The sequence below is a fragment of the Bradyrhizobium sp. SSBR45G genome (assembly GCF_030159255.1).
Lineage (GTDB): Bacteria > Pseudomonadota > Alphaproteobacteria > Rhizobiales > Xanthobacteraceae > Bradyrhizobium.
In genome coordinates, this window is record NZ_BSCT01000016.1 from 90,491 (window position 1) to 148,161 (window position 57,671).

Sequence of the window (57,671 nt, forward strand, 5' to 3'; positions counted from 1 at the left end):
GACGATCGGCCTCGGCTTTCGCGGCGGCCTCAGCGGCCAGGCGATCTGCCTCGGCTTTCGCAGCCGCTTCGGCGGCAAGGCGATCGGCCTCGGCTTTCGCGGCGGCTTCAGCGGCCAAGCGATCGGCTTCGGCTTTTGCAGCCGTCTCGGCAGCCAGGCGATCGGCCTCGACGCTGCCGGCGAGCTGCGCAGCGGCGGGCGATTGGGGCGGGCTGTCCGCCATCTGGCGGGCCTGCGGGGGTGCGGCGAACGCGAAGCCGTCTCCCGGACCTCCCGGCGACATCGCGCTGGTGTCGCCGAGCCCGGCATATTCCTTCAGCTGACCGCCAGCCAGGCAGCCGAGCACATAGGCGCCGACCATCAGCAATCCGACCTCGAGCCATAGCCCGGCGCGGCCCGGCAGCACCGCGAGCAGCGCCATCATGATCCCGATGACGATCCCCAGCGTCGTCGGCAGCAGCCAGCTCCTCAGCCAGTCCGGCCGCGGATCGTTCGACCAGGTGTGCCAGCCGACGAAGCCGCCGATCAGGGCGGCGAGGAGGATCCAGAACGGAAATGTTGCAAGGTCGTACATCATGATGTCAGCGCCTCACTTCACGACGAATTCGATGCGGCGGTTCTGCGCACGGCCTTCCGGCGTATCGTTCGAGGCGACCGGCTTGGTCTGGCCGTAGCCTTCCGAGGTCATGCGCGAGGTGTCGATGCCGGCCTCGCTGATATAGCTGACCACCGCCGCTGCCCGCCGCTTCGAGAGATCCATGTTGTTCTCCTCGTCGCCGACATTGTCGGTGTGGCCTTCGATCGCGATCTCGGCCTCCTTGCAGCGCTGAACGACGCCGACGATGTGGTCGAGCAGGGCCAGCGACTCGCGGCTGAGATCGGCGCTGCCGGTGCCGAAGCGAATCCGTCCCTTGGCCAGCAGCCCTTCGAGCGCCGGCTGGCATTCGGGGATCGGCAGCGGTGGGCTCTCCGGCTTCAGCCCGATCGTGATTCCGGCGAGCTTGATGTCGCCGCCGGCCGCCTCGGCGAGCGCCTTGCGAACCTGCTCGGCCGACTTGTCGTAGATCGCTTCGCCCTCGATGGTGATGGCCGCATCCTTCGCGGACAGCTTCGCCGACCACAGCCGCGCCAGCGCCGGGAATGTCGCGGTGAGCGATTTGACCAGATCCTTCGGGGCGCCGTCGGCGACCTTCAGGCCATCTTCGACCGTTTCGGTGGCGAAGCTCGATGTTGCCGCGCCCAGCACGTCGCGCCGTGCGGCCTCGTCGGGCACGTAGCCGCTGAGCTGCACGCGGCCCTCCTGCTTCTGCAGCCCGAACGCATAAGGCGACACCGGACCGTCGCGCACGTCGACGGCGGCGAGCGTGAACGGTGCCGGCAGGGCACCGGCCAGCGCTTCGCGAACGCCCGCACCGGTGACGTTGGCGAGCCCGACACCGCGGATCGAGATCTGGGTGTCGTTGATCTCGGCGCGGCCCTGGGCGAGCCTGCCGAGCTCCCTCAGCAGGCTCCCGGTCGCCTGTGCCACGTCGCCCCCCGGGGCGCCGCGCGCGATTCCGATCTCGCTCTTGATCACCTTGCCGTCGAACTGTCCGCTGGCCGAGCCCAGCATCGCCTCGCGCGCGGCGCCGCTTGGGGCGAGACCGGCCAGGCTGAGATGCGCGCCGTCAAACTCAGCCGACCAGCGATACGGCTTGATCTCCGGCGGCAGGATCTCCGCCTTCGCAAGTGTCAGTCCGCTCGGCAGCCGGGTGGTCGCTGCGATCGCTTCGTCATAGGCGGCGGTGGAGGGCGCTTCGCCCGAGATCGCGTAGCTGGCGTCGGAGATGACGACGCGCCCGTTGCTCAGGCGGCCGAGCTCTGCGAGCGCGTAAGCCGCATAGGCGTTGAAGTCGCCGGCCGGTGCGCCGCGGGCAATCTGCATCTGGTGCGTCACCGACGAGCCCGGCCATGCCTTGACCGCGGCGGCTTCGAGCGCGCGCCGGATATCGTCGCTCGGAACGACGCCGGACATCACGATCGACTTGCCGTTGCGATCTGCGCTCCAGATGAAGGGCTTCGCCTCCGGCGGCAGGATATCCACCTTGTCGAGCACCGCGCCGGCTGGCAGCTGCCGCGTTGCGGCGATGGCCGACTCATAGATGTCGGACGATACGGCTGCACCGGCGATCGCATAGGCCTTGTCGGCCAGCGAGAACTTGCCGCCATTGAGCTTGGCGGCCTGCACCAGCCCGTGGCCGGCGATCGCGGCGAAGTTGACCGGAGCGCCCAGGCCATAGCCGAGTCGATCGACCACCTCGCCGACGCCGGTGCCACGGGCGGCATTGAGCACCGCCTCTCGCACGGCCGGCGTCGGCACAGCGCCGGTGAGCACGAGCCGGTTGCCGTCGCGCTCGGCGCGGAACGCATAGGGTTTTGGCATCGGCAGCTTGTCGTAGTTGCCATCGACGAGGCGAACGCCGTTCACCGCGGCAGCATCGTTCAACCGGTCCGACTGATCAGCGCTGAACTCCGGCCCCTCGATGCGAACGTCGCGGCCTGCGACTGAGACCTTGAGCGCCGCAGCGGTATCGGGCAGGGCGGCCGCCACGGCTTGCTTTGCCCGTGGCGCGATATCGTCCTCGACTCCCGCGGTCTTGAAGCTCATGGCGGCGAGCCAGAGCACGCCGACGACGATCAGTCCCGCAGACCATTTCGATGGTTGATGCATGTGAGCGCCCCCGTTTCCCCACCTGCCCGGATTCACCCGGATCGTGCCGTTGTCGTGAACCACGCGCGGAGCGTATCAGAATCGTGTTCCGAGGCCAGCCGGCTGCGCGTTGTGCCCCAAGCTATGCACAAGCGCAGATGGCGTGCTGTCCGGCAGCCTTGCTTCCGGGCATGGTGCGTCGCGATCGATATTCGAGCCTGTCAGGTTGCGATCAAAGTGTGACCGTTCGACGACGAGGGGGCGCCGCAGACGTGCCGCGCTCACGGCGAGGTCAGCCGCGTCACTCATCGAGCGCCCGGCGCAGACGGCGGATGATGACGCCGCGGGCGCGATCGTCCGCGGCCTGTTCGATGCGTTCGTGAATGTCGAGCAGCAGGCCCGACATGTCGTTGTGCCAGTCGAGCCGCGTGACCGCCTCCGGCGCGAGCCGCCGCCGTCGCGCCACATCGAGCAGCGTCGGCGCCGCGCTGGTGAGCTCGTAGACATCGTCGAGCAGGGGCGAAAACACCTTCGCCGACGGCACGATCCGCTCGGCGACGCGTGTGGCCAAAGCTTCGATCGCAGCCTCCTCGCCATGCGACAGGAACAGCCCGCGCGCGATCGGGCGGCGGGCCGCGATCCAGCGCGCGATCTCGGCACCGTCGGCATGGCCGGAGTAGTCGTCGATCATGCGGATGCGCGCCGCGACCTTGATCTCCTCGCCCTGGATGCGCACCGCCTTGACGCCGTCCTGCAGGAAGCGGCCGAGCGTGCCGTTGGCCTGATAGCCGACCAGCAGCACCGTCGCGCGGCTGTTCCAGAGCCAGCGCTTCAGATGATGGCGGATGCGGCCGGCATCGCACATGCCGCTGGCGGCGATGATGATGTGGAAGCCGGTCAGCTTGGCGATCGCCTTGCTCTCGTCGACTGTCTCGGTGAAGCGCAGATGCGGCGACGACAACAGGCGGCCGACATCGCTGCCGCCGTCGAGGCTCTCGGTGTGCGCGCGAAACACCTCGGTGGCGTGGATGGCCAGCGGCGAGTCCAGGAAGATCGGCGCGGCCGGAATCTCGCCGCGCTCCATCAGGCCGACGAGATCGACGATCAGCTCCTGCGTCCGCTCGACCGCAAAGGCCGGGATCAGCAGCGCGCCCTTGGCGGACGCGGCGTCGCGCACCTCGCCGGCGAGACGGCTGCGGCGCAGCTCCGGCGTGGTCGGCTCGCGGATGCGGTCGCCATAGGTGGCCTCGGAGATCACGTAGTCGAACCCCTCCGGCGCCCGCGGATCGGGCTGCAGCAGCTTGGCGTCAGGGCCGACGTCGCCGGAGGCGAGCAGCCGCAGCGCCCCGCCATCGGCGCCCTGGCCTGCGAATTCGATCTCGATCGACGCCGAGCCCAGGAGATGTCCGGCATTCCAGTAGCGGGCGCGAATGCCGGGAATGATGTCGGTCCAGGTCTCGTAGGCCACCGCCTGGAAATATTGCAGCGAAGCGATCGCGTCGGCCTGCGTATAGATCGGCCTGACCTCGCCGCGGCCGCGCGCAATGTTGCGGCGGTTAAGCGCCAGCACCTCCTGCTCCTGGATGTTGCCGGCATCGGGCAGCATCCATGAGCAGAGATCGATGGTGCCGCGCGTCGCGAAGATGCGGCCGTCGAAGCCCATCCGGACCAGCTTGGGCAGCAGGCCGCTATGGTCGATATGCGCATGCGTCAGCAGCACGGCGTCGATATCGGCGGGACGGAACGGGAAGTCGCCGTAGTTCAGCTCCTTCAGCGTCTTCTGGCCCTGGAACAGGCCGCAATCGATCAGGATCTGGCCCTTGTCGGTGCGCACGAGGTAGCACGAGCCGGTCACCGTATGCGCGGCACCGCAGAAGCGAAGGCTGACACTCATGCGGCGATCTCCTCGGACATCTGGATGAAAGTTCGACGTCGGCCCATCACCGGTGACCGTTCGGTCCCTCGGCGAAGGCGTAGCCGTTATCGGCACTGGCGGCGGTCGCGGCCAGGTCATGCTCCGACGGATCGCAGGTGAAGACGCGGTAGAGTGGCTCGCCCTGGTCGACTCGGTCGCCGATCTTCTTGAACAGCCTGATCCCGGCGCCCTTGTTGACCGGCGCACCGGCGGTGCGCGCCAGGCGATTCAGCCGCAGGCAATCGATCGCGGAGACGATGCCGTCGCGGTCGGCCCTGACGTCGAAAGCGAGATCGCCGAGCTCGCTGCGGCTTGTGGTCGGTCCCTGCGCGTCGATGATCTTCTGCATCTGCTTCAGCGCCGCGCCGCTGTCGAGCAGCTCGCGCGCCCTGCCATAGCCGGCGCCGCCGCGCAGCTTCGGATCATATTCGAGCAGATGCGCGGCCAGCCGCAGCGACTTCTCGCGCAGATCCGTGGGCGCCGACGGCTCGTTGCCGAGCACCGCCATCACGTCGCGCGCCTCCAGCACCGGTCCGATGCCGTTGCCGATCGGCTGCCGGCCATCGGTCGTGATCACCTCGACCTTGAGGCCGAACCGGTCGCCGACGAATTCGAACAGCTTGCGCAGGCGCATCGCGTCGGCGCCGTTGGTGAGCTTGGCGGTCGGGCCGACCGGCAGGTCGAGCAGCAGATGCGTCGAGCCGGCGGCAAGCTTCTTCGAGATGATCGAGGCGACCATCTGCTCGCGGGTGTCGAGGCTGAGCGGGCGCTCGACCGAGATCAGGATGTCGTCGGCCGGCGACAAATTGACGTGGCCGCCCCAGATCACGCAACCGTTGCAGGCCGCCACGATCGATTTCATCTCCTCGACGCCGACATTCACCCGCGCCAGCACTTCCATCGTGTCGGCGGTGCCGGCCGGCGAGGTGATCGCGCGCGAGGAGGTCTTCGGAATCGTCAGGCCATGGGCCGCGACGATCGGCACCACGACCATCGAGGTCCGGTTGCCGGGGATGCCGCCGATGCAGTGCTTGTCGACCACGACAGGCTCCGGCCAAGTCAGTTGCGTGCCGGCATTGGCCATCGCCCGCGTCAGGGCGAGCAGTTCGCCCGAGGTCATGAAGCTGGCCGAGCCGATCAGGAACGCCGCGATCTCCATGTCGGAATAGCGATAGTGGGCGAGGTCCTCGATGACGGCGGTGATCGCCTGGTCGCTCAAGGTCTCGCCGCGGATCTTGGCGCGGACGGCCTCGAGGCTGTCGGGCGGGGTGGCCGGCGAGACCGTCGCCAAGGTGCCGGCCGGCTCGGCGAAGCGTCGCAGCGCCGGCTCCGACAGGCCGATCTCGTCGGGCCCGACCAGCGCGTCGTCGTCGGTGATCAGCAGGGTGGCGAGCAGGGTTCGCGAATTGCAGCGCAACTCGACCCGGCTGAAGCCGCTGAAGACCTCAGGCCGCAATGCGCGCGAACGGCGGGAGATCACGACGACGTTCTCGCGGCCGGTGTCGAGCGCGACGCTGCGGATCTTGAGCTGGGGGCGGGCGGTTTCGGCTGTGGTCATGGCGGCACAATGAGACCTTACCTCCGCCGCCGCCATGACCGTTGACGCAGATCAGAGCGCGATCCCGGCGGATAAGCCGAATTTTTTCTGAATATGTCAGCCGCGAATTCGGCGGGCGACCTCGTCGCCGCCGAGCCGGCGGTCTCGCGAATCCGAAGCAAACCGTAGGAGTTTCATCGACTTGCGATCTACTCTTGACCGGAGAGGCGGACGAGAAAGGATAAGTCGTGGGATGCGGGCGCGCGAATTGCCGCAGCGCCGGTACCTGATCGGGTTAACCGATTGTTCAAGCGGATGACCGAGGGTTCCCCAGGGGCGTCCGTCCCGGCCTGTTTGTGCGCCGTTCCGGCGCGGCAGACGATCGAGCCCGACCGGAGTGGTAGATGCGGCAGTTGATTGCGAGCTTCCTGAAGAATCAGGCTGGCGCGACCTCGATCGAATACGCGATCATTGCCGGTGGACTGAGCATCGTCATCCTGGCGGCCGTCAACGGTCTCGGATCGGGCCTCAGCAGCAAGTTCACGTCGATCAACAGTTCGATCAAGTAGCGGGCTCGCGGTCCGCTTTCGTCCGTCCGCACCGGCAGGAAACCATTCGGCGTGAAGCCGAGGCTGGTCAACCGGCCTTGCGTGAGCGCGCGCCCGTCCGGGCCGGCTTCTCGGCCTTTTTCGGCTCGTCGGCCTTTTTCGGCTCGTCCTTTGTCAGCGGTTCCTTGGTCTTCTTGCCGCTGATCGGCAGCAGCATCTCGCGCTGGCCTTCGACGCGCTTCTTCGCCTTCTTGGCTTTGGCCTTTGGGGCAGGGGCCTGCTCGGCGGGCGCCTTGTCGCCTTCGCTGGCCAGGCTGCGCTTCAGTGCGTCCATCAGGTTGATGACATTGCCGCTCGACTTCGGCGCCGCCTTGGCCGTGATCGTCACGCCATTGCGCTTCTTGTTGATCAGCTCGATCAGCGCCGCCTCGTAGTGATCCTCGAAATTCTCCGGCTGGAACTCGGCCGATTTCTTCTCGACGATGTGCTTGGCGAGGTCCAGCATGTCGCTGGTGATCTTCACGTCCTGGATGTCGTCGAAATACTCCTCTTCGCTACGGACCTCGTAGGGGTAGCGCAGCAGCGTTCCCATCAGGCCCTTGCCGAGCGGCTCGAGCGCGATGATGTGCTCGCGGTTGGTCAGCACCACACGTCCGATCGCGACCTTGTCCATGCTGCGGATGGTCTCGCGGATGACGGCGAAGGCGTCATGGCCGACCTTGCCGTCGGGGACGAGGTAATAGGGGCGGATCAGATAGCGGCTGTCGATGTCGGTGCGCGGCACGAACTCGTCGATCTCGATCGTGTGCGTGGAGTCGAGCGCGATGTCGTCGAGCTCGTCCTTGGTGACCTCGATATAGGTGTCGGCGTCGACCTTGTAGCCCTTGACGATGTCGTCGCTGGCGACCTCCTCGCCGGTCTCGGCGTCGACCCTGCTGTATTTGATGCGGTGGCCGGTCTTGCGGTTGATCTGGTTGAACGAGACCTTCTCCGACTCCGACGTCGCCGGATAGAGCGCGACCGGACAGGTCACGAGCGACAGCCGCAGAAAACCCTTCCAATTGGCGCGCGGGGCCATGACCTACTCCACCTACTCTGAACTGACGGCTTGCTACGAACCGGCTGCGACGGCAGGCGCTGCTGAGACGCCGGTCGAGGATAACACCCGGGCGTCCGGATTCAATGCGGCCCGCGGGCTTATTTGCTGATCGGCGTTAACCGGTCGCAGTCATGCGCTGCGCAGGGAACATCATCTGACGGGCGAAGTTGCCAAAGGAGCGCGCGATAGATCGCATACCGTCAACGCAATAGCAGGGAGCTGAGGGCGCCATGGCAATTAGACGACATCAGCAGATCGTCGAAACTCCCACCGAAGCACGGCAGGGTGAGCTGGGACCGTCGGTGCTGGCCATGCTGGCCATTTCGACCGGACTGGCCCTGCTGGTCCTGGGGCTGATCTGGTTCGTGTTCTTCCACACGTGAGGGTGACGCCGGCTGACGGCCCATCCCCAGGAATGACCCAGGCGAGGTGAGTGGACGCGGTCCTCCCATCTGGCTTGGCGGGTGAACAGGTATCCGGCGCAAGCCGGCAGGCCCGCGGGTCTTTTCATTTCATCCCCCCAGAGCTTATATCCGCCCCAATTCTGTCGGCCCTTGCCGGCGGGCTCGATCGAGATGACCAAAAAGTAACCTGGTCGGTCGGGTTCCGTTCATGCACGGTTCACGGCCTTCCGGTTCATCTTGAGGGCGGAAATCGTGCAGTTCAGCTTTGGAGGCAAGCGTGCGTCTGCTCGTTGTCGAGGACGATCCGGATCTCAACCGTCAGCTCACCACGGCGCTGAGCGACGCCGGCTACGTCGTGGACCGTGCGTTCGATGGTGAAGAGGGGCATTACCTGGGCGACAGCGAGCCCTACGACGCGGTCGTACTCGACATCGGCCTGCCCAAGATGGACGGCATCTCGGTGCTGGAAGCGTGGCGGCGCAATGGCCGGGCGATGCCGGTCTTGATCCTGACGGCGCGCGATCGCTGGAGCGACAAGGTGCAGGGCTTCGACGCCGGCGCCGACGACTATGTCGCCAAGCCGTTCCATCTGGAGGAAGTGCTCGCGCGCATTCGCGCGCTGCTGCGCCGCTCCGCCGGCCATGCCCAGAGCGAGCTGACCTGCGGGCCGGTGACGCTCGACACCCGCACGGGCAAGGTCAGCGTGTCGGGCAATCCCGTCAAGATGACCTCACACGAGTACCGCCTGCTGTCCTACCTGATGCACCATTCCGGCCGCGTCGTGTCGCGCAGCGAGCTGGTCGAGCATCTCTACGACCAGGACTTCGACCGCGACTCGAACACGATCGAGGTGTTCGTCGGCCGCATCCGCAAGAAGCTGGATTGCGACGTCATCCAGACCGTGCGGGGCCTCGGTTATCTGCTGACGCCGCCGCCGGCTGCGGGCGCCTGATCGAATCGCTGCGCCCGCCATTCGAGGTGGCCGGGCGCAGGCGGTTTCGCTAATGATCGATCATGCGCCAGAGCTCACTTGCCACCCGGTTGTTCCTGTCCGCGACCGCATGGCTCGTGGTCATTCTCGCCATCACCGGCATCGTGCTGTCGTCGGTCTATCGCAACGCGACGGAGCGTGCCTTCGACCGCCGGCTGAACCTGTATCTGCGCACCTTGATCGCCGAGGTCGCGACACCCGACGATCCGCCGGATCGCCAGTTCCAGTCGCTCGGTGAGCCCCTGTTCGAGCTGCCGCTGTCCGGCTGGTACTGGCAGATCACCCGCACCGATACCGAAAAACCGGAGGTGCGTGCCTCGCGTTCGCTGTGGGACAAGAAGCTGCCCAAGCTCGAGGAGCAGGGCATCGAGCTGACCGCGGCTGGTATCCGGATCGGCTATGTCGAGGGGCCGGAGAACCAGGACCTGCGCATGGTCGAGCGTCCGGTCGATCTCGGCACCGACGGCAAATTCCTGGTCAGCGTCGCCGGCGATGCCTCCGAGATCTTCGACGAGACCCGCAGCTTCGACTACTACCTCGGCGGCACCTTCACCGCGCTCGGCGTCGTGCTGCTGCTGACGACCGTCTTCCAGGTGCGCTACGGCCTGGCGCCATTGAAGCGGATCTCCGAATCGATCGCCGACATCCGCTCCGGCCGTGCCGAGCGGCTGGAGGGCGAGTTTCCGGTCGAGATCGCACCTTTGGCGCGCGAGACCAATGCGCTGATCGATGCCAATCGCGAGATCGTCGAACGCGCCCGCACCCATGTCGGCAATCTGGCCCATGCCATCAAGACGCCGCTGTCCGTCATCGTCAACGAGGCGACGACCCATGCCGCCGATCCGTTCGCGGCCAAGGTGATGGAGCAGGCCGACGTGATGCGGGACCAGGTCGCCCATCATCTGGAGCGGGCGCGGATCGCGGCGCGCGTGACCATCGTCTCCACGGTCACCGAGGTGGCGCCGGCGATCGAGGCGCTGCGCCGCACCATGGAGAAGATCTATCGCGGCCGCAGCATCGTGGTCGAGGCGACCGCCGATCCTGCCGCGCGGTTTCGCGGCGAGCGCCAGGACCTCGAGGAGATGGTCGGCAACCTCATCGACAATGCCTGCAAATGGGCGACCTCCCGGGTCTCGGTCGAGGTCGCGGTGGAGCCGCCCGCCCAGGCCGGAGCCACGTCGATGCTGCGCATCGTCGTCGATGACGACGGCCGCGGCCTGTCGGCCGCCGAGCGGGCCCAGGTGCTGCGACGCGGCCAGCGGCTGGACGAATCCAAGCCGGGATCCGGGCTCGGGCTGTCGATCGTCACCGATCTGGCCGCGCTCTATGGCGGCCGGCTGACCCTGGGCGACGCGCCGGTCGGGGGCCTGCGGGCCGAGCTGAGGTTGCCCGGCGTTTAACGGGCCGGCGAATTTCGCCATCCTAAAGGTGTTCTTAATACCGCGCCCGCTATGGTCGGGGCCGGGGTGCGCGATGTGCGCTCTCGCCGTGGAAATTTGCACGCCGGCGCATGGGTCAGACAGCTCACGAGCGATTGAGGGAATATCTCGGGCAGCTGCCGCCGAACGCGCAGTCGCTCCTGATGCGTGAGTTCGAGCGGGCCATCGAGCGCGGCCAGGACGTCGCCGTCGCCACGCTCGTGCTCGAGCAGTTGCGCAAGGTGGTGCGTCCCGCAGCGCTGGTGCCAGCCGCCGCGCCGCCTGCCGCCCCGCCGCCCGCAGCCGAACCCGTTCGCCCTCCGCCCGCCATCGAGGTCGCCCGCGCGCCGACGCGCGAGGATCGCCGCCAGAGCGGCGACGGTCCGCGCCGGCTGTTCCGGCCGCTCGAGCCGTTCCTTACCGATTCCACCGGTCCGCTGCGTCCCGGCCAGATCCGCCGCGCCTCGCTGCTGTCCGTCTGGCAGTGGCTTGGCCGCGAAGGTGCGCCGGAGCGCCATGCCGAGTTCGAGGCGGCGATGTCGGCCCACAGCGAAAGCGCGCGGGAGGTCGAGGTGGCCGCCCGCAAGCTGCAGCTTGCGGCGGCCGAGGCGCTGATGAAGCTGGTCGGCCCCAATGCCACGGGCGACCGCCAGCGCGCGCTCGCCCGCATCGGCGCGCCGAGCGTGATCGAGGACCTGCTGCCGATCGCGCTCGTGCTGCAGAACCGCGAGGCGCTGGATGGCCTCAATGGCCGGTTGCCCGGCATCATCCGCGTGCTCGGCGATTCCCAGATCGCTTCGGTCACCGACGCGATCAACGTGCCGTCGCTGCAGACGCCGTTGATGCTGCCGTTCGCGCTGTCGCTGGTGATGCAGCGGCTGGCCGCGCCGTGGCAGATCATCCGCCTCGCCACCAAGATCGCCGCCTCCGATGACGAGATCCGGGTCGCCGCGACCCCGTTCGGCGTCGCCGTCACCATCGCGCTGAACGATCTTGCCAACCTCGCCGCGACGTTGCGCGCCGATATCCGGCGCGGGCATTTCGCCAATCTCGGCGACACGCTGAAGTCGCTGCATGACGGCGCCCGCGGCCTGCGCACCGAGCTCGACCTGCGCTCGGAATCCAATTGGGGCAAGCAGCTCACGGCGATCCGCGCCGACATCTCCAACGCGTTGCAATCTGAGATTGACAGCGTGCCCGGCCGTGCCCGCCGCATCCTGCGCCAGCGCGCCGACAAGGACATTCCGGCCGGCGCCGGCGTCGACGGCGGCGAGGTCGAGGAGGTGGCGGCGCTGATCGAGTTCGTCGCGGTGTGCCGCAACTATGCCAGCGAGCTCGCGATCAACGAGGTGACGCTGAGGACCTATACCGACCTGCAGCAATACGTCGAGAAGGCGACCGAAGCGCTGGTGCAGTCGCTGCGATCGGGCGATGCGCGCGCGCGCGCCTATCGGCAGTCGCAGGTTTCGGCGGCGATCCGCTTCTGCCACGTTCTGTTCGGCAACGACTATGCCCAGTTGATGAGTAGGGCCGCTGAAAATGCGATGAATGGGGAGCGAAAATCTTCGCGCGCCGGCTAGTACTTTTTGCTATTATCCACTCGATTTCTCGAACGCAATTTTAGGTTGACCGCAGCCCGCGGCCACGCATAGGTTCCATCCGTCCAGGTTTTGGACGCTCAAATCCACACGTTTTCATCAAGACCATGATTTCCACCATCAACTTCGTCGAGGTCGAGAACCGCGTCGTCAGCGCGACTTATCGCAACCTCATGATCAAGGCCAAGGTCGTGCTCGTCGACAAGACGAGCGGGACGCAGCTGCCCGGTCCTGTCACCACCATCGCCTCGCCGGTCCCCGTGGGCTCGCTGCGGATCCGGCTGACCGAGGAGGTCAGGCCGGGGACCTATATCCTGGTGGCCCTCAACGGGCACGGCAGCTATCTCGCCAAGAGCGCCGAGTTCGAGGTGCCCTGATCCAAGTGCCTTAATTCAGATGCCGTAATTACGTAATCCTCCTGAGTTTTTTGGCGCGACGGGCTGGGGTACCAGGGCGGCAATTGTGAATTGCCGCCGGGAACGGTGCTGGTTAAAAGCGGCGCGATGCGCCTGCCGGTGGGCGCTGACTGGAACTCTGCCCGATGACGCTCTGGTTCGTGTTCGCCGTGATGACGGCTGCGGCGATCTTCGCCGTCCTGCTGCCGCTCGGGCTCGGCGCGCGCACCCCGTCGGACGGCCGCGAAGCCGCCGTCTACACGGACCAATTGGCCGAGATCGAGCGCGACGTTGAAAACGGTCTGATCGGCAAGGTCGAGGCCGAAGCGGCACGGGTCGAGATCGGCCGCCGGCTGCTGGCGGCCGCCGACCAGGAGAACGAGGTGCCGGTCAAGGCCAGTATAGGCTGGCGCCGCGCCGCCGCGGTGCTGGCGCTGATCGGGGTGCCGGTCGTGGCGCTCGCCGTCTATCTGCCGCTCGGCTCGCCGCAATTGCCCGACTTTCCGCTCACCGCCCGTGCCGCGCCGCCGGATGGCTCGCAGCCGCTAGAGGCGCTGGTGTCGCAGGTCGAGCAGCATCTGCAGAAGAACCCGACCGACGGCCGCGGCTGGACCGTGCTGGCCCCGGTGCTGGCGCGGCTCGGCCGCACCGAGGACGCCATTCGCGCCTACCGCAACATGATCACCTATGCCGGCGACGGCGCCGCCAAGCGCGCCGATCTCGGCGAGATGATCGCGGCCGCCGCCGGCGGCGTCGTCACCGCCGAGGCCAAGGCCGAGTTCGAGCGCGCGCATGCGCTCGAGGCCGACGAGCCGAAATCCAATTACTATCTCGGGCTCGCCGCCGAGCAGGACGGCCGCAAGCAGGATGCCGCTGCGATCTGGCTGAGGCTGCTGAGCAAGGCCCCGGCGGACGCGCCGTGGCGGCCGCTGGTCGCGGCGGCGCTGGCCCGCGTCGGCGGCGGCGAGGCGCCGGCGCTGCCGAGCGAAGCGATGGCTGCGGCCAAGAGCATGAGCGAAGGCGACCGCGATACGATGATCCGCGGCATGGTTGACCGGCTGGCGACGCGGCTAAAGCAGGATGGCGGCGACGTCGAGGGCTGGCTGCGCCTGGTGCGCGCTTATGTCGTGATGGGTGATCTCGACAAGGCCAAGGGAGCGTTATCGGATGCACGGCAGGCCGTATCGGGCGATGCCGAACGATTGCGGCAGCTCAACGAGGGCGTGAAGACTTTCGGGCTGGATGGATGAGCGGCACTTCGGCCGCCGACGGGATTTTGGGATGACACGCAAGCAGAGGCGTTTGACGATCATCGGTGGGGCGCTGTTCGTGCTCGCGGTCGCAGCCGGGCTGGTGCTCAATGCGCTGCGCGACTCCATCGTGTTCTTCTCGACGCCGACCATGGTCGCGGAGAAGCATATCGGCCCGGGCAAGCGCTTCCGGCTCGGCGGCTTGGTGCAGCCCGGATCGCTGAAGCGCGGCGACGATCTCGCCGTCAGCTTCGAGGTCGCCGATGGCGGCGCCAAGCTGCCGGTCGCCTACAAGGGCATCCTGCCGGATCTGTTCCGCGAAGGGCAGGGCGTCGTCGCCGAGGGCGCGCTCGATGCATCCGGCGTGTTCAAGGCCGACACCGTGCTCGCCAAGCATGACGAGACCTACATGCCGAAGGAAGTCGCCGACAGCCTGAAGAAGCAGGGCCATTGGAAGGACGATTACGGCAAGCCGCAAGGCGCGGCCAAACCAGCCGGCGCAGCCACGCCAGCCGGCGCAGCCACGCCAAGCCCGGTGTCGATGCGCGAGGGTGCTGACAAGAGCGCCGCAGGAGCAACCCAGTGATTGCAGAGAGCGGACATTATGCCCTGGTGCTGGCGCTCGCGCTGGCGCTGATCCAGTCCACCGTGCCGATGCTCGGCGCCGCCCAGCGCGACGTCGCGCTGATGAATGTCGGCCGCTCGGCCGCGCTGGCGCAGCTCGTCTTCGCCGGCCTGTCCTTCATCGCGCTGATCACCCTGCATGTGAGCTCGGACTTCTCCGTCGCCAACGTGTTCGAGAACTCGCACTCGATGAAGCCGCTGCTCTACAAGATCACCGGCGTGTGGGGGAACCACGAAGGCTCGATGCTGCTGTGGGTGTCGATCCTGGCGCTGTTCGGCGCCATGGTCGCAGCCTTCGGCAACAATCTGCCGCTGTCGTTGCGCGCCCGCGTGCTATCCGTGCAGGCCTGGGTCGCCAGCGCCTTTTATCTCTTCATCCTGACCACCTCGAATCCGTTCGCGCGGCTCGCCACGCCGCCGATCGAGGGCCGCGACCTCAATCCGGTGCTGCAGGACATCGGGCTGGCGGTGCATCCGCCGATGCTCTATCTCGGCTATGTCGGCTTCTCGATCTCGTTCTCGTTTGCGATCGCCGCCCTGATCGAGGGCCGCATCGATGCGGCCTGGGCGCGCTGGGTGCGGCCGTGGACCCTGATGGCCTGGATCTTCCTGACCCTCGGCATCGCCATGGGCTCCTACTGGGCCTATTACGAGCTCGGCTGGGGCGGCTGGTGGTTCTGGGACCCGGTCGAGAACGCCTCGCTGATGCCCTGGCTCGCCGGCACCGCGCTGCTGCACTCCGCCGTCGTGATGGAGAAGCGCAACGCGCTCAAGGTCTGGACCATCCTCTTATCGATCCTGACCTTCTCGCTGTCGCTGCTCGGCACCTTCCTGGTGCGCTCCGGCGTCATCACCTCGGTGCATGCGTTCGCCAGCGATCCGACCCGCGGCGTCTTCATCCTCGGCATCCTCGTGCTGTTCATCGGCGGCAGCCTCACCTTGTTCGCCGGCCGCGCCACCGCGCTGAAGCAGGGCGGGCTGTTCGCGCCGATCTCGCGCGAAGGCGCGCTGGTGCTCAACAATCTGCTGCTCACCGTGAGCTGCGCCACCGTGCTGTTCGGCACGCTGTATCCGGTCATCATGGAGGCGCTCGACTTCAAGCTCTCGGTCGGCGCGCCGTTCTACAACCTCACCTTCGGTCCCTTGTTCGCGCTGCTCCTGCTGATGGTGCCGTTCGGCCCGATGCTGGCGTGGAAGCGCGGCGATCTCGTCGCGGCGATGCAGCGGCTGCTGGCGGCCGGCGTCGCGTCGCTGGCGGCGATCGCGATCGCCTGGGCCTGGGCGCGCGGCGGCAGCGCGCTGGCGCCACTCGGCATCGGCCTCGGCGTGTTCGTCATCACCGGCGCCATCGTCGATCTGGTCGAGCGCACCGGCATCGCGCGCGTGCCTTTCAGGACGGCGCTGCATCGCACCCGCGGCCTGCCGCGCTCGGTGTGGGGCACCGCGTTCGCGCATGCCGGCCTCGGCATAGCCCTGCTTGGCATCGTCTGCGAGACCACCTGGAACAGCGAGCTGATCTCTACGCTGCGTCCGGGCGACGTCCGCAATCTCGCCGGCTACCAGATCAAGTTCGACGGCATGACCCAGCGCCAGGGCCCGAACTTCGCCGAGGTCGTCAGCACCTTCGTGATCAGCGAGGACGGCAAGCAGCTCAGCGTAATGACGCCGAGCAAGCGCAGCTTTGCAACGCGCGGCATGTCGACGACGGAAGCCGCGCTGATGACACGCGGCGTCAGCCAGCTCTACGTCTCGCTCGGCGACACCACCGCCGACGGCGGGCTTGCCGTGCGCATCTATCACAAGCCGCTGGTGCTGCTGATCTGGTTCGGCCCGGTGCTGATGGCGTTCGGTGGTCTCTTGTCGCTGTCGGATCGTCGCTTGCGTGTCGGCGCGCCCCAGCCGGCGCGTGGGCTGCGCGGCCTGCAGGCGGCGGAGTAGGCGGATGCGACGCAGTCTCAGTTCCGTCGCGCTCGCGCTGCTGCTGTTGAGTTCGCCGGCCGCGCATGCGGTGCAGCCCGACGAGATCATGTCGGACCCGGGAAAGGAATCCCGCGCCCGAGATCTGTCGCGCGAGCTGCGCTGCATGGTCTGCCAGAACCAGTCGATCGACGATTCCGATGCACCGCTGGCGCGCGACCTGCGGCTCCTGGTGCGCGAGCGGCTCGCCGCAGGTGACAGTGACAATCAGGTGCTGGACTTCCTGGTCGCGCGCTACGGCCAGTTCGTGCTGCTGAAGCCGCGCTTCGAGCGCCAGACCTTGCTGCTGTGGCTGCTGCCGCCGGTGCTGCTGCTCGGCGGCGGGCTGGCGCTGTGGCTGCAGGTGCGCCGCCGCAGCCAGCGCGGCACGGAGGTCACGCTGAAGCTGACGCCGGAGGAAGAGGCACGGATCGCCGCGCTGATCGCAGCCGAGAAGCCGCCGGCGGCGTGAAGCGCGTGAATCATGGTCGATGTGCCGCGCTCGACGCCAAATCCTCTCCATGAACACGCCTCTTGGCGCGTTCATGGTCCGGTGTGCAGTGCCTCGGCTTTTGCACCTCATGGTGAGGAGGCGCGCAGCGCCGTCTCGAACCATGAGGCCCCAGTGAGGCCTCGCCCTTCGAGACGCCCGCCTGCGGCGGGCTCCTCAGGGTGAGGAGCGGAAGGCAGAACCCGGCCGGAGGACTCGTCGTCAGCGTCCAGCACGCCCTTGGTGATCGATCCTTGTTCCGCCCGCCACCCCCGTGTTCGCCCGTGCTCCGCCCGCCCGCCGGCTTTCATCTTATTTTACCTTTGTCTGGAAACGTGCGTTGACATTCCGTCTGCGTATCCGGGCAAAGCCAATGTTCTCCAACAGCCATCTGACGATCCGCTTCCTGGTGGGAGGCGTCGTGGCCTCTCTTCTCATGCTGTTGGCGATCGGCGGCGGCACCGGCTTCATCGCGGTGCTCTATCTCAACAACCAGATCACCAGCCTGTCGTCCGACTTCGCCACGCTCAGCGGCCCGGCGCGTGATCATGCGACGCTGATCTATCAGCAGGCGCAGTCGGCCTTCTCCTGGTTTCTGATCGCCTGCGTCGCGATCGCGGTGTTCGCCAGCACCGTCTGCCTGATGACCTACGCGGCCGTGCAGAACGGCATCCTGCGTCCGCTCGCCGCGATGGTCAGCGCGATGCGCGACGTCGCCGACCAGAAATATGACACGCGCATTCCCGGCCTCGGCCTGTCCAACGAGATCGGCCAGCTCGCCGGCGCGCTCGAGGTGTTCAAGACCAACGGCATCGAGCGTCAGCGCCTCACCGCGCGCGAGCTGCAGGACGCCCAGCGCCAGGGCGAGCGTTCGCGCTTTCTCGACGGCCGCATCCACAGCTTCAACGACCTCGTCGCCAGCGTGGTCGGCAGCGTGGCGTCGTCGGCCGTCCGCCTGAAGAGCAATGCCGAGACGCTGTCGCGCGCCGCCAACGACACCTCGGCCAAGGCCAATGCCGTCGAGGCCGCGGCCAACCACGCCAACCGCAGCGTCCAGACGGTGGCCGGCTCGACCGAGGAGATGACGAGCTCGATCGGCACCATCAGCCGCCGCGTCTCCGACGCCACCCAGCGTGCCGAGGGTGCGGCCTCGCAGGCCGAGAAGAGCAAGAACACCATCCACGCGCTGTCGGACGCCGCCGAGAAGATCGGCGCCGTCGTCCAGCTGGTGCAGGCGATCGCCTCGCAGACCAATCTGCTGGCGCTCAACGCCACCATCGAGGCCGCGCGCGCCGGCGAAGCGGGCCGGGGCTTCTCGGTGGTCGCGTCGGAGGTGAAGAACCTCGCCAACCAGACCAGCAAGGCGACCGACGAGATCTCGGCGCATGTCGCCAGCATCCAGGGCATCACCGCCGAGACCCGCGGCGCCATCGACGGCATCTCCACGACCCTGAGCGAGATCAGCGCCATCATGTCCGGCATCGAGGTCGACACCTCGCAGCAGCGCAACTCGACCCAGGACATCTCCCGCAGCGTCCAGGAAGCCGCCCGCGGCACCCTCGACGTCTCCAACCACATCGCCCAGATCAGCTCCACGTCCGCCGAAACCGGCCGCCTCGCCACCGACGCCCGCGACGCCGCCGGCGAGCTCTCGCAGCAGGCCGAGACGCTGAAACGCGAGGTCGAGGCGTTCATCGTGAGCGTGAAGGCGAGCTGAGGGGCGAAGCCATTGCCCGTGTCGCGCGAGCGGCTTCCACAATCACTGCCGTCGTCCCGGCGAACGCCGGGACCCATAACCACAGGCAGATGTGGTTGGGCGGGATGCCGGACCAGTCGTGTCTCACCACAACCGCCGCGGAGTATGGATCCCGGCGTTCGCCGGGATGACGTCGGAGGATGTGGACGCCGCTCGTATCACACCGGCGGTTCCATCCGTTCCCACGGTAACCTCTAACCCGCTATTAGCAAATACTGCTCATCGTGCACATGCGCAGCTCTGAGTCGCCGCCCAGGCGGCCGATGCTACGCGGCAGGCGCGCGGCGCGATGGAACGCCCGTCTGCTGATGTTGGGGGAGCGGACGGGGAACATGATGAGCTTGAAGATCAGAGGGCGTCTCTACGCCGGCTTTGCAGCGCTCGTGGCGGTGGGGGCGGTCATGGCCGCTGTCGCGGTGTGGAATCTGTGGGCGGTGCGCGACCAGGTTGCCAGCATGTCGGCGCTGTCGGACGCGACCGCGCGCATCCTGCAGATCTCCAATCAGCTGCAGGCGATCCAGCGTGCCAATCTGCGCTACATTCATGACTCCAACGAGCCGGCCCTCAAGGAGGCTGCGGACCGCGAGGCGGCCGCGACAGGGCTGTTGCAGGCCGCCGCCAATGACCCGCTCGCCGCGGAGCGGCGCAAGCTCTACGCCGGTCTCCTCAGCGACATCGCCCAGATGAAGACGCTGCGCGATCAGCTGCAGGACGCCGTCAGGCAGATCAAGTCCGGCCGGGCGGCGCTGCTGCCGGGCGGCGAGGACCTCGCCGCCAAGACCGCCAAGCTGTCGATCGCGGCGCGCATCTCGAAAGAGCCGGAGGTCATGACGGCGGTCGTCGATATCGAGAACCGGCTGCAGCTCGTGCGCATCGCGACCTGGCGCTTCCTGGCGCTGCGCGACACCAAGTCCGCCTCGGCGTTCCGCGCCGGCGTCGACAATGTCGAGCAGCGGCTGGCCACGCTGGAGGGCACCACGCCGCCGGCGAGCGTCCTGTCGGCGATCGCGCCGGTGAAGGCGTCGCTGGATCTCAACAAGAATGCGTTCGAGGCGACCGCCGCGGCGACGCTGAAGTCCGAGGACATCTATGCCAATGCGATCGAGCCGCTGATCGCCAGAAGCATCGACACGCTCAAAGGCGCCGAGAGCAGCGTCAATGCGGAGTATCACGCCTCGCGCGCGACCGCCGAGGGCGCCATCGCGCACACGACCTCGCTGCAGATGCAGGTCGGCGCCGCCGCGATCCTGTTCGGCTGCGTCGTCGCGTTCCTGATTGCGCGCGGCATCGTCGGCCCGCTGGCCGCGATGACCACAGCGATGGGCTCGCTCGCGGGCGGCAATGTCGCGGCCGAGATTCCCGGACGCGGCCGTCACGACGAGATCGGCGCCATGGCCCAGGCGATCCAGGTGTTCAAGGACAACATGGTGGAGACCGAGCGCCTGCGCGCCGAGCAGCTCGATGCCGAGGCGCGGCAGGCCGAGCAGCGCAAGGCGGACATGGCGCGGCTCGCCCGCCAGTTCGAGCAGGCGGTGGGTGAGATCGTCGACGCCGTGTCGCACGCCTCGAGCGAGCTCGAAGCCTCGGCCGGCACCCTGACCACGACGGCCTCGCGCGGCCAGGACCTGTCGACCGAGGTGGCCGCCGCCTCGCAGGAGGCGTCCTCCAACGTGCAGACGGTGGCCTCCGCCGCCGAGCAGCTGTCGTCCTCGGTCACCGAGATTTCCCGCCAGGTGCAGGAATCCGCGCGCATCGCCGGCGAAGCGGTGGCGCAGGCCAACCGCACCAATGAGCGCGTCGGCACCCTGTCGAAGGCCGCCGCGCGCATCGGCGACGTGCTCGAACTGATCAGCACCATCGCCGGCCAGACCAATCTGCTCGCCTTGAACGCCACCATCGAGGCGGCGCGCGCCGGCGAAGCCGGCCGCGGCTTCGCGGTGGTCGCCTCCGAGGTCAAGGCGCTCGCCGAGCAGACCGCCAAAGCCACCGGCGAGATCGCCCAGCAGGTCTCCGGCATCCAGGCTGCCACCGAGGAGTCGGTCGGCTCGATCAAGGAGATCGGCAGCACCATCGGCCGCCTGTCGCAGATCGCCGCCGCCGTCTCCGCCGCCGTCGAAGAGCAGGGCGCCGCCACCCAGGAAATCTCCCGCAACGTCCAGCACGCCGCCAACGGCACCCAGCGCGTGTCGCGCAACATCGATGACGTCCAGCGCGGCGCGTCGGAAACGGGCTCGGCGTCAGCCCAGGTGCTGACGGCGGCAAGGTCGCTGTCGGCGGAGAGCGGGCGGCTGAAGCGGGAAGTGAGCCGGTTCCTGGGGTCGTTGCAGGCAGCGTAAGGGGCGCTGCCCCGACCACCGACGCGTAGGGCGGATTAGCGCAGCGTAATCCGCCATCCCCACCCGAGAACGAGCGGCGGCTTACGCCTCCGGCCAAGCCGCCCTACGCGCTGTCCGCCTCCGGCCGTACCTTGTGAGCCCAACTCTCTCCCCGTCATGGCCGGGCTTGACCCGGCCATCCACGTCGTCCGGCATGCTGAGAACGACGTGGATGCCCGGGACAAGCCCCGGGCACGACGGAGTAACTAATTGCCAGGCTTCTTCGTCGAGAAAGCCCCGTAGCTCGATATGCGATAGATCGGTGGCATGAAGGTCGGCGTCTCGCTCTGACGACGCATTAGTAGGGCCGATTAGCGCAGCGTCATCCGCCATCCCAACCGAGAAAGAGCGGTGGCTTACGCCTGCGGCCAAGGCCGCCCTACGTAATACCGATCGGGGGGCGTCCCCGTGGCCCGGATGAGCGCAGCGACATCCGGGATCGCACGAACTCCAGGGATGACCCCGGATATCGCTGCGTTCATCCGGCCGACGCGGTCGCGACACGCGCCGCCATCGCTCGCTCTACTTCTTCTCCGCCGTCACCCAGGGCGCGATGTACCAGTCCACCTTGATGCTGGCGGCGCAGGAATTGTCGAATTTGCGCCGGGGGTTGTCGATGAAGGCGACGCCCATCTGGGCGACGCAGGGCTGATACAAAAGCGCGCCGTGCCCGGCCTCGGGGATCAGGAAGGCCTGCGCGTTGCTCATCTTCTCGATGGCCGCCCTGGCCCAGCTCGCCGAGGTCTGGATGTCGAACAGCCCGCCGAAGGACAGCGTCGGGATCGCCGATTCCACCGGCACATGCCAATTGTCGCGCGGCTGCGGCTTCAGCATCGCGCAGCTGTCGAAGAACAGCCTGGCGGTCGCATCGGTGAGGCTGCCGATGTGCGGATAGGTCAGCTTCGCCGTGACCGCCTGATGGCCCTCGAACGAGCTGAACGGCACATCCTCCTGGCAGGCATAGACGTCGAGATAGAGACCCGAGACGAACGGGGCGAGCGCGGTGAGGCTGTCGCGCCGGATGATGGCGAACGAGCCGTCGACCTCGCGCGCCGTCATCGCGGTTATCAACGCGGCGAGCCGATCCTTCGTCGGGCCGGTGAAATGCGTGGCGACGAGGGTCTGCAGGCCGGCCTTGCCGGGCGTCTGCAGTCGCAGCGCCGCATAGTCGGTCAGCGCGGCGGTGAGCCTGGTCTTGTCGGCCCGCCCGAGGTCCTTCATCGCGGCGGCCAGCTCCTGATCGAACTGCCGCGCCAGCGGACCGAAATCGCGCGCGATCTCGGTGGCGTTGCGCAGCTCGGCCTCGGCGCGCACCGAGGCCGTGTTGGCCCGCGCGGCGATCGCTGCATTGTCGAGCAGCTGCTGCACCAGCGCCTTCTGGTCGGCGTTGAGCGAGGCCGCGGCCTTCAGCACCATGGCATCGTCCGGCGGCGTGTTGAAATCCGCCTTGGTCAGCATCTCCACGGTCGGCATCGCCTTGCCGCGCCACAGCTCGTAGACATAGGCCGGAATGTAGCGCGTGACCGGCACGGATTCGGCGTTGCCGTTGCGCGCGAGCACCGGTGCCAGCACGGTCTCGACCGATATTCTCTCACCGCGGAACAGCACCTCACCCTTGGCCGCCCTGGTCATCGTCTCGATGAAGATGCGGCCGAGATCCGGGTAGGCCGTGTTGCACGCGTTGTCCGCCGCGCATTGATCCACCACGTTCTGGATCGCCTCGTCTACCTTCTGGCTGTGCGAATTGTACAGATTGAGCCAGGACGGGGCGACGCCGTCGATGATGACCGAGCGCACGCCCTGCGGCGCCGATCGCATCACCTCCAGCGCCAGCTTGGTGCCGTAGGAAATGCCGTAGATGTTGTAGTCGGAATAGCCGAGCGCCTTGACGATCAGCGGCAGATCGAGCGCGTTCTGGGTGGTGTTGTAGAGCGCGAGCGGCACGCTCTGCTGTTCGAGCTCGGCGACGCAGGCCTTCATCAGCGCGGGCGCGGCAATGCCGTCGACATTGGCCGTGCTGCCGGGGCGCGCGATCTCGACGAGGTTGCGCGACAGCGCCTGCGCACAATTCACCGACGCGCCGGACAGTCCCGCCGAGCGCTGATCGTAGATCACGAGATCGCGGCGGTCGCGCCAAGGCCGGAACGCGGTCTGCAGCTTCGCCAGGATGTCGAACGCGCTGCCGCCCGGCCCGCCCTGCAGATACACCACCGGATCGGCTTCCGGAAAGCGCGAGGTCGCCTTGTAGATCGCAAACGCCAGCGGCAGCATCCGCCCGCCCGGTTTGGCACGATCCTCCGGCACCTTCACGCGCCCGCAGATGAAGCTCACCCCCTCGATCTCGCCGGGCGGCAGCGGCCGCGGGCAGGCCTCGATGCTCACGACGGCGCCGGGCTTTTGCGTCTCGGCCCGCAGCCCCGCAAACGGATCACTCTGCGGCGTCCCCGACAGCGCCGCGATCAGCGCCAGGATCTGTGCGTGGTCCATGGGGCGGTGACTCCTTGTGCTCAGCGGTGGGCGGCTGACGGACCGACGATGCGGCCCGAGGCTGGTCGAGTGAGGCGATGGGCGCGTGGGGCTGTTGGGTGTGTGCAGGATAAACACAACCGGTACCGAGGTCGATAATCTCGGAGCGGTGTCATGCCACCGAGGGCACTCGGAAGAGAGTGCAGGATGCAGTCCACGCGACCATCGACCTCGCCGACCACGTCACCCGACACCCGATCAGCTCCACCTCCGCCACAGCCGGCCGCCTCGCGATCGCCCGCCAAGATCCGAAGCCGTCCCCCATTTATCCACTGTCGTCCCTGCGAACGCAGGGACCCATAACCCCAGGGAGATGTTGTTGTGCGGGATGTGGGACCAGTCGTGTCTCACAACACCCGCCGCGGAGTATGGGTCCCTGCGTTCGCAGGGACGACAGCGGAGTGTGAGCAGGCCGCTCGCTTCAAACCGGCAATCCGCAGCTCGGATGAGCGATGGCGACATCCGCCTTCTCACGCGCCGTCGGACATTGCTCCGCTCATCCGTGCCGCGCGACGTGTCCTATGCGCTATAGGCGAGATCGCCCAGCAGGTCTCCGGCTTCCAGGACGCGAACGAGGAGTCGGTCGGCTCGATCTGCGAGATCGGCAGCACCATCGGCCTCCTGTCGCAGATCTCAGCCGCCGTCTCCGCCGCCGTGGAGGAGCAGGGCGCCGCGACCCAGGAAATCTCCCGCAACGTCCAGCACGCCGCCAACGGCACCCAGCGCGTCTCCCGCAACATCGACGACGTGCAGCGGGGGGCCTCGGAAACGGGGTGCGCGTCGAGCCAGGTGCTGACGGCGGCAAGGTCGCTGTCGGCGGAGAGCGGGCGGCTGAAGCGCGAGGTAAGCCGGTTCCTGGGGTCGTTGCAGCCGGCGTGAGTGCGAGGTGTTGCCCCGACCAACGACGCGTAGGGCGGATTAGCGCAGCGTAATCCGCCATCTCCACCCGAGAAAGAGCGGCGGCTTACGCCTTCGGCTAAGCCGCCCTACGTACCGAAGATCCGGGCTACGCGCTGACAAACCACAATGATATAGCTATCAAGCGATCTGATTTGCCAGACCAGCCAGCTCAAGCGAGATGACCTCAATCCAACGTTGCCGTGGATGCGAGGTGGTGTCCCAGTCCCTCAAAAATCTACCAGGTCGGGAGCCCCGGTATCGTCTGCCGCATAATAGCATAGTTGCACGATCAAACTTCTGCTTGGCATCGTCTTGACCGTGGGCAACCCGATGTCGAATAGCTGAAAAGCACTCCAATCGAGAAACGTTCGTTTGGATGACGGTTTCGTGAGGTCCTCCCTGCAAATACTGTCTTGATCGGCTCACAACCCGCGTTGGATCGTGCCAAAGAGTAAAACCCCTCTGACCGAAGATTAGAGTTTCGGCATGATGCAATGAGGTGCATTGCAGGCGGCCAGCCACAGGAGCGAAAACTCCGTGTCTTGATCCATACCCACAAAGGTACCGCAAAAAAGTCTGTTCGAGAAATACCTCCCATTCGACGAACACTCGTAGAAATGCGATCTCGTAGAGATATTCAACGCGAGCTACGTGCCAGTGTGCTCGAGCAGATGATTGAGCGGCAAGTTCGCCGGCTTGAGCCAAGTCAAGCGCGCTCATTGCGTGTTGCTGCAAGCCCACTACATAGGCTGGCATTTGCCGCGCCATGCTCAGCTCGGAAATGCTCTGTGATAGAGTACACGAAATCTATCCTGTCGCGGCTTAATGTTGTCGGTCTGAGTAAGGCTCGCCGCTACAAAGGTTTGTAGGCTGTTCGGGATGGCATCTCCCTCTTTCGCTTTCTCAATCGCATCAGATAGTCGTCGGACTGCATCTGAAAGGTCTGCTCGCTCCGCAGCGTTGAGCGACTTTTTGGGTGTAGCAAATGAACACTTCGGCAAACCAAACCTTCGATGTGCGACGACGCAGAACAACGTGTAGAACAATGGAGCTCGGCTGAACTGGGTGTCTCCGATGCCTTGATCAAACGTTTCGTTTATCTCGTCGATGATTTCACGGAATCGCTTTTCATTTTGCAAGCGCGCCGGATATTCTTCTTCAAATTTTCCGTAAAACTCATCAATCGATTTTTTCTTGTCTTGCATTCCGTCGAATAGCGCTATTGAAAGCTCGCTGGTAAGTTCTGCCTCGAGCATGCGGGCAATGCTACGTTCGCTGAAGATGTTCTGGCGTCTCCAGAATTCGAGGTGCTCGAGAGCGAGCGAGTACATACTTTGCTTGAACGATCCGAAATACTTCCCGTTGCGCAGTTCTTGAGAGTTCAGTGGAACGCTGTAGGTGTTCAAACGTGCGAAGATCTCGAGTACTTCGAGGTCCGTAATCCCTACGAAGATTTCCGTTGAGAAGCTGTGGTTTGTTATGGCTTGGCGATGAGTCGGGGACAGATCACGGTAAGCCCTTCCTGCCCAATCAGAGGATAGGTTCTTGGAAAGTCGATATTTTCCATCAATGTAGTCCAAAACAGCCGATACGCGTTGCTGCCCGTCAATCACCTCATTAACGAGACCTTCCGCTCCCTTCGCTTGTATGCGCCGGATGTAAATCGGCGGCACTGGCATCGTGCGTATCAGCGTATCGATGAAGAACGACCGAGCAGCTGAGCTCCAAACTCCTCGGCGCTGGAATTTCGGAGTGAGCTCGAGCGAGTTTGCCGCACGCCACTGTACGAAGTCTTGCGCTGTGTAGATTGATCGTTCCGGTTTTATCATTCGAGCCCTCAGCACAGCTGTTATGGTTGTTGTTGTCTCATATTTGATCGGTTTCGCCAATCATCACTGGTGTGAATCCAAGCGATCGTTGAAAAGTTTGCGATCAGCAGCCGAGTTTGGGGCGGGAGTTGCCGGCGTCAATTATTCGGAATTCCGAAGAACGGCCAAAACGTTCCGAAAATCAAAAATCCTCTTGCTTCCACCCCCAAATCACCCGTATCTTCCGCCCGTTCCGTTCCGCCGAGGGGGCGTATCGCGATCGTCACGGACGTCGGGATGGAATGCGATGGATGCGGGCTGCTGCAGCGGGGTTTTGGCCTCGCCGACGAACGGCGGAACGCGGACTTGAAATCGTGTGGTCCTGGTCGCCCGACGCTGCGGCCAAGCCGGTGGTGATGATCCGCCAGGTGACGGGGGCAAGACAGCCGGTCCCCGGGGAGAGCACGTATAACGGTTAACACCATCGCGCAGGGAAGGCCGGGATGTCTCCAGCCGAACCTGTGGTTCCTACCCCGTGCTTTTCATTCGCACGGGGGCCATGGGGGCGGCGAGCTCCCGGTCTTCCCTGCGCCCTCGTTGTGATGAGGGCGAGATGTTCGGGCATGGCTCGGGCGCGGAATGCGCCGCGAGGATGATCGTGCTCATCTCCAATTGCTGTTTGATAGTGTGGATCGGGATATCGCTACGGGCGTCATTGCGAGCGGAGCGAAGCAATCCAGACTGCCTCCGCGGAGGGACTCTGGATCGCTTCCGCCTTCGCCCGGCGGGCTTCGGCGGCCAAGTCGCTGCGCTCGCAATGACGGAGATTGAGGCGGGCAGTGTGCGTCTCACTCCGCTGTCATCGTCCGCGAAAGCGGACGATCCAGTACGCCGAGACGGTCATGATCGACCGAGAGGCTGCGGCGAACTGGATTGCCGCTTTCGCGGGAATGACGGGTGAGGGTGGGGCGGGAGCTTGCGCCACACGGACAGGGGGGCGCGTTCGTTCGCGCGTCGCCTGAGTGATTCCTGCTTCGGCCGGCTGATCCAGGTACGGCCGGGCAGGGCGGATCACGTGGCGTGCCGCGGTCAGCTTGAGCTGCGTCATCCGCATTGGTCCGCCAGAGGTGGCGGGTTACGCCTTCGGCTAACCCGCCCTACGCGAGGTTACGGGAGGCGTTACGACTTTGGTCGGGCAGGGCACATTCGTGGCTGTTATCGGGCAGGCGGCGCTCGCGCAAGCCCGTGATCTGACGAAGCTTTCCGCCCGCGGCCATGTCGTTGCGCCATTCTGCCGCAGTCTCCTCGCCCGTGCATTACAGAAGTTTAACGCGGCAGCCAGCACGCCGTAAGGCGGCAAGTCCCATGTTCACTAGCGAACGGGGCGCACAGCCCGGGACCTGAGTTTTGACCTTGACCAAAATCGCTTGCGGAGAAAACCGTATGACTGACCGTCCGACCGACCTGTCCTCCCTTCCGTCCTATCGCCAGCCCCGGCGCGGCCTGTTTTCGGCGCGCAAGTTCGCGCTGATGGCCTCCGTCGTCGCGGGCCTCGGCGTCGCCGTCTATGGCTTCACGCCCCAGGGCGCGCCGCTCAATTTGTTCTCGAGCCCGGCGAACGCGCAGGTCGCCAATGACGTCAGCAAGGTCGCGCGCCCCGTCGGCTTTGCCGACATCGTGGAGCGGGTGAAGCCGTCGGTGATTTCGGTCAAGGTCAACATCGCGGAGAAGGTCGCCAAGAACGACAGCGCCGACGAGGACACGCCGTTCCAGCCGGGCTCGCCGATGGAGCGCTTCTTCCGCCGCTTCGGCGGTGAGAACGGCATTCCCGGCATGCCGGGCGGTCGCGGCGGCCGCGGTGGCGGCCGTGCCGTGACCGGTCAGGGCTCCGGCTTCTTCATCTCGGCCGACGGCTATGCCGTGACCAACAACCACGTGGTCGACGGCGCCGACAAGGTCGAGGTCACGACCGACGACGGCAAGACCTACAGCGCCAAGGTGATCGGCACCGACCAGCGCACCGATCTCGCACTGATCAAGGTCGAGGGCAGCAGCAACTTCCCGTTCGCCAAGCTCGCCGACGGCAAGCCGCGGATCGGCGACTGGGTGCTGGCAGTCGGAAATCCGTTCGGGCTCGGCGGCACGGTGACGGCCGGCATCGTCTCGGCGGTCGGCCGCGACATCGGCAACGGCCCGTATGATGATTTCATCCAGATCGACGCGCCCGTGAACAAGGGCAATTCCGGCGGTCCGGCGTTCGATGTCGACGGCAACGTGGTCGGCGTCAACACCGCGATCTATTCGCCGTCCGGCGGCAGCGTCGGCATCGCGTTCTCGATTCCCGCTTCGACCGTGAAGAGCGTGATCGCGCAGCTGAAGGACAGCGGCTCGGTCAGCCGTGGCTGGATCGGTGTGCAGATCCAGCCGGTGACGCAGGACATCGCCGACAGCCTCGGCATGAAGAAGGCCGAGGGCGCGCTGGTCGCCGAGCCGCAGGCCGACGGTCCGGCGGCGAAGGCGGGCATCCGCTCCGGCGACGTCATCACCTCGGTCAATGGCGAGTCGGTGAAGGACGCGCGCGAGCTCGCCCGCACCATCGGCGGCCTCGCGCCGGGCGCCTCGGTGAAGCTCAACGTGCTGCAGAAGGGCCAGGAGAAGGCCATCACGCTGACGCTCGGCAAGCTGCCGAACACGGTCGAGGCCAAGGCCGACACCGGTGGCGACAGTGGCGAGAAGACCCGCGGCGCCGATGTGCCGAAGCTCGGCATGACCGTCGCGCCCGCCTCGAGCGTGGCCGGCGCCGGCAAGGACGGCGTCGTGGTGACCGAAGTCGATCCGAAGAGCGCCGCGGCCGATCGCGGCTTCAAGGAAGGCGACGTGATCCTGGAGGTCGCGGGCAAGACCGTGGCATCTGCCGGTGACGTCCGCGAGGCCATCAATGCGGCCAAGTCCGAGAACAAGAACAGCGTGCTGATGCGGGTGAAGAGCGGCGGCCAGTCGCGCTTCGTCGCGGTGCCGCTCGCCAAGGGCTAAGGGTTTCACGAGATGGAGGGTCGCCGGCACGTGCCCCCGCGACGGCGATCCTCCTTGGGGGTGGGCTTCAAGTCCCGCTCCCGTTACACCTTCCGTAGGAACAACGCCCCCCTCCGTCGGAAGGACCTCGGGCGGTGAAGTCCCCCAGCTTCACCGCCCACTTTCCTGAAGTGTGACCCCCCGGGGTGCGGGCCTCCTTGCACGGAAACCGCGGCCGGGCCATGTAGATGGACACAAACCGTGACCGTCCCCGTTTCCGCAATGCGCCTCCTGATCATCGAAGACGACCGCGAGTCCGCCGACTATCTGGTCAAGGCGTTCCGCGAGGTCGGACATGTCGCCGACCTCGCCAGCGACGGCGAGGAGGGCCTCGCCATGGCCGAGAGCGGGGATTACGACGTGCTGGTGGTCGACCGCATGCTGCCCAAGCGCGACGGCCTGTCGCTGATCGGCGCGCTGCGCGACAAGGGCAACCGGGCGCCGGTGCTGATTCTGTCCGCGCTCGGCCAGGTCGACGACCGCATCAAGGGCCTGCGCGCCGGCGGCGACGATTATCTGCCCAAGCCCTACGCCTTCGCCGAGCTGCTCGCCCGCGTCGAGGTGCTGTCGCGCCGCCATGGCGGGCCGGCCGAGGAGACGACCTACAAGGTCGGCGATCTCGAGCTCGACCGTCTTTCTCACCGGGTGGCGCGCGGCAAGGACGAACTGACCCTGCAGCCGCGCGAGTTCCGGCTGCTCGAATATCTGATGAAGCATGCGGGCCAGGTGGTGACGCGCACCATGCTCCTGGAGAACGTCTGGGATTATCATTTCGATCCGCAGACCAACGTGATCGACGTCCATATCTCGCGGCTGCGCTCCAAGATCGACAAGGGTTTTGACCGTCCGCTGCTCCACACCATCCGCGGCGCGGGGTACATGATCCGTGACGGCCTTCGGTAAGCTCATCCGCACGACGGCGTTCCGGCTGACGCTGGTCTATCTGCTGTTGTTTGCCTTGTTTGCCGCCTCGCTGCTCGGCTATTTCGCCTGGAACACCCGCCGCCTCATCACCGAGCAGATCTCGACCACGGTCACCTCCGAGATCAGCGAGATGACCGACATCTTTTCCCGCTGGGGCCTGCGCGGAATCGTCGGCGCGATCGAGAGTCGCGCGTTGCGGCCCGGCGCCAATCTCTATCTCATCACCACGCCGACCGGGCAGGCGATCGCCGGCAATGTCGGTTCGCTCGCGCCCGGCGTGATGGGCGGTTCCGGCTGGTCGGAGACGTTCTATCGCAGGCTCGACGATGCCAGCGAGCAGAACCATCGCGCGCTGGTCTATGTAACGCAGCTGTCGAGCGGCTTTCGCCTGTTGATCGGGCGCGACCTCGAGGAGCGGCGGCGGCTGTTCGGCATCGTGGCCAAGGCGGCGCAATGGTCGGTGCTGGTGGTCGTCGTGCTCGGCATCGGCGGCGGCATTTTCGTGGCGCGGCGCGTGCTGCGCCGGATCGATGCGATGACGGGCACGACACGGCGGATCATGGATGGCGACCTGTCGGGGCGATTGCCCGTCGGGCGCAGCGGCGACGAGCTCGATCGGCTGGCGGAAAATCTCAATGCGATGCTGGAGCGCATCGAGGCGCTGATGACCGGCCTCAAGGAGGTCTCCGACAACATCGCGCATGACCTGAAGACGCCGCTGACGCGGCTGCGCAACCGCGCCGAGGAGGCGCTGGCGAAGTCGCGCTCGGAGGACGAATATCGCGCCGCGCTGGAGCGGACGATCGAGGAATCCGACGGCCTGATTCGGACGTTCAATGCCCTGCTGATGATCGCCCGTGCCGAGTCCGGGCAGGCGCGCGGCGACATGGTCGAGTTCGACGTCGCCGAGGTCGCCGGCGGCATTCACGAGCTGTACGAGCCGCTCGCCGAGGACAACGAGATGACGCTCCGCGTCAAGGCGGCGGCGGCGCCGGTGCATGGCAATCGCGAGCTGATCAGCCAGGCGCTCGCCAACCTCGTCGAGAACGCGATCAAATACGGCAAGCCGGCGGCGCTGCCGCTCGATTCGCATGCCGCCTCGAGCAGCCGTGAGATCCTGATCGAGGCACGGCGCGAGGGCGGCCAGGTGCTGCTCAGCGTCACCGATCACGGCCAGGGCATCCCCGAGGCCGAGCGCAAGCACGCCGTCGAGCGCTTCGTGCGGCTCGAGGCGTCCCGCACCTTGCCCGGTTCCGGCCTCGGCCTCAGCCTCGCCTCGGCGGTGGCGACCCTGCATGGCGGCGAACTCAGGCTCGGCGACGCCAGGCCGGGGCTGATCGCCACGCTGGTGCTGCCGGCCGGCGCGGGCCAGTCCGCGAAGCTTGCGGCGCCGACGCAGGATGTGCCACAGAAGGCCGCATGACCTCCTCCGCGCCGGGAAACGCGGACGGGCAGATCCTGGCCGAACGTTTCGTCGCCGGCCCGCATGTCCGTGCGCCCGAACAAGCCGAACATCGCCTCAACGATTGGCTCGCCGAGCTCGATCCTGCCGCGGCGGCCGGCCTGAGGAACCTGCTGGGCGGGGGCTGGGTGCGCACGATCCTGCTGGGCATCGCCGAATGCTCGCCCTATCTGTTCGACCTCGTCCGCGCCGACGCCGGCCGCCTCGACCGCCTGCTGCGCTGCGAGCCGCAGGCGCATCTGTCGCAGCTGATCGCCCGCACCGCGCACGCGGTGTTCGCCGCGACCAGCGAGGCCGAGGTGATGCGGCTGTTGCGGCTGCTCAAGGCCGAGGCGGCGCTCTTGATCGCGCTGTGCGACATCGGCGGCGTCTGGCCGGTCATGCAGGTGACGGCGGGGCTGACCGACGTCGCCGTGAGCTCGGTGCAGATGGCGCTGCGCTATCTGCTGCGCCAGGAGGCCGCGCGGGGCCGGCTGTCGCCTCCGGACGCCGGCGATCCGGAGCAGGGCTGCGGGCTGTTCGTGCTCGCGATGGGCAAGATGGGCGCCGGCGAGCTGAACTACTCCAGCGACATCGACCTGATCGTGTTCTTCGATCCCGAGACCAATTCGCTGGCGCGCGACATCGAGCCGCAGCCGTTCTTCGTGCGCGTCACCCAGGCGCTGGCGCGGCTGCTGCAGAGCCGCACCGCCGACGGCTATGTGTTCCGCGTCGATCTCCGGCTGCGGCCGGATCCGGCCTCGACGCAGGTGGCGATGTCGACCGAGGCCGCGCTGCACTACTACGAGCGCGAAGGGCGCACCTGGGAGCGCGCCGCGATGATCAAGGCCCGGATCTGCGCCGGCGACGTCGCCGTGGGCGAGGCGATGCTGGCCGATCTGTCGCCGTTCGTCTGGCGCAAGCATCTCGACTTCCAGGCGCTGACCGACGTCCACGACATGAAGCGGCAGATGCAGGTCTATCGCGGCCACAGCGAGATCGCGGTCGAGGGCCACAACGTCAAGGTCGGCCGCGGCGGCATCCGCGAGATCGAGTTCTTCGCCCAGACCCAGCAGCTGATCGCCGGCGGCCGTCATCCCGAGCTGCGCGTGCGTCCGACCCTGCAGGCGCTCGACGTGCTCACCGCCAGCAAGTGGATCACGGAGCAGGCGCGTGACGAACTCTCCGTCGCCTATCAGTTCCTGCGCCGGGTCGAGCACCGGCTGCAGATGATGGCCGACGAGCAGATCCACAGCCTGCCTGACGACGTTGATGGGGTCGGACGCTTCGCGTGCTTCTTCGGCTACGAGAGCCGCGAATGCTTTGCGATCGACCTCCTGCTGCACCTCAACATCGTGCAGGGACACTATGCCAGGCTGTTCGAGGGCGATCCGACCGGCACCGTCAGCCTGCCGGCGGTCAACTACGGCGCCGGTCCGGACGAGCCGCGCCTGATGGAACATCTGGTTGCGCTCGGCTTCCGCGATCCGCTGATGGTCGCCAAGACCCTGCAGCAATGGCTCGCGGGTGAATATCGCGTGTTCCGCACCGAGACGACACGCAGCGCCTTCACCGAGTTTCTGCCGGCGCTGATCGTTGGCCTCGCCCATGCCGACGAGCCCGATCGCGCGGTGGTCGCCTTCGACCGCTTCCTGCAGGCGCTGCAGCTCGGCGGCCGGCTGATCACGCTGCTCGGCCAGAACCGCGATCTCGTCGCGCTCGTGGCGCTGGTGCTCGGCGCAGCACCTCGGCTCGGCGACATGCTGGCGCGGCAGCCGCGGCTGATGGACGGCCTGATCGACCCGCGCTTCTTCGGCGCCATCCCCGACCGCCGCGAGCTGTCGCAGCGCCTCGCGGCGACGCTGGCGGACGCCGGCACCTATGAGGAATTCCTCGACCGCCTGCGCATGTTCGGCCAGGAGAGCCTGTTCCTGATCGGCACGCGCATCCTCTCCGGCACCGTGTCGGCGCAGCAGGCCGCCACCGCCTTTGCCGACGTCGCCGAGGGCATCGTGCACACCGTGCACGATCTCGTCACCGAGCGCTTCGTCGCCCAGCACGGCCGCATCAAGGGCCAGGAGACAGCGATCATCGCGATGGGCCGGCTCGGGGCGCGCGAGATGACCGCGTCATCGGATCTCGATCTGATCCTGCTGTATGATTTCGACGCCGACGATCCCGACTCCGATGGCGAGCGCTCGCTGCAGGGCGCGCATTATTTCGCCCGTTTCACGCAGCGGCTGATCTCGGCCTTCACTTCGCGCACCAATTACGGCGTGCTCTACGACATCGACATGCGGCTGCGTCCGTCGGGCCGCGCCGGCCCGCTCGCCTCGCACATCGACTCCTTTGCGCATTATCAGGAGCAGGAGGCCTGGACCTGGGAGCACATGGCGCTGACGCGCGCGCGGGTGATCTCGGCCTCGCCCGCGTTCCGCGCGCGCATCGAAGCGATCATCCAGACCGCGCTGCGCCGTGCCCGCGACGCGGCTGCGATCGCCCGCGACGTCGCCGACATGCGCCGCGCCATCGCCGCCGAGAAGGGCGAGGCCGATCTCTGGGACCTCAAGCATGCCGCCGGCGGCATGGTCGACATCGATTTCATCGCGCAATATCTGCAGCTCGTCCACGCAGCGACCCGGTCGGAGATCCTCGACGTCAGCTCGCTCGCGGTGCTCGACCATGCCGAGCGCCTCGGCGTGCTGCCGCGCGCCGAAGCCGTGATCCTGCGCCAGGCGGCGCGGCTCTATCACGACCTCACGCAGATCCTGCGGCTGTGCGTCAGCGACAAGTTCAAGCCCGACCAGGCCGGCGACGATCTGTTGCGGGTGATGGCGCGCGCCGGCGACGCGCCGGACTTCTCGGCGCTGGAAGCCCGCGTCCGCGAGACGCAGAGCGAGGTGCGCCGCGTGTTCGCGGCGCTGCTCGAACCGTGAGCGCTGGTTCCATGGCGAGGGCGGCAACGCTTCGCGCGGCACGGCTGCGATCTCCATCCTTCTTCAACCGGTCAAACAGCACGGCGCGTGACGTTGCTCCCGCGGCGCGTCGCGCCCGGGGACTGCGGGAGGCGTCCGCCCTCGACAGATGATGAGGGCGCAGGGAATGCCGGGTGAAGGCCTCACCCATGGCCCGCCTGCTGAAAAGATGCAGGCGGCAGGTACCACAGGCAAAGCCGTTCAACCCGGCATTCCCTGCGCGGCGGTTTTAACGCTTATACGCGATCTCCTCGGTGCACCGGCTTGTTGGCCACCGTGGCGCGACAATGCGCTTGCGCGCATTGCGCGGGGGACACCAGCTTCGGGGTGTCAGGACCACGCGACTTCACGTCCGTGAAGCGCATCATTCGTCCGCACCGAAAGGCGCGCTGATGCCCTCACGTCCACCGCATTGCCGGCCCAACGTTTCGTGACGACGCGTACGCCCCTCATCCGGACCGGAACGGGGAGAGAATAGACATGATTTGCTGATTTTCGGAAGTTATTTATTTTTGCGGGAGACTCTTGAAATGGGAGATGTATTTGAGCCCAATGAAAAAACGAGAGTTTCGGCGCAGGAGATCTGGGTCGGAGATGAGTATGATTCCGACCCTGCGTATGTGGCGACACTGGCCGTCGGGCAAATCAAACGGAGCACACAGTGGTGCGGCAGACGATCGCGGCGGCGGGCAATGTTGAAGTACCTGCCTATCTCACGCTCATCAAGCTCGGTTATGATGTCGATCACATCATCAAAGGCGATTACGAGCTGTGGACTGCCCAGAACGAAACGGTACAGCTGGTCGCCGACAGCCCCCTGCAACTGCTAGGCCTCGCGCTCCTGTATCGCGAGCGTGGTCCGGATTGGTATGCGGCCGACGATGAGATTGAAGCGTTCCTCGCTCGTTTTTGTTCCTGACACCACCTCGACGAAGCCAGAGCTTGGCCATGCACATCGTCTTTGATCCCGCCAGGCTTCATCGGAGCCAATCTATCACCGCGACGAAATCGTTCTAGCCTTCGCCTGGAAATCGCACGTCATTTCCGAGATCGAAATAGACGACGGCGGTGAGGACTCCATCGCGGGCTGGTGGATTCAAGCAATCGAGGAGATGGTCGCACGGCAGAGCGCGCAGACGTTTCGCTTCACGGATGGTCCTTATTGGATCGACGTTGTGCCGCGCGGAGAATTTCTTCGTCTCCGCTGTGTGGAAGATCGTCACAATGCCGGTCCCGCGCCTGAGATCGTCATGAGGATTTGGCGCCGGTGCGGCGCTGCACATTGACCATGAGCAGGGAGCGTCGCGCTGGACCGTCCCGACAACCGACCATGATCAACGCGCTCATGGAGAGGTTTGGGTTCCGAGATCGGCGCAGCAGGTTGGTCATCAGCCGCATGCTCTCCGTGAACACGCCTCTTGGCGTGTTCATAGTCCGATATGCAGTGCCGCCTCGGCTTTTGAACCTCGTGGAGAGGATTGATGACACGAGACGTCAGCTGCTTGGTCTGGCGCAGAGCGTGTCGTCGGCTTGCAGCCGTGCAGCGATCGACTCGTCCGATCTGAGGAGCCTCCGCAAGCAGCTGCCGAGCTGAATGTTGCATCAGAGCGCGAGGCAAGGGCGACAGCTATCACACTTCGCTAGAAGTAGTCGGCCAGCAGATCGATCCGCTCGTCTTCGGTGTACATGATCGCGAGCCGGCCGATGGTCCGCTGACCCTTGGCAATCGCGATGACACCCAGGATGCCATTGACCAGCACGGGGTCATCGGCGGCGACGAGCTCCCGCAGGCCGATGTCGGCCAGATGACGCCAGGCAGCCTCATAGCAAGGCTTGAGATCGTCAGGGATTGGCGGATTGCGGGTGCCGTCGCGGGCCAGCTCGATGATGGCGGCGATGGCATAGGTGTTCCAGTCGGCAATGCCGCGTTGCTGGTGAATCCGGACCAGACCGGGCAGGGCGGCGAAGGAGGCTTCGCCGATGTCGCCCTGATGGTGCAGCTCGTTCCAGAGTTCGTCCCACGCCGACGCGTCGCCCTGTTCGAGGCGCCGCAAGGCCGGGCGTGGATCGTAGGGCACTCGATAGCCTCCCATGAGGCTGGCCCAGCGTGTGTCCGACAATGCGGGTCCGAGCACGTGCATGCGGTGATTCTCGCGTGATGGAGCAGCATAGCCGGGGGAGTAGCCGAGCGGGCACCATCGGCAGTTGACTTCGCCCCGATGTCCTACGCGCGCGTGTGATCTCTCGCGCGACGGCCGAGCCGTCGCCGATTACCGCAATGCGTCATGTGCCTGTCATGTCACAGTTACGGTTATACCGACTCCAAAATATAATATGACTATTCAAAGGCATTTCAGCGCTTGCTAGGGTTGCCTTCCAATCTCAGGTTGACGAATTCGCCCAACAAATGGGCGGCGGCCGGGGTTGAGCCGTGGGGAAGCGCGTGCCGGGACCGAGGGCTCTGGGCCGGACGCGACAGATAACAGCCAGAGCCTGGGGCGCTGCGAGGAGCAGGAAAATGAGTGGGTTTGTGACGACCGCACGGATGTGCGGCGTGGGGGTTGCTTTGTCTTGTCTGCTGGGAGGTGGTGCGGTTGCCGCCGATCTGCCGACCAAGGCTCCGGTCCCCTATGTGGGGGCCGATGATTTCTGGACGCGGCCATATCTGTTCGGCGATCTCGGCCGGACGCGACTGAAGGAGCAGGGCATCTCGCTCGCGCTCACGCTGGGTGACGAGGCCGTCACCAACCTGTCGGGCGGCTCCCGCAAGACGTCTGCCAATGCCGGACAATTGTGGTTCGAGGCCAAGTTCGACCTGGCCAAGCTCGCCGGCATCCAGGGCGGCCTGATCGGCGTCACGCTGGTCGACCGCTTCGGCAAGAACCTCAACAGCGAGGCCGGCATTCCGGCGCTGATGCTCACCAACGAGGTGTTCGGCCGCGGCAACATCCTGCGCCTGACCGAGTTCTACTATCAGCAGAAGCTGCTCGATGATCGCCTCGTGCTCAAGGGCGGCCGGCTTCCGGTCGGCTCCGACTTCTTCTTCGGGCAGTGCGAGTTCATCAACTTGACCTTCTGCGGCGGCCAGCCCGGCAACATCCAGGGCGGCTACATCTACAACTGGCCGGTGAGCCAGTGGGGCGCTGTCGCGCACTACAACTTCACCAAGGAGTGGAAGCTCTCGGTCGGCGTCTACGATGCCAATCCGAACTATCTGACCACGTCGGATGCCGGGGTCTATCTGGCGCCGGGCATTCCGCGCTCCAGCCCGGCCTCGGGCGTGCTGGTGCCGGTCGAAGTGGTGTGGGAGCCGAGCGGTCCGCTGAACGGCACCTGGCGTTTTGGCGGCTGGTATGACAGCGCGTCGACCATCGATGGCGGCCTGCCCGGAATCATCGCCGTCGTCGCGGGCGGGCCTGGCGTCGGGGATCAGAATCTCAGCAGCCAGCGCGGGCGCTACGGCTTCTACGAGTCGATCCTGCAGCGCCTGACCGTGGACGGCCCCAAGGCACAGGGCTGGTACACCTTCTTCAACACCAGCGTGGCCGATCACCGCACGGCGTATCAGGACTACCAGATCTCCTGGGGCGTCAAGCACACCGGCACCTTCTCGTTCCGTCCCGACGACGAGGTCGGCTTCGCGGTCGGCACGACGCATGTCAATTCGGCCGCGCTCACGCCGAATGCCGGCGGCAACGAGGTGCCGCTCGAAGCCTGGTATGGCTGGCAGGCGACCGGCTGGATGAACCTGAAGTTCGACGCCCAGTATGTGATCAATCCGGGCGGGCGCGGCTTCAACGGCGCCGGCGTGAAGACCGGCAATGCCGTGGTTCTCGGCATCCGCAGCGTGGTCCACTTCTGAGTGCATCCCGGCGCCGGCATCCGCAAACGTGGCTCTCGCGATTGCGGATGTCCGGTGCCGGACCACGACCTGCCCGGTGGTCCGCGGCGGAGCCCGAGCGGCCCCAAGGCCGCCACGGAACCACCCATCCGGGCAGGCACGCGATGCGCGGACGTCGATTGACTCTTCTGCACTGCGATACGACATCTCCTGGACCGCCACTCCAGAGCCGCCCAGGAGACCCCTCATGCCCGCGCTCGACACCGCTCCTGCCGCCGGACAACGCCTCGGCGACGAGGTCGTGGACTGGCTGACCAATGGCACGCGCGACGAACGCTTCATCGACAACATCTTCGCGCAGATGTGCAACCGGCTGCAGCGCGCGGGGCTGCCGGTCATGCGCGCGTCGCTGCACGTTCAGATCAACCATCCGCAATGGCTCGGCGCCCGCATCCTGTGGAGCGACGGGATGGACAACGCCGAGATCCACCGGGTCGATTATGATGTCGGGGAGCGCGCCGAATTCATCGGCAGCCCGGCCAGCGAGATCTACGGCGGGGCCACCGAGATCCGCGAAAATCTCGCGCGCGCCCCCGAACTCGGCCGCCAGCATGCGATCTATCACGACATGCGGACGCAGGGCCTGACCGACTATGTCGCGTGGCCGATCTTTCACACGCTCGGCAAGCGCCACTGCGTGACTTTCGCGACCGACCGCCGCGGCGGTTTCGACCACGCCCAGATCGACGCCCTGCAGCGGCTCTTGCCGGTGCTCGCGCTGGTGAGCGAGATCCGCATCAAGAACCGGCTGGCGCGGACCCTGCTCGAGACCTATGTCGGGCCGCATGCCGCAGAGATGGTGCTGGCCGGCGCCACGCGGCGCGGCAGCGGCACCACCGTGCGCGCGGCGATCATGATCTGCGACCTGCGCGACTTCACCCGGATCTCCGACAACTGGCCGCGCGACGACGTCATCGATCTGCTCAACGGCTATTTCGACGCGATGGTGGAGCCGATCACCCAGCATGGCGGCGAGATCCTGAAGTTCATCGGCGACGGGCTGCTCGCGATCTTTCCGCTCAGCGAGCCGGGCGCCTGCGCGAACCTGCTGCATGCCGTGACCGGCGCCCGCAAGGCGATGGCGGAGCTGAACGCGCGCAACGCCGGCAATGGCCGCGCGCCGCTGAACTACGGCATCGGTATCCATGTCGGCGATGTCATGTATGGCAACATCGGCTCGCGCACCCGGCTCGACTTCACCGTGATCGGCCCCGCGGTCAACATGGCCTCGCGCATGGAGGCGCTGACCAAGCAGGTCGGCCGGCCGGTGCTGCTGTCGCGCGAGTTCGCCGAGCTCGTCGAAGGCCCGTTCGCGCTGGCGCGCGTCGGCGAATTCCCGGTGCGCGGCTTCAGCGACCCGATCGAGCTGTTCGCGTTCGAGGGCGACGGCGATCCGTCGGACTCGTAAGGTCGGCAAAGCAGCCGCCGAAGGCGGTCGCGTGCCCACCATCGATCAGCGACCTCATCAGTCGGATGGTGGGCACGGCGCCATCGGGCTCTCCCATGTGGCGACAGCACGGCGGCGCCTTTTGCCCACCCTACGACCCGCCAAAGTCCTGATGGAGTCGCCGGAAAGCCTCCGACGGCCGGTCGTAGCTCACCAGCCTGACGTCGAGGTCGAAGCTTGACGCCAGCTTGAGAGCCCGGCGCAGTGCGTCCTCGATCCAGCCGTCGTCATTGCCGAACGCCCCGCCGCCGACGCTCGTCAGCAGCACGATGTTCGAGCTTCGTGCGGCATTCAGCACGGCCGCCCAGAGCGTTGCTTCGTAGGTGGCCTCCAGGATCAGGCGCGCGAATCGCTCCCAGTATTTCGGCGCCGGCGAGCAATAGGCAACAGGGAGCGCAGAGCAGAACGCCTGCGACACGGTGGGGCGAGGCTCGATCGCGTCGGTGAGTTCGACGTCGTGATGGAGGCCGATCCGAAGAAGCCCGCGCAACGCGTCGATTTCCTCGGGGGCGCTTGCGTCGAGCAGCGCATTGATGGTGTCGAGCCCGGTCCGGGTGCACAGGGCATATCCGTTGGTCATGGCCCATAGCTCGCCGCCGCGGGGGAGGCGCGGCCTCAAAGCGGCGCCGATGTCCTCCAGCGCGTCGAGCTGGCAGTCCCGCGTCTGCCCGACCTGGCCGCGGACCGGGGCGAAGTAGTTGCGATAGATCGTCGCGGCGCCGGCTGCGATCGCGCATGCGGGCCCCTGGGTGGGATCGTGCTGATAGATCGTCACGCCGTCTTCGGGCGTCGCGTGCGGGCCGATCATCTCCAGCAGGTTGAATTGCGACGCGACCTGAAACAGCGCGCCTGCAAACTCCGGACTCAAATGCAGCGTCCGCACATCTCCGCTGACGAGGCTGACGCGGAGCCGTCCCGTCCTGCACGATGACTGGCGCGCTCTGCTGCGAAGCTCCGACAGGTTCGGCAGCTCCAGCCGTCCGGTCCGGTAGCTGTTGCCGTTGACGAGAGACGTCAGCCGCCCGTCCGCGACGGCGAGCCGGGCACGGGTCGACTCGTAGTTGCCTTCCTTGAAGCCGGTGAGCCGTTCGAACCAGTCCACGATCTTGCCTCCCGCGCTCAACTCTGATCCAGATACGGCGCCACCACCTCGCGCGTGTCCGCGCTGGTCACGACGGGGACGATCTCGAAGGTCATGCCGGTGTCGCGCGCATTGGACAGGATCCATTGCTGTAGCAGCCTGGCATCGTCGCATTCCATCAGCTGGAAGCAGCGGTCGAAATTCGGCTCGATCCAGCTGCCGAGATAGTTGAGCCCGTCGGGAAATGTGACCCCGACGTCGCGCACGCGGCGGTAGACCGGGATCGGATCGCGGTCCTTGAAACGTTCGATGACCATGAACAGCATGAGCGCCTCCGTCCTGTCGGTTGCAGGTATTGTGCGGTGGATCGGGCCAGTTGGCCAGCCCGGCGGGACGCTCCGAGGATCGTTCGGCTAACGGACCGAGGCCACGATGGGCCTGCCCGCAGGCGTGACCGGCTGCGGACAGCCAGCCAAGGTGAGGATATGCTGGCAAAATGGCAGGCTCGCTGGCGCGGTCCTTGCTTTGGTCAGGCAACGCAAATTCATGCGAAAGAGGATCTATGAAGAACGCCATTCTCGTCGTGTACGCAGTCCTGGTTGCATCGGCGCTATCAGCGCCCGCGTTTGCCGAAGAACCGACCGGCACCTTGCAGAAGGTCAAGGAGACCGGCTCCATCACCATCGGCTACCGCGAAACCTCGCTGCCGTTCTCCTATATCGACGACAGCCAGAAGCCGCTCGGCTTCGCGCTCGACATCTGCACCAAGATCATCGACGAGATCAAGGCGACGCTGAAGCTCGACAAGCTCGACGTCAAGCTGACGCCGGTGTCGTCGGCGACCCGCATTCCGCTCATCGCCAACGGCACCATCGACCTCGAATGCGCCTCGACCACCAACAATATCGAGCGCCAACGGCTGGTGTCGTTCTCCCACACCTATTTCCTCACCGCCAGCCGCTTCGTCGCCAAGACATCGAGCAGGCTCAAGACCATCGACGATCTCAAGGGCAAGACTGTCGCCTCGACCTCGGGCACCAGCAACATCAAGCAGCTGTTCGAGGCCAACACGGCGCGCCAGCTCGGCATGAACATCCTGACGGCCAAGGACAATGCCGAGGGCTTCCTGATGGTCGAGAACGGCCGCGCCGACGCCTATGTGATGGATGACATCCTGCTCGCGGGCCTCGTGGCCAGCGCCAAGACGCCGTCGGATTTCGCGATCTCGACCGATCAGTTCTCGATGCCCGAGCCCTACGGCATCATGCTGCGCAAGGACGATCCCGCCTTCAAGGCCGTTGTCGACCGCGCCACGACGAAGCTCTACACCAGCCCCGACATCGCGACGCTGTACGCGAAGTGGTTCATGACGGCCGTGCCGCCGAAGGGCGTCAACTTCAACTTCCCGATGACCCCGGTGCTGCAGAAGGCGTTTGCGCATCCGAACGATAGCGGGGATCCGAAGGCGTATTGATTGCAAACAAGTTCGCTGCTGGAATCGACGGCTGACACTTGGCTTTGAGGGGCGGGATACAATGCTGCAACAGTTCCACCCCTCACCCTGAGGAGCCCGCCGCAGGCGGGCGTCTCGAAGGGCGAGGCCCCCGACTGGGGCCTCATGGTTCGAGACGCGCCGCGCATTGCCACTGCTCATTGTCACGATCAGCTCGGCGCGGCGCTCCTCACCATGAGGGGCAAAAGCCGAGGCACTGCACACCGGACCATGAACACGCCGAGAGGCGTGTTCATGGAGAGGGGCGAGCCCGAAACCGGCGCGGTACATTGACCGTCAGCGGCCTGCTGACGGAAAGGGGAGTGAGAGCAAACGGTGATAGGATGGCACCCCGCCGGAGGCGAGGTGCCATCCTCACGCGTCAACTACTTCAAGATACGCACAGCGCCCTTGGCGGCGCTCGACGCAAACGCGGCATAGGCCTTCAGCGCGGTCGAGACCTTGCGGGCGCGCTTGGCCGGCTTCCAGGCCTGGTCCGCCTTGGCCTCCATCGCGGCGCGGCGCTTGGCGAGCTCCTCGTCGGATACCGCGAGATGGATGCTGCGGTTGGGGATGTCGATCTCGATGCGGTCGCCGTCCTGCACGAGGCCGATCAGGCCGCCCTCGGCGGCTTCCGGCGAGACGTGGCCGATCGACAGCCCCGAGGTGCCGCCGGAGAAGCGGCCGTCGGTGATCAGCGCGCACGCCTTGCCGAGGCCCTTCGACTTCAGATAGCTGGTCGGATACAGCATCTCCTGCATGCCCGGGCCGCCGCGCGGGCCTTCATAGATGATGACGACGACGTCGCCTTCCTTGATCTTGTTGGTGAGGATCGCCTCGACGGCGGCATCCTGGCTCTCCATGACGCGCGCGGGACCCGAGAACTTCAGGATCGAGGCGTCGACACCCGCGGTCTTCACGATGCAGCCATCGAGCGCGATGTTGCCGGTCAGCACGGCGAGGCCGCCGTCCTTGGAGTAGGCATGGTCGAGGTCGCGGATGCAGCCCTTCTCGCGGTCGAGATCGAGCTCCTCGTAGCGGCGGTCCTGGCTGAAGGCGACCTGGGTCGGCACGCCGCCGGGCGCGGCCATGTAGAAGTTTTTCACGCTCTCGCTGGCCGTGCGGCGGATGTCCCAGCGCTCCAGTGCTGCGCTCAGCGAGGCCGAGTGCACGCTCGGCAGCTCGGTATGCACGAGGCCGGCGCGCGCCAGCTCGCCGAGGATCGCGAGCACGCCGCCGGCGCGGTGCACGTCCTCCATGTGCACGTCGGGCACGGAGGGCGCGACCTTGCACAGCACCGGCACTTTTCGCGAGAGCCGGTCGATGTCGGTCATGCCGAAGCCGATCTCGCCCTCATGGGCGGCGGCGAGCAGATGCAGCACGGTATTGGTCGAGCCGCCCATCGCGATGTCCAGGCTCATCGCGTTCTCGAACGCCTTAAAGTTGGCGACGTTGCGCGGCAGCACGCTCGCATCGTCCTGCTCGTAATAGCGGCGGGCGAGATCCACGATCAGATGCCCGGCCTCGACGAACAGGCCACGGCGGTCGGCATGCGTCGCCAGCACCGAGCCGTTGCCGGGCAAGGACAGGCCGAGCGCCTCGGTCAGGCAGTTCATGGAGTTCGCGGTGAACATGCCCGAGCACGAGCCGCAGGTCGGGCACGCCGAACGCTCCATCACCTCGACGTCGGCGTCCGAGACCTTGTCGTCGGCCGCGCTCACCATGGCGTCGATCAGGTCGACCTTGCGCAGCTTGCCCTGGATGTTGACCTTGCCGGCCTCCATCGGCCCGCCCGAGACGAACACCGCGGGAATGTTGAGCCGCATCGCGGCCATCAGCATGCCGGGGGTGATCTTGTCGCAATTGGAGATGCAGACCATGGCATCGGCGCAGTGCGCGTTGACCATGTATTCGGTGCTGTCGGCGATCAGCTCGCGCGACGGCAGGCTGTAGAGCATGCCGTCATGGCCCATCGCGATGCCGTCATCGACCGCGATGGTGTTGAACTCCTTGGCGACGCCGCCAGCCTTCTCGATCTCGCGCGCGACCAGCTGGCCGAGATCCTTCAGATGCACATGGCCGGGCACGAACTGGGTGAACGAGTTGACGACCGCGATGATCGGCTTGCCGAAATCCTCGTTGGTCATGCCGGTGGCGCGCCACAGGCCGCGGGCGCCGGCCATGTTGCGGCCATGGGTGGAGGTGCGGGAGCGATAGGCGGGCATGGCGGTTCCTCGGATCAAGGCAATGTTGGGCCGGCGGCCGGGGACGATCCCAGCGGCCGGACGGCGGCAAATGTTGCCGGGAGGCATACAGCGAAGTGGTTGATGATTCGACCCTAAATTTCGCCGCATCGGGGATGCTTGGGGGGCAGGGCCGGGCCGCCCTGGGTACGCGGCGAAAGCGCGCGCGGGCGCTGGTCACGACTTTGTGGCTGTGTGCGGAACATGGGGCCCGCTTATATTAGAACGACAGAGTGTTGTTCGGGGCGGCTGTCGCCCCTTTGGTCCGCGTCGTCCAGCCTCCGCCCCCGCCGATCCCATGTCGTCCGTCATCCGATCCCGTCACCTGCTGTCCGTCGCCGTGGTGCTGCTGGCCATTCCCGGTGCGGCATCGGCCCACGCCATCATCGTCTCCTCGCAGCCCGCCGCGGGTGTGACCATCGACAAGGAGGCGACCGCGATCCGGCTGCGCTTCAACAGCCGCATCGATCACGCCCGCTCGCGGCTGAGGCTGCGCGCGCCGGACGGCACCGAGCAGACGCTGCAACCGGCGACCGACGCGCCGGCCGACGAGATCGATGCGCAGGCGCGCCCGCTCAGTCCCGGCGCCTGGCACCTGCATTGGCAGGTGCTCAGCGTCGACGGCCACATCACCCGCGGCGACATTCCGTTCAACGTGCGCTAGCCTCATCCCGTGGCGCTGTTTCTCGACATCTTCGGCTATCTCTCGGTGGTGCTGCGCGGGCTGACCCTGCTGGCGCAGTCCTTCACCATCGGCGGCCTCGCGTTCCAGCTTCTGCTGCTGCGTCCGCTGCAGGACCGGCTGTCCGGCGATGCGATCGTGGTCGGCAAGCGCGCCCAGCGTGTGCTGCGCCGGAGCGCGTATGGCTGGTGCGCGGTCGTCGCGGCCTCGCTCGCGGTCAACATGGGAGCGCTGACCGGCACGCTCGATCTGTCGCTGCGCGAGGCGGCGAGCGCGGATTTTGCGCGCTCCGGCATGGCCGTTGCCGCCTGCGCGCTCGGCATCGCCGCGCTCGCCCGGACCGGCGCCTGGGCCATTTGGCGCGTCGTCGTGCTGGCGGCGCTGGCCGTCACGGCGCTGCTGCTGCAGCTCAACCTGACCCATGCCGCGAGCCGGCTCGACGTGCGCTGGCCGCTGCTCTTAGCCGATTTCCTGCACATGCTGGGGGCGGGCGTCTGGATCGGCGGCCTGCCGTATTTCCTGATGGCGCTGAACGGCTGCAAGGCCGATGAAGACCTGCGGCTGATCGGACGGCGCTACTCGCTGATGTCGATGGCCTCGGTGGCGGCGATCGTGACCGGCGGCACGGTGATGGCGGTCGCCTATCTCGGCTCGTTCGCGGCGATCTACGGCACCGCCTATGGCGTGATGACCTCGGCCAAGGTCGCGATGCTCGTCATGCTGCTCGCGCTCGGCGCCGGCAACTTTTTCGCGGTGGAGCGGCTACGGCGCCGCGATCCCGCAGCGCCGCTGCTGCGGATGAAGCGCTTCGTCGAGGTCGAACTGGGCATCGGCCTGACCGTGCTCCTGACCGCGGGTTCGCTGACCTCGCTGCCCCCGGGGATCGATCTCAGCCAGGACCGGCTGAGCTGGCAGGAGATCGTCGAGCGCGCCGCGCCGCAATGGCCGCGCCTCACCAGCCCGTCCGTCGATCAGCTGACGATCTCGCAGCTGCAGGCCAAGATCGACGCGGCTGATGCGCAGCGCGTGACCGCGCCACCGGCCTATGTCCCGGGCGAAGGCGTAATCCTGCCGCGCAGCGCCGCCGATATCGCCTGGTCGGAGTACAACCACCATTGGGCCGGCATCTTCGTCGTGCTGATCGGCTTGCTCGCATTGATCGAGCGCTTCTCCTGGGGCCGCTTCGCGCGGCACTGGCCGCTGCTGTTCCTGGTGATGGCGGCGTTCCTGTTCCTGCGCGCCGACGAGATGGCCTGGCCGCTCGGCCCGGTCGGCTTCTTCGCCTCCTTGCGCGATCCCGAAGTGGCGCAGCATCGGCTGTTCGTCGTGCTGATCATCCTGTTCGGCCTGTTCGAATGGCGCGTGCGGCTGCGCGGGCAGGCGGCGGGGCGAGCGGCACTGGTGTTTCCGCTGACGGTCGCCGCCGGCGGCGCGCTGCTGATGACGCACTCGCACGCCATCGCCAACATCAAGGACCAGCTGCTGATCGAGATGAGCCACACGCCGCTGGCGCTGTGCGGCATCGCCGCCGGCTGGGCGCGCTGGCTGGAATTGCGCATGGACGGCCGCATCGGCCGCGCCGCGGCCTGGGTCTGGCCGGTGGCCTTCGTGCTGGTCGGGCTGATCCTGCTGGACTATCGCGAAGCGTGAGGCTGCTCAGGTCACGCAGTTCACCCAGAGCACCACGGCCTTGGCATCGTCGGACGGATTGGAGAAGCGGTGCGGGCGACGGCTGGCGAAACGGAAGCTGTCGCCTTGGCTGAGCGACCAGGTCTCGGCGTCGACCGTCAGCATCATCTCGCCTTCGAGCACGAGACCGGCTTCCTCGCCGTCATGGGTGTAGAGCTCGTCGCCGGTCGAGCCGCCGGGCTCCAGATACACCAGAAACAGATTGAGCTTGTTGTCGCCACCGGCTGCGCTGAGCAGCTGCTTGGAGACGCCGGTGCGCCAGAGCTTGAGCTCCGGGCGCTGCGAGCCGCGCGTGACGACCGAGTCGGAGGCCGCATCGCCGCCCGGGTTGCTCCCGAACAGCGCCGCGATGCCGACGCCGAGCACGTCGGCGAGCGTCGCCAATACGCGCAGGGATGGCGACGACAGGCCGCGCTCGATCTGGCTGAGGAAGCCGATCGACAGCGCGGTCTCCGCTGCAACGCTTTCGAGCGATAATTTCCGGGCCCGCCTGAGATCGCGGATGCGCCGGCCGACCGCGACATCCATCGCCGGCTCGACCACCTGTGCGGCCGACCGCGACGGCGTCTTGTGCTTTCCCGAAGGTCCGGCTGCACCGGGCTTGCGCAATCTCTTGCCGCCACTCACGTCAGACCGCTTCCTTCATGTGCATGAAAACAGCTTGCATCGTCGGGCGAAGTATGCCCAAATTTTCATATTGGTGAAAATAGGCCGAAACGGTGCAGCCCGCAACGGTCGCTCTCGCAAAGAGCGAGACGCGCCGCGGCAGGCCGGGCCCAGAGGGGGATGCGATGCTGTTGAAGCGTTTTGTTCAGGCGGCCTGTGCGGCGCTCGCGATGGCTGCGGTCATGCCGGCATCGGCACAGCAGGTGCTGAAGGTCGGCTCCACCCCGACCGGCATTCCCTTCACCTTCCTCGATACCAAGACCAACCAGATCCAGGGCGTGATGGTCGATCTGATGACCGAGATCGGCAAGGACGCCGGCTTCAACGTGCAGATCGAGCCGATGCAGTTCTCGGCGCTGATCCCATCCCTGACCTCCAGCAAGATCGACATCATCGCCGCGGCGATGTTCATCACTCCGCCGCGCAAGGAGGTGGTCGATTTCTCAGATCCGATCTACACCTATGGCGAGGGCCTGATCGTGCCCAAGGCCGACACCAAGGCCTATGCCTCGCAGGAGGATCTCAAGGGCGAGGTCGTCGGTGCGCAGGTCGGCACCGCGTTCGTCGATGCGTTGAAGAAATCCGGCCTGTTTTCCGAGGTCAAGGCCTACGACACCATTCCCGACATCCTGCGCGATGTGAACACCGGTCGACTCAAGGCCGGGTTCGCCGACTATCCGATCCTGGCCTACAATCTGAAGCAGGGCGCCTTTCCGGAGGCACGGCTTGTCGCCAGCTACAAGCCTGTCACGGTCGGCTCGGTCGGCATCGGCGTGCGCAAGGGCGAGACCGAGCTGCTGGGCAAGATCAACACCTCGCTTGCCAAGCTGAAGGCGAACGGGACCGTCGACAAGATTCTCGACAAATGGGGCCTCAAGGGCTGACCGGGCGATGAGCAGGTTCTGGCACGACGCCGTCGAGTTCTTCCCGATCCTGCTCAACGGCGTCGTGCTGACGATCGTGGTCACCCTGGGATCGCTGCTGCTCTCGACCGTGCTCGGACTGGTCTGGGCGATGATGCGGGTGTCCGGCAGCCGTGTGCTGTCAAGCCTGAGCGCCGGCCTGATCAACGTGATCCGCGGCATCCCGATCATCGTGCTGCTGTTCTATCTTTACTTCGTGATGCCCGATTTCGGCGTGACCCTGTCGGCGCTGCAGGCGGCCATTCTCGGCCTGGGCATTGCCTATTCGGCCTATCAGGCGGAAAACTTCCGCGCCGGCATCGAGGCGATCGACAAGGGGCAGATCGAGGCCGCGCAGTCGATCGGCATGGGCTGGTGGATGACCATGCGCCGCGTGGTGCTGCCGCAGGCGGTGCGCATCGTGCTGCCGCCCTATGGCAACGTCATGATCATGATGCTCAAGGACTCGTCGCAGGCGTCCACCATCACGGTCGCCGAGCTGGCGCTGCAGGGCAAGCTGATCGCATCCTCGACCTTCAAGAACTCGAGCGTCTTCACGCTGGTCGCGCTGATGTATCTGACTATGCGCGTGCCGCTGATCCTGCTGGTCAGGCATTTCGAGAAGCGGGCGGCGCGGCGATGATCGCGCTGTCCGACGTCCACAAGAGCTTCGGCAAGGTCGAGGTGCTCAAGGGCATTACGGCCTCGGTCGAGAAGGGCGAGGTGGTCTGCATCATCGGTCCATCGGGATCGGGCAAGTCGACCATCCTGCGCTGCATCAACGGGCTCGAAAGCTATGACCGTGGCACGATCAGCGTGGAAGGGCTGCGTGTCGATCGCGCTGCGCCGTCGATCGTGTCGATCCGCACCCAGGTCTCGATGGTGTTCCAGCGCTTCAACCTGTTCCCGCATCGCACCGCGCTCGACAATGTCATCGAAGGGCCGCTCTACGTGAAGAGGGAGCCGCGCGCGGCGGCCCTGGAGCGCGGCCGGGCGCTGCTCGCGCAGGTCGGGCTCGCCGACAAGGCCGACGTGCATCCTCCTGAGCTCTCCGGCGGCCAGCAGCAGCGCGTCGCGATCGCGCGCGCGCTCGCGATGCAGCCCAAGGCGATCCTGTTCGACGAACCGACCTCGGCGCTCGATCCGGAACTGGTCGGCGACGTGCTCGGCGTGATGCGCAAGCTGGCGGACGACGGCATGACCATGGTCGTCGTCACCCATGAGATCGGCTTTGCCCGCGAGGTCGCCGACCGCGTGCTGTTCATCGACGGCGGCGTCATCGTCGAGCAGGGCCCTGCGAAGGCGATGCTCAATCAACCGCAGCACCCACGTACGCAGGATTTTCTGCGCCGCGTGCTGCATCCGCTGTGATGTGCGCGAGATCCGTCATGACCACGTCCCACCGCCTTCCGCTGCCGCCGTCGGTCTATGCCGTGACCGCTGTTGCGGCCGTGGCAACCCCGCCGCTCGACGTCGACCGCACCGTCTCGGTTGCGATCATCGGCGGCGGCTTCACCGGTCTGTCGACGGCATTGCATCTGGCGGAGCAGGGCACCGACTGCGTGGTGCTCGAGGCGCAGGAGCCCGGTTGGGGCGCCTCAGGCAACAATGGCGGCCACACCAATCCGGGCCTGAAGCACGATCCGGATCAGATCGAGGCCGATTTCGGCGCCGATCTCGGCCGCCGCATGATCGAATTCTCCTATGGCACGACAGACTTCACCCATGACCTGATCCGCCGCTACCAGATTCCCTGCGAGGCGCGGCAGCAGGGCACGCTGCGCGCGGCCTATCATCCCGCGAGCGCGGCGGCGATCGAGCGCACGGCCGAGCAGTGCATTCGGCGCGGCATGCCGGTGGCGCTGTATGACCGCGAGAAGCTGCGCGAGGTCACCGGCAGCGACCGCTATGTCTGCGCCATGTTCGATGCGCGCGGCGGCGACCTGCATCCGCTGAACTACGCGCGCGGGCTGGCGCGTGCGGCGATCTCGGCGGGCGCCGCCGTTCATGGCGACACCCCGGCGCTGTCGCTGCGCCGCGACGGCACGCGTTGGCGGATCGAGACGCCGCACGCGGCGGTGCACGCCGACAAGGTGCTGATCGCGACGAACGGCTTCACCGACGATCTCTGGCCGGACCTGCGCCGCACTGTGATTCCGGTGTTCTCCTCGATCGCCGCGACGGCGCCGTTGCCGGATGACGTCGTGCGCGCGATCATGCCGACACGCTCGGTGCTGTATGAGAGCGGTCACATCACGGTCTACTACCGCATCGACCAGCACAACCGGCTGCTGATGGGCGGCCGCGGCCCGATGCGCTGGATCAATTCGCCTGGTGATGTCGGCTATCTCATGCGCTATGCCGAACGGCTATGGCCGCAGCTCAAGGGCATAGCCTGGACTCACGGCTGGAACAGCCGGCTCGCCATCACCAAGGATCACTATCCTCACGTGCATGAGCCCGCCGAAAGCGTCCTGATCTCGCTCGGCTGCAACGGCCGCGGCGTGGCCCTGTCAACGGCGATGGGTGGCCAGCTCGCGCGCCGGCTGATCGGCGGGGCCGGGGCCGAGATCGACATGCCCATCACAGGCATCCAGCCGATGCCGCTGCATGCCTTATGGCCGGTCGCGGTGACGGGGGCAGTGATCGCAGGCCGGCTGCGCGATCGGCTTGGCCTCTGAGCGGGGCGGGCGGGTCGCGGCCTATCCTGCGCGACGCCGCCAGGCGTGGGGCGAGGTCCGTCGAAGTACGTCAGCAGCATCAACTGGAATTGCAATCAGTGATTGAGGCTGGGATTTGTCGACATCCTGAGAATTCGCCGCCGCATCTTAGCGAAGTTTTATAGCGTTCATCCTTAGGTAGCGAACGGCTTTGTTGTCGGGGAGTGACCACAAATGACGTTCGGCAAGCGCCAGTCCGGGGTTGGTGCCACAGCTCAATCCTTCAATGTCGATATGACTGCGGCAAGGAGCCAAGTCTCCAGCCAAGTCGCCAGCCAAGCCGCGACAGAGGCGGCTGCGGCTGAGGACGCTCCGGTGAAGGGCAGTCCGATTCGGTGGGCCATCGTCATGCTGGCCTGTGGCGCCATGCTTTACGGATTCCTCGTCAACTATGGTCCGGACCTTCGGCGCGATCGCCGCCTCGCTGGAACGTGGCAACCGGCCTATGACCTGAAAGCCACCGAAGGCAGATGCAAGCGAACGAACTTCGTGATCACCTCCTGCAGCGCCAAGATCGCGTCCATCGCCCAGCCTGATCAAGCCCTCATCAACATCGATTTCTTCATGTTGTTTTCCGGGGGAGGCGGGGAGGCCCTCGTGCCGGTGCGCTCGACGGTCGATCGCGCGGCGGTCTCGATCTACTACGCAGCGGAAACGAAACTCTGGAACCGGACGCTCTCGTTCGTTTTTGGCGCCGTCATCCTGGCCCTCATGACGGTCGCTGCGGCGCTCACCTTCTGGAAATCGCTCAATCACTGACTGCGCGCTCAGAGTTCGCTCGTGCCTGGAGTTGCGGAGGCCCCTCGTGAGACTGCTCAAAGCGCTCGGCATCCTCGGCGCTGTCCTGTTGGTCTGGTGGTCCTTTCAATGGCCCTCCGACTCGGGCGACGTCGCCTCTCGGCAGATCCTGTCGATCCGGGAGGAGCCGGAGCGCATCGTGCTCGGCTGGAGCGGACCGGTGCAGGAGCCGATGAGCGAGCGCATCGGCGCGGCGCTGGATCGCTACAGGTCCGACCCGCGCCGGCTGGTGCTGCTTCTGAACTCGCCGGGCGGCTCGATCCATCATGGCCGCCTGGTCGCCGCCGCGATCCGCGGACGCGATCGGACGATCGACACTTTGGTGGAGCGAGCCGGCGTCTGCGCCTCGATGTGCGTCCCGATCTTTCTCGCCGGCGAAAGGCGGATGGCTGACCCCGAAGCCTATTTCATGTTTCATGAGGCCAGCCTGACCAGCAATGCGCGGGACGGACTGAACCGGCAGGAGATCGGCGAGGCTGAGAAAGAGGTGCTGTCGCGGATCGTGAAGACCGCCGCGACCGACGACCTGTTCCGCTACGACATCGGCATTCGTGGCGTCAGTGCCGCTTGGCTGGCCGTGATGCGCAAGAGGATCGCAGGCCGCGATGTCTGGATGAGTGCCCGGCAGCTCGTCGACGAAGGTTCCGGCATCGTCGACAATCTCGTGCGAACCTCTGGTCGATAGCTGCGCTATCGGCCCTTGCCGTCGGGCCACACGATCTCGAGATGCTCATTGTTGAAGGCAGGATCATCCTCCGAGCCCCGGCGCCAGCAGGACATTCCGGCCGGCAGCGTGCTCATGCGGATTTCCTGCCCGTCGGCTACCAGGCCGCCGAAGGCGAGCAGGTCGATGAAGCGGTTGACGAGGTCGATGATGGCAGCGCGGTGTTCGGCGCGCACGCCATGAATGCTGATGTCCGGACGGCCGAACTTGCGCATGCCGCGGGTGTGAAACCACGCCGTGCCATCCTGGTCGGGCGAGACGAAGGTGACGACATGCTGCCGTGGCTCGCAATGTCCGATGCCGAACGCCCTGGCGCGCCAGTCCGCCGGGCTCCACCATTTCAGGATCTGAGGGTCGTAGATCGCGACACCTCCGGCATCCAGGCAGAAGGTCAAGAGACCGATCACGTCGCGAAAATAGCTCAGTGTCGGCGGATCGGTGATGTCGCCTCTCACGACGAGGCAGAAGTCCTGGGCGGCGACGACCGCCGCCAGATCAGGATCCTGGGCGACGAGCCGGCTCCAGGCATGGCCGGTCCGAAACCGTGTCACCACCGCGGGGTGGACCGTCGGGCCGTAACCGGTGAGATCGAGGCCCTCCGGCACGCCGCGCGATCGATAGGTCCCCCGCGAGAACGGGCGGTCGATGTCGACCCAGCCATAGACCACATAGCAGAGGAAGGGGTTCGGACCGCCCGCGGCGAAATGCGGACGGGGCCAGTCGGCGAGGGGAGACGTCATCCACCTCCCTCCGTGGCTTGCAGCGGGAATGCGGCGCACATGGCGGACAGGCCTGGGATGTGCGCTTGAGGTCTCCCGGCGAGGCGCTGTCCCATCCGCTCACTCCTTGCGCAGGAAGACATAGTCCGCGGCGTAGGCGACGCTGCGATATTGTCCCGCGGCCTCACAGGCGCCGTCGAGCTTGCCGCCGGCCGTGTTGATCCGCTGCACGGTGGTGATGTCCGACAGCACGCCCTGGCCGCCGCGATGGGACACGACGGCGAGCTTCAGCCAGGGGATGTCATTGTCGGTGGCTCCCATCGCGGTGCCGACCACCCGCCCGCCCACGATCGAGCCGTCCTGGTGCTCCCAGCTCGGGCCGGCATAATGCCGGCCGATTGTCTTGCCGTTCTCGAACAGGGTGGCGATCGGCTCGCGAAAGGTCCAGGCGAGCTTGCCGTCGGAGCCCGCCTTGCATTCATAGACCTGCGCGCCTTCGGCGTGCAGCGTCAGGACAGCCTTCTCGCCGGCCGCGACCAGCGCGTCGGGAATCGCGGCCTCGGCCGCTGCGGCGCGGCCGGGGAGGGCCGCGAGCAGGAGCAGTGCGGGAAGTGTGAGACGTGGGTGCATCGTTGAAAATCCTCGGGTGCTGCAAATGCAAACGGGCCGCGCCGTAGCGCGACCCGTGATAGTGGCGACGATGCAAGGCGGAAGTGGGGAGGCTTACGCCGCCATCGCCTTGGTCAGGTTCTCGGCGATCTTGTCGAGGAAGCCGGTGGTCGACAGCCAGCGCTGGTCGGCGCCGACCAGCAGCGCCAGGTCCTTGGTCATGTAGCCGGCCTCGACGGTGTCGACGCAGACCTTCTCCAGGGTGGAGGCGAACTTGGCGAGCTCGGCATTGTTGTCGAGCTTGGCGCGGTGGGACAGGCCACGGGTCCAGGCGAAGATCGAGGCGATCGAGTTGGTCGAGGTCTCCTTGCCCTTCTGGTGCTCGCGGAAATGGCGGGTCACCGTGCCGTGGGCGGCCTCGGCCTCCATGGTCTGGCCGTCCGGGGTCATCAGCACGGAGGTCATCAGGCCGAGCGAGCCGTAGCCCTGGGCCACGGTGTCGGACTGCACGTCGCCGTCATAGTTCTTGCAGGCCCAGACATAGCCGCCCGACCATTTCAGCGCCGCCGCGACCATGTCGTCGATCAGGCGGTGCTCATAGGTGATCTTCTTGGCCTCGAACTTGTCCTTGAACTCGTTCTCGTACACCTCCTGGAAGATGTCCTTGAAGCGGCCGTCATAGACCTTCAGGATCGTGTTCTTGGTCGACAGGTAGACCGAGTAGTTCTTGGAGAGGCCCATGTTGAGCGAGGCGCGGGCGAAGTCGTAGATCGACTCGTCGAGATTATACATCTCCATCGCGATGCCCGGGCCGGGCGCCTTGAAGACTTCCTTCTCGATCACGGTGCCGTCGTCGCCGACGAACTTCATCGTCAGGACGCCCTTGCCGGGGAATTTGAAGTCGGTGGCGCGGTACTGGTCGCCATAGGCGTGGCGGCCGATGATGATCGGCTTGGTCCAGCCGGGGACGAGGCGCGGCACGTTCTTGCAGATGATCGGCTCGCGGAACACGACGCCGCCAAGGATGTTGCGGATGGTGCCGTTCGGCGACTTCCACATCTCCTTGAGGCCGAACTCCTTCACGCGCGCTTCGTCGGGGGTGATGGTCGCGCACTTCACGCCGACGCCGACCTTCTTGATGGCGTTGGCCGCATCGATCGTGATCTGGTCGTTGGTCTTGTCGCGGCTCTCCATCCCCAGGTCGTAATACTGCAGCTCGATGTCAAGGAACGGGTTGATCAGCTTATCCTTGATGTACTGCCAGATGATCCGGGTCATCTCGTCGCCGTCGAGCTCGACGACCGGGTTGGTCACCTTGATTTTTGCCATGATCGATGGGGCCTTCTTGGGAACAGCGCGCCAGGAATGGAAAGCGCTTGTGAAATCAAGCGCGTCATAGCACTGCTGCACCGCGGGCGGAAGCGCACCCGGTATGCGCCCGGTGCTGAATTTCGCATCGTGCCCATGCCGTCGGCGTTGGCGGCCGGGCGAGCTGCCTGCCGTTTCGGCCAAACCGCAAAATTTCGGGCTAAGCCGATTATTTTGCTTGAGAATTCTTGCCGGCCGGGCCAACGGAGCGGGCGGGGCGCGCGTCGGCGCCTCACGTGAGATGGAAGTTGAGGACCGATCGTGTCGGGCACCGACAAGACCAAGACGGGCGTTGAGATCGCAGGACCGGTGGTGATCCTGGTCGAGCCGCAGCTCGGCGAGAACATCGGCATGGCCGCGCGCGCCATGGGGAATTTCGCACTGTCCGAGCTGCGCCTCGTCAACCCGCGCGACGGCTGGCCGAACATCGCAGCCCAACGGGCGGCGGCCGGGGCCGACCACATCATCAATCACGTCCGGCTGTTCGAGACCTTGCCGGAGGCGATCGCCGATCTCGACCTGGTGTTCGCGACCACCGCCCGGTCGCACGACCAGGCCAAGCCGGTGATGGGGCCGGAGGGGGCGGCCCGGGAGATGCAGGGCCACATCGCCGGCGGCGGCCGGGCCGGCATCCTGTTCGGCCGCGAGCGCGCCGGCCTGACCAACGAGGAGGTCGCCCGCGCCAACCGCATCATCACCTATCCGGTCAATCCGGGCTTCGCCTCGCTGAACCTCGCCCAGGCCGTGCTGCTGATGGGCTACGAATGGTTCAAGCTGGCGACCTCTGGCGCGCTGCCGTTCGCGATGCCGGAGCGCTCCGAGCGGTCGTCCCAGGGCCAGATGGAAGCGTTCTTCGAGAACCTGGTGCGCGAGCTCGACCGGGTCGAATTCCTGCGCCCGGCCGAGAAGCGCGAGACCATGCTGGTCAATCTGCGCAACATCTTCTTCCGCATGGAGCCGTCGCGGCAGGACATCCACACCCTGCACGGGGTGGTCATGGCGATCGCCGAGGGGCGCAAGGGGCCGGCGAAGGGCGGCGTGCTCGACAGCGAGCAGGCGACGCGGCTGCGCGCCTTGATCGCCGAGCAGGGCACGGTCGCCAACCTGCCGGATTCGCGCGGCTCGCTGCGCGGGCTGGCGCGGCTGCTCCGCCGCAATCCGACCGATGCCGAGCGGGCGCTGTGGCACGCGCTGTCGCGCGACCGCCGCTTCGCCGGCCAGTTCAAGCGCCAGACCCCGGTCGGCCGTCACATCCCGGACTTCGTCTCCTTCATCCACCGCCTTGCGATCGAGCTGGTCGGCCCCGACGAGAGCGAGGGCGTGGTGGCGGATCGCGCCCAGCGACGGGCGTGGCTGGAAAGCCGCGACTATCGCGTCACCGAGGTGAGGGCGGCGGAGGTCGAGGCCAATCTGGAGGCCGAGCTGGTCAGGCTGCAGGCGCTGATCGCCGAGGCGAAGTAGCCGACCCGTGCGAGCTGCCGCCTCGACCGGCCGCCGCGTCTTTGTCCCCGGTGATCAGAATCATCGAATGCCTCGCGGGCTGGGTGGCGAGCTCGCTTGCAGCGCTGCGCCCGCTGCGGACGGCCTTGGTCAAGCCTGACAGATCGCGCAATCGCCGATTGAAACGTCGCCCGGATCACAAGGCGGGAGACGTTGATGACGCCTGACGCGTGCGCGAGTCTGAGATCGCGTTTACAGCGGCTGAAGGATGATTTCTGAATGCAATCTCGGATTGTGGCCCGACCGATCGGCTTTGGTTAGATCGCTGCACGATTGGCGATACCAAGGGGGAATTCATGGCTAGGCAGCGATGGCGCTTGTTTCTGGGTTGTGCGCTGATCATCGGCGCGATCTTTGGCTTGTCGGCGAGTGCGCAATCCGCAGCCGCGCAGCGGTCCACGACTACGACGGGTCTCGGCGTCGACGAGCGCATTGCCGA

At 66.3% G+C, this 57,671-nt stretch carries 44 protein-coding genes and 2 pseudogenes (1 of these 46 cut by a window edge); 31 read left to right on the forward strand and 15 right to left on the reverse strand.

Features of this window, described 5'->3' with window-relative positions:
- The 4 genes and pseudogenes from QQL87_RS19465 to QQL87_RS19480 form a co-directional block, all read right to left on the reverse strand.
- Positions 1-577: pseudogene (locus QQL87_RS19465) on the reverse strand (cell envelope biogenesis protein TolA); the annotation flags it as partial.
- Positions 578-589: 12 nt separating this feature from the next.
- Positions 590-2,710, reverse strand: coding sequence for an OmpA family protein (locus QQL87_RS19470; protein WP_284418930.1), 2,121 nt, complete (start codon positions 2,708-2,710; stop codon positions 590-592).
- Positions 2,711-2,990: 280 nt separating this feature from the next.
- Complete coding sequence (locus QQL87_RS19475; RefSeq protein WP_284418931.1) at positions 2,991-4,583, reverse strand: MBL fold metallo-hydrolase; 1,593 nt, start codon at positions 4,581-4,583, stop codon at positions 2,991-2,993.
- A gap of 46 nt (positions 4,584-4,629) precedes the next feature.
- Positions 4,630-6,162 carry a thymidine phosphorylase family protein gene (locus QQL87_RS19480; protein WP_284418932.1) on the reverse strand — a complete coding sequence of 511 codons (1,533 nt, stop codon included), beginning with the start codon at positions 6,160-6,162 and terminating at the stop codon, positions 4,630-4,632.
- Between the two features lie 383 nt (positions 6,163-6,545).
- On the opposite strand from QQL87_RS19480, the gene QQL87_RS19485 reads away from it, so the two are divergent.
- Entirely contained in the window at positions 6,546-6,710 is a 165-nt protein-coding gene (locus QQL87_RS19485; RefSeq protein WP_284418933.1) for a Flp family type IVb pilin, read from the forward strand.
- A 67-nt stretch (positions 6,711-6,777) separates the two neighbouring features.
- Here QQL87_RS19485 and ku read toward each other — a convergent pair whose 3' ends face one another.
- Positions 6,778-7,767, reverse strand: coding sequence for a non-homologous end joining protein Ku (ku, locus tag QQL87_RS19490; protein WP_284418935.1), 990 nt, complete (start codon positions 7,765-7,767; stop codon positions 6,778-6,780).
- 251 nt (positions 7,768-8,018) lie between these two features.
- On the opposite strand from ku, the gene QQL87_RS19495 reads away from it, so the two are divergent.
- The 11 genes from QQL87_RS19495 (at position 8,019) to QQL87_RS19545 (ending at position 21,006) form a co-directional block, all read left to right on the forward strand.
- A complete protein-coding gene (locus QQL87_RS19495) occupies positions 8,019-8,171 on the forward strand; it encodes a hypothetical protein (RefSeq protein WP_284418936.1) in 153 nt (50 codons plus the stop codon).
- Positions 8,172-8,469: 298 nt separating this feature from the next.
- Positions 8,470-9,144: a response regulator transcription factor gene (locus QQL87_RS19500; RefSeq protein ID WP_006614547.1), complete on the forward strand. Its 675-nt coding sequence runs from the start codon at positions 8,470-8,472 to the stop codon at positions 9,142-9,144.
- 62 nt (positions 9,145-9,206) lie between these two features.
- Entirely contained in the window at positions 9,207-10,583 is a 1,377-nt protein-coding gene (locus tag QQL87_RS19505) for an ATP-binding protein (RefSeq protein WP_284418937.1), read from the forward strand.
- Positions 10,584-10,693: 110 nt separating this feature from the next.
- Complete coding sequence (locus QQL87_RS19510) at positions 10,694-12,181, forward strand: hypothetical protein (RefSeq protein ID WP_284418938.1); 1,488 nt, start codon at positions 10,694-10,696, stop codon at positions 12,179-12,181.
- Positions 12,182-12,306: 125 nt separating this feature from the next.
- Positions 12,307-12,576, forward strand: a complete 270-nt coding sequence (locus QQL87_RS19515; RefSeq protein ID WP_284418939.1) for a hypothetical protein — start codon at positions 12,307-12,309, stop codon at positions 12,574-12,576.
- Between the two features lie 164 nt (positions 12,577-12,740).
- Positions 12,741-13,844 carry a c-type cytochrome biogenesis protein CcmI gene (gene ccmI / locus QQL87_RS19520; protein WP_284418940.1) on the forward strand — a complete coding sequence of 368 codons (1,104 nt, stop codon included), beginning with the start codon at positions 12,741-12,743 and terminating at the stop codon, positions 13,842-13,844.
- Positions 13,845-13,875: 31 nt separating this feature from the next.
- Entirely contained in the window at positions 13,876-14,430 is a 555-nt protein-coding gene (gene ccmE, locus QQL87_RS19525; RefSeq protein WP_284418941.1) for a cytochrome c maturation protein CcmE, read from the forward strand.
- Positions 14,427-16,406 carry a heme lyase CcmF/NrfE family subunit gene (locus QQL87_RS19530; protein ID WP_284418942.1) on the forward strand — a complete coding sequence of 660 codons (1,980 nt, stop codon included), beginning with the start codon at positions 14,427-14,429 and terminating at the stop codon, positions 16,404-16,406. Before ccmE ends, QQL87_RS19530 begins: the two co-directional genes overlap by 4 nt.
- 4 nt (positions 16,407-16,410) lie before the next feature.
- Positions 16,411-16,896: a cytochrome c-type biogenesis protein gene (locus QQL87_RS19535; protein WP_284418943.1), complete on the forward strand. Its 486-nt coding sequence runs from the start codon at positions 16,411-16,413 to the stop codon at positions 16,894-16,896.
- A gap of 391 nt (positions 16,897-17,287) precedes the next feature.
- Positions 17,288-18,631 (forward strand): methyl-accepting chemotaxis protein, encoded by a 1,344-nt coding sequence (locus tag QQL87_RS19540; protein ID WP_284418944.1) that lies wholly within the window; start codon positions 17,288-17,290, stop codon positions 18,629-18,631.
- A 371-nt stretch (positions 18,632-19,002) separates the two neighbouring features.
- Positions 19,003-21,006 carry a methyl-accepting chemotaxis protein gene (locus QQL87_RS19545; RefSeq protein ID WP_284418946.1) on the forward strand — a complete coding sequence of 668 codons (2,004 nt, stop codon included), beginning with the start codon at positions 19,003-19,005 and terminating at the stop codon, positions 21,004-21,006.
- 561 nt (positions 21,007-21,567) lie between these two features.
- Here the strand turns inward: QQL87_RS19545 and QQL87_RS19550 are convergent.
- Positions 21,568-23,532, reverse strand: coding sequence for an alpha/beta hydrolase (locus QQL87_RS19550; RefSeq protein ID WP_284418947.1), 1,965 nt, complete (start codon positions 23,530-23,532; stop codon positions 21,568-21,570).
- 564 nt (positions 23,533-24,096) lie between these two features.
- On the opposite strand from QQL87_RS19550, the pseudogene QQL87_RS19555 reads away from it, so the two are divergent.
- A pseudogene (locus tag QQL87_RS19555) lies at positions 24,097-24,450 on the forward strand (methyl-accepting chemotaxis protein); the annotation flags it as partial.
- A 791-nt stretch (positions 24,451-25,241) separates the two neighbouring features.
- On the opposite strand, the gene QQL87_RS19560 reads toward QQL87_RS19555, so the two are convergent.
- Entirely contained in the window at positions 25,242-26,360 is a 1,119-nt protein-coding gene (locus QQL87_RS19560; RefSeq protein ID WP_284418948.1) for a DUF262 domain-containing protein, read from the reverse strand.
- A gap of 1,362 nt (positions 26,361-27,722) precedes the next feature.
- Here QQL87_RS19560 and QQL87_RS19565 point away from each other — a divergent pair.
- The 5 genes from QQL87_RS19565 to QQL87_RS19585 all read left to right on the forward strand — a co-directional run bounded on the left by QQL87_RS19565 (position 27,723) and on the right by QQL87_RS19585 (position 35,610).
- Positions 27,723-29,312, forward strand: a complete 1,590-nt coding sequence (locus QQL87_RS19565; RefSeq protein WP_284418950.1) for a Do family serine endopeptidase — start codon at positions 27,723-27,725, stop codon at positions 29,310-29,312.
- Positions 29,313-29,573: 261 nt separating this feature from the next.
- Entirely contained in the window at positions 29,574-30,254 is a 681-nt protein-coding gene (locus QQL87_RS19570) for a response regulator transcription factor (protein WP_284419042.1), read from the forward strand.
- Positions 30,238-31,698: a sensor histidine kinase gene (locus QQL87_RS19575; protein WP_284418951.1), complete on the forward strand. Its 1,461-nt coding sequence runs from the start codon at positions 30,238-30,240 to the stop codon at positions 31,696-31,698. The genes QQL87_RS19570 and QQL87_RS19575 overlap by 17 nt, the downstream gene beginning before the upstream one ends.
- Entirely contained in the window at positions 31,695-34,652 is a 2,958-nt protein-coding gene (locus QQL87_RS19580; RefSeq protein ID WP_284418952.1) for a bifunctional [glutamine synthetase] adenylyltransferase/[glutamine synthetase]-adenylyl-L-tyrosine phosphorylase, read from the forward strand. The genes QQL87_RS19575 and QQL87_RS19580 overlap by 4 nt, the downstream gene beginning before the upstream one ends.
- A gap of 703 nt (positions 34,653-35,355) precedes the next feature.
- A complete protein-coding gene (locus tag QQL87_RS19585) occupies positions 35,356-35,610 on the forward strand; it encodes a hypothetical protein (protein ID WP_284418953.1) in 255 nt (84 codons plus the stop codon).
- Positions 35,611-36,331: 721 nt separating this feature from the next.
- Here the strand turns inward: QQL87_RS19585 and QQL87_RS19590 are convergent.
- Complete coding sequence (locus tag QQL87_RS19590) at positions 36,332-36,832, reverse strand: hypothetical protein (protein WP_284418954.1); 501 nt, start codon at positions 36,830-36,832, stop codon at positions 36,332-36,334.
- 377 nt (positions 36,833-37,209) lie between these two features.
- On the opposite strand from QQL87_RS19590, the gene QQL87_RS19595 reads away from it, so the two are divergent.
- Together QQL87_RS19595 and QQL87_RS19600 are read left to right on the forward strand one after the other, a co-directional pair.
- The gene (locus QQL87_RS19595) at positions 37,210-38,553 is read left to right on the forward strand and encodes a carbohydrate porin (protein ID WP_284418955.1); all 1,344 of its coding nucleotides are present in this window, start codon (positions 37,210-37,212) and stop codon (positions 38,551-38,553) included.
- Between the two features lie 226 nt (positions 38,554-38,779).
- A complete protein-coding gene (locus QQL87_RS19600) occupies positions 38,780-40,000 on the forward strand; it encodes an adenylate/guanylate cyclase domain-containing protein (RefSeq protein WP_284418956.1) in 1,221 nt (406 codons plus the stop codon).
- A 130-nt stretch (positions 40,001-40,130) separates the two neighbouring features.
- Here QQL87_RS19600 and QQL87_RS19605 read toward each other — a convergent pair whose 3' ends face one another.
- Both QQL87_RS19605 and QQL87_RS19610 read right to left on the reverse strand, forming a co-directional pair.
- The gene (locus QQL87_RS19605) at positions 40,131-41,141 is read right to left on the reverse strand and encodes a hypothetical protein (protein WP_284418957.1); all 1,011 of its coding nucleotides are present in this window, start codon (positions 41,139-41,141) and stop codon (positions 40,131-40,133) included.
- Between the two features lie 17 nt (positions 41,142-41,158).
- Positions 41,159-41,446, reverse strand: a complete 288-nt coding sequence (locus QQL87_RS19610) for a DUF3303 domain-containing protein (RefSeq protein ID WP_284418958.1) — start codon at positions 41,444-41,446, stop codon at positions 41,159-41,161.
- A 236-nt stretch (positions 41,447-41,682) separates the two neighbouring features.
- Here QQL87_RS19610 and QQL87_RS19615 point away from each other — a divergent pair, with 236 nt between their 5' ends.
- Positions 41,683-42,594, forward strand: coding sequence for an amino acid ABC transporter substrate-binding protein (locus QQL87_RS19615; protein WP_284418959.1), 912 nt, complete (start codon positions 41,683-41,685; stop codon positions 42,592-42,594).
- 404 nt (positions 42,595-42,998) lie between these two features.
- Here QQL87_RS19615 and ilvD read toward each other — a convergent pair whose 3' ends face one another.
- Positions 42,999-44,837, reverse strand: a complete 1,839-nt coding sequence (gene ilvD / locus QQL87_RS19620; protein ID WP_284418960.1) for a dihydroxy-acid dehydratase — start codon at positions 44,835-44,837, stop codon at positions 42,999-43,001.
- Positions 44,838-45,153: 316 nt separating this feature from the next.
- Here ilvD and QQL87_RS19625 point away from each other — a divergent pair, with 316 nt between their 5' ends.
- Both QQL87_RS19625 and QQL87_RS19630 read left to right on the forward strand, forming a co-directional pair.
- The gene (locus QQL87_RS19625; protein WP_284418961.1) at positions 45,154-45,519 is read left to right on the forward strand and encodes a copper resistance CopC family protein; all 366 of its coding nucleotides are present in this window, start codon (positions 45,154-45,156) and stop codon (positions 45,517-45,519) included.
- Positions 45,520-45,528: 9 nt separating this feature from the next.
- A complete protein-coding gene (locus QQL87_RS19630) occupies positions 45,529-47,187 on the forward strand; it encodes a CopD family protein (protein WP_284418963.1) in 1,659 nt (552 codons plus the stop codon).
- Between the two features lie 6 nt (positions 47,188-47,193).
- On the opposite strand, the gene QQL87_RS19635 is transcribed toward QQL87_RS19630, so the two are convergent.
- Positions 47,194-47,853: a helix-turn-helix domain-containing protein gene (locus tag QQL87_RS19635; protein WP_284418964.1), complete on the reverse strand. Its 660-nt coding sequence runs from the start codon at positions 47,851-47,853 to the stop codon at positions 47,194-47,196.
- A gap of 164 nt (positions 47,854-48,017) precedes the next feature.
- Here QQL87_RS19635 and QQL87_RS19640 point away from each other — a divergent pair, with 164 nt between their 5' ends.
- The 6 genes from QQL87_RS19640 (at position 48,018) to QQL87_RS19665 (ending at position 52,997) form a co-directional block, all read left to right on the forward strand.
- The gene (locus QQL87_RS19640) at positions 48,018-48,776 is read left to right on the forward strand and encodes an ABC transporter substrate-binding protein (RefSeq protein WP_284418965.1); all 759 of its coding nucleotides are present in this window, start codon (positions 48,018-48,020) and stop codon (positions 48,774-48,776) included.
- A gap of 7 nt (positions 48,777-48,783) precedes the next feature.
- Positions 48,784-49,437, forward strand: a complete 654-nt coding sequence (locus tag QQL87_RS19645) for an amino acid ABC transporter permease (RefSeq protein WP_284418966.1) — start codon at positions 48,784-48,786, stop codon at positions 49,435-49,437.
- Positions 49,434-50,165 (forward strand): amino acid ABC transporter ATP-binding protein, encoded by a 732-nt coding sequence (locus tag QQL87_RS19650; RefSeq protein ID WP_284418967.1) that lies wholly within the window; start codon positions 49,434-49,436, stop codon positions 50,163-50,165. The genes QQL87_RS19645 and QQL87_RS19650 overlap by 4 nt, the downstream gene beginning before the upstream one ends.
- A 17-nt stretch (positions 50,166-50,182) precedes the next feature.
- The gene (locus QQL87_RS19655; RefSeq protein WP_284418969.1) at positions 50,183-51,475 is read left to right on the forward strand and encodes an NAD(P)/FAD-dependent oxidoreductase; all 1,293 of its coding nucleotides are present in this window, start codon (positions 50,183-50,185) and stop codon (positions 51,473-51,475) included.
- A 213-nt stretch (positions 51,476-51,688) separates the two neighbouring features.
- Positions 51,689-52,273: a hypothetical protein gene (locus QQL87_RS19660; RefSeq protein ID WP_284418970.1), complete on the forward strand. Its 585-nt coding sequence runs from the start codon at positions 51,689-51,691 to the stop codon at positions 52,271-52,273.
- Positions 52,274-52,319: 46 nt separating this feature from the next.
- Positions 52,320-52,997 (forward strand): ATP-dependent Clp protease proteolytic subunit, encoded by a 678-nt coding sequence (locus tag QQL87_RS19665; RefSeq protein ID WP_284418971.1) that lies wholly within the window; start codon positions 52,320-52,322, stop codon positions 52,995-52,997.
- A 5-nt stretch (positions 52,998-53,002) separates the two neighbouring features.
- Here QQL87_RS19665 and QQL87_RS19670 read toward each other — a convergent pair whose 3' ends face one another.
- From QQL87_RS19670 to QQL87_RS19680, 3 genes are all read right to left on the reverse strand, one after another.
- Entirely contained in the window at positions 53,003-53,776 is a 774-nt protein-coding gene (locus QQL87_RS19670) for a hypothetical protein (protein ID WP_284418972.1), read from the reverse strand.
- A 99-nt stretch (positions 53,777-53,875) separates the two neighbouring features.
- A complete protein-coding gene (locus QQL87_RS19675; protein WP_284418973.1) occupies positions 53,876-54,385 on the reverse strand; it encodes a DUF3455 domain-containing protein in 510 nt (169 codons plus the stop codon).
- A 93-nt stretch (positions 54,386-54,478) separates the two neighbouring features.
- Positions 54,479-55,693: an NADP-dependent isocitrate dehydrogenase gene (locus tag QQL87_RS19680; RefSeq protein ID WP_284418974.1), complete on the reverse strand. Its 1,215-nt coding sequence runs from the start codon at positions 55,691-55,693 to the stop codon at positions 54,479-54,481.
- A 300-nt stretch (positions 55,694-55,993) separates the two neighbouring features.
- Here QQL87_RS19680 and QQL87_RS19685 point away from each other — a divergent pair, with 300 nt between their 5' ends.
- Both QQL87_RS19685 and QQL87_RS19690 read left to right on the forward strand, forming a co-directional pair.
- Positions 55,994-57,193, forward strand: a complete 1,200-nt coding sequence (locus QQL87_RS19685; RefSeq protein WP_284418975.1) for a TrmJ/YjtD family RNA methyltransferase — start codon at positions 55,994-55,996, stop codon at positions 57,191-57,193.
- Between the two features lie 335 nt (positions 57,194-57,528).
- Positions 57,529-57,671, forward strand: partial view of a hypothetical protein gene (locus QQL87_RS19690; protein ID WP_284418976.1) — the 5' end (the start) only. The gene runs 685 nt beyond the window's last position; the window shows 143 of its 828 coding nt (coding positions 1-143); its start codon is at positions 57,529-57,531; its stop codon lies off the right edge, out of view.

What these genes read in the sequence shown, in the direction of transcription:
- QQL87_RS19600 (WP_284418956.1), top strand. Translation starts at nt 38,780, where the DNA reads ATGCCCGCGCTCGACACCGCTCCTGCCGCCGGACAACGCCTCGGCGAC.
- QQL87_RS19625 (WP_284418961.1), top strand. Translation starts at nt 45,154, where the DNA reads ATGTCGTCCGTCATCCGATCCCGTCACCTGCTGTCCGTCGCCGTGGTG.
- QQL87_RS19580 (WP_284418952.1), top strand. Translation starts at nt 31,695, where the DNA reads ATGACCTCCTCCGCGCCGGGAAACGCGGACGGGCAGATCCTGGCCGAA.
- QQL87_RS19565 (WP_284418950.1), top strand. Translation starts at nt 27,723, where the DNA reads ATGACTGACCGTCCGACCGACCTGTCCTCCCTTCCGTCCTATCGCCAG.
- QQL87_RS19540 (WP_284418944.1), top strand. Translation starts at nt 17,288, where the DNA reads ATGTTCTCCAACAGCCATCTGACGATCCGCTTCCTGGTGGGAGGCGTC.
- QQL87_RS19660 (WP_284418970.1), top strand. Translation starts at nt 51,689, where the DNA reads ATGACGTTCGGCAAGCGCCAGTCCGGGGTTGGTGCCACAGCTCAATCC.
- QQL87_RS19480 (WP_284418932.1), bottom strand. Translation starts at nt 6,162, where the DNA reads ATGACCACAGCCGAAACCGCCCGCCCCCAGCTCAAGATCCGCAGCGTC.
- QQL87_RS19545 (WP_284418946.1), top strand. Translation starts at nt 19,003, where the DNA reads ATGATGAGCTTGAAGATCAGAGGGCGTCTCTACGCCGGCTTTGCAGCG.
- QQL87_RS19495 (WP_284418936.1), top strand. Translation starts at nt 8,019, where the DNA reads ATGGCAATTAGACGACATCAGCAGATCGTCGAAACTCCCACCGAAGCA.
- ilvD (WP_284418960.1), bottom strand. Translation starts at nt 44,837, where the DNA reads ATGCCCGCCTATCGCTCCCGCACCTCCACCCATGGCCGCAACATGGCC.
- QQL87_RS19550 (WP_284418947.1), bottom strand. Translation starts at nt 23,532, where the DNA reads ATGGACCACGCACAGATCCTGGCGCTGATCGCGGCGCTGTCGGGGACG.
- QQL87_RS19640 (WP_284418965.1), top strand. Translation starts at nt 48,018, where the DNA reads ATGCTGTTGAAGCGTTTTGTTCAGGCGGCCTGTGCGGCGCTCGCGATG.
- QQL87_RS19675 (WP_284418973.1), bottom strand. Translation starts at nt 54,385, where the DNA reads ATGCACCCACGTCTCACACTTCCCGCACTGCTCCTGCTCGCGGCCCTC.
- ku (WP_284418935.1), bottom strand. Translation starts at nt 7,767, where the DNA reads ATGGCCCCGCGCGCCAATTGGAAGGGTTTTCTGCGGCTGTCGCTCGTG.
- QQL87_RS19610 (WP_284418958.1), bottom strand. Translation starts at nt 41,446, where the DNA reads ATGCTGTTCATGGTCATCGAACGTTTCAAGGACCGCGATCCGATCCCG.
- QQL87_RS19475 (WP_284418931.1), bottom strand. Translation starts at nt 4,583, where the DNA reads ATGAGTGTCAGCCTTCGCTTCTGCGGTGCCGCGCATACGGTGACCGGC.
- QQL87_RS19655 (WP_284418969.1), top strand. Translation starts at nt 50,183, where the DNA reads ATGACCACGTCCCACCGCCTTCCGCTGCCGCCGTCGGTCTATGCCGTG.
- QQL87_RS19670 (WP_284418972.1), bottom strand. Translation starts at nt 53,776, where the DNA reads ATGACGTCTCCCCTCGCCGACTGGCCCCGTCCGCATTTCGCCGCGGGC.
- QQL87_RS19510 (WP_284418938.1), top strand. Translation starts at nt 10,694, where the DNA reads ATGGGTCAGACAGCTCACGAGCGATTGAGGGAATATCTCGGGCAGCTG.
- QQL87_RS19615 (WP_284418959.1), top strand. Translation starts at nt 41,683, where the DNA reads ATGAAGAACGCCATTCTCGTCGTGTACGCAGTCCTGGTTGCATCGGCG.
- QQL87_RS19595 (WP_284418955.1), top strand. Translation starts at nt 37,210, where the DNA reads ATGAGTGGGTTTGTGACGACCGCACGGATGTGCGGCGTGGGGGTTGCT.
- QQL87_RS19645 (WP_284418966.1), top strand. Translation starts at nt 48,784, where the DNA reads ATGAGCAGGTTCTGGCACGACGCCGTCGAGTTCTTCCCGATCCTGCTC.
- QQL87_RS19680 (WP_284418974.1), bottom strand. Translation starts at nt 55,693, where the DNA reads ATGGCAAAAATCAAGGTGACCAACCCGGTCGTCGAGCTCGACGGCGAC.
- QQL87_RS19485 (WP_284418933.1), top strand. Translation starts at nt 6,546, where the DNA reads ATGCGGCAGTTGATTGCGAGCTTCCTGAAGAATCAGGCTGGCGCGACC.
- ccmE (WP_284418941.1), top strand. Translation starts at nt 13,876, where the DNA reads ATGACACGCAAGCAGAGGCGTTTGACGATCATCGGTGGGGCGCTGTTC.
- QQL87_RS19505 (WP_284418937.1), top strand. Translation starts at nt 9,207, where the DNA reads ATGCGCCAGAGCTCACTTGCCACCCGGTTGTTCCTGTCCGCGACCGCA.
- QQL87_RS19470 (WP_284418930.1), bottom strand. Translation starts at nt 2,710, where the DNA reads ATGCATCAACCATCGAAATGGTCTGCGGGACTGATCGTCGTCGGCGTG.
- ccmI (WP_284418940.1), top strand. Translation starts at nt 12,741, where the DNA reads ATGACGCTCTGGTTCGTGTTCGCCGTGATGACGGCTGCGGCGATCTTC.
- QQL87_RS19590 (WP_284418954.1), bottom strand. Translation starts at nt 36,832, where the DNA reads ATGCACGTGCTCGGACCCGCATTGTCGGACACACGCTGGGCCAGCCTC.
- QQL87_RS19570 (WP_284419042.1), top strand. Translation starts at nt 29,574, where the DNA reads ATGCGCCTCCTGATCATCGAAGACGACCGCGAGTCCGCCGACTATCTG.
- QQL87_RS19650 (WP_284418967.1), top strand. Translation starts at nt 49,434, where the DNA reads ATGATCGCGCTGTCCGACGTCCACAAGAGCTTCGGCAAGGTCGAGGTG.
- QQL87_RS19535 (WP_284418943.1), top strand. Translation starts at nt 16,411, where the DNA reads ATGCGACGCAGTCTCAGTTCCGTCGCGCTCGCGCTGCTGCTGTTGAGT.
- QQL87_RS19515 (WP_284418939.1), top strand. Translation starts at nt 12,307, where the DNA reads ATGATTTCCACCATCAACTTCGTCGAGGTCGAGAACCGCGTCGTCAGC.